This is a genomic window from Seongchinamella sediminis, assembly GCF_003457605.1.
GTDB lineage: Bacteria > Pseudomonadota > Gammaproteobacteria > Pseudomonadales > Halieaceae > Halioglobus > Halioglobus sediminis.
In genome coordinates this window covers 1-52,216 of sequence record NZ_QRAN01000023.1, presented here as the reverse complement: position 1 = coordinate 52,216, position 52,216 = coordinate 1, and the positions used below count along the sequence as shown (strand labels likewise).

The window sequence follows — 52,216 nt, the reverse complement described above, 5'->3', positions numbered from 1 at the left end:
CGCACTTCCTGCCGAACTTGAAACCGACCAGGACCTGGCCGATCACATCACCCTGCTGGCCGGCCAGATCAATGCCGCCAACCACCGTCTGTTAAAGCTCATCGCGGAGTTTGACCGGCGCCAGGGCTGGAGTGGTGGTGGCACGCTGCGCTCCTGTGCCCACTGGTTGAACTGGAAATGCGGGATCGCCCTGGTTGCCGCCCGGGAAAAAGTGCGGGTAGCCCANTGGTTGCCGCCCGGGAAAAAGTGCGGGTAGCCCACTGCCTTGAAAACCTGCCGCAAATTGATGCTGCCTTCGCCGCCGGCGAGATCAGCTACTCCAAGGTCCGCGCCATGACCCGCGTGGCGACCCCGGAGAACGAGGATTACCTGCTCTATATTGCCCGCCAGGGCACCGCCAGCCATGTGGAACAGGTGGTGAAGAAATACCGCCGGGTATGCCAAAAACCGGATCAGCCTGTTGAGCAGGAGCAGGAAAACCAACGGGAACTGCTTTACTACCAGGGCGATGATGGTATGTGGATCATCCACGCAAAACTGCCCCCGGAAGCCGGCTCCCTGTTGGTAAAGGCCATCGAGGCGATAGCCTTGCCCGGGCAGCAGGCCGCGCAACAACAAGCCCAAAACGATTCCGCGGAATCGTTTTCACCCGCACAGTCGAAGGCAAAGACAGAGCAATTCCAGCACTTACTCAGCCACACTCGTGCGGACGCCCTGGTAGCCATGAGCGAACATTTCCTGGCGACTTACACCAGGGGTGGCGAGCAGCGGGGACTAACAGGCAGCGAGCGCTGCCAGGTGATGCTGCATGTGGATATCAACACCCTGCGGCAGCACAGCAAGGGGGCTGACTGCGCCCATGAGCACTGCCACCTCGATGATAAGACCTGGCTCTCCCCGGACACCGCCCGACGGCTGGCCTGTGATGCCAGCCTGCTTACCGTGCTGGAAGACGAAAATGGCGAGGTACTCAATATCGGCCGTCGCAGCCGCACGGTGCCTGCCCATATCGGCAGGGCATTGAAAGCGCGCGATAAAACCTGCCGTTTTCCAGGCTGCTGCGAATCTCGGTACGTTGATTTTCACCATATCCAGCACTGGGCCGATGGCGGTGAGACCAGTCTGGACAATTTGGTAACACTGTGTCGCTACCATCACCGGCAATTACACCGTGGCAGCTTCTCTATTAGTGCGAGTAAAACCAAGGGTAAAACTCAGATGACTTTCTTGAGGCCCTCAGGCGAGGAAATTGAAAGCAGCTTCTATCCACAGTTTCCCCACGATTCCGCGGAATCGTCTGCGCAGGCCTTGAGCAGCATCGCGCCCGCAGTCGATTCAGGCACTGCTGTCACCGGTTGGCGGGGAGAGAATTGCGATTACAGCATGGTGGTAGATGCCTTGCTATGGCGTGATGGAGGCAGTGCGGGCCATCATTCAAGTAACGCAGCGGTTCACTCCACGTAAATACAACCGGATTCCAGCAGGTAGTCCAGCCACTGCGCGCCCTGTGGATTACGGGTGGCTGACGCAAGTTGATCACCCGCTAGTAGCGCCTGCCGACAGAGCGCCGCCTGCAGGGACAGTAAATCGTCGCTGAAGCAGCGGCTGTCGCCATTGGCGAAGACTACCAGGGTGTTTTCTTCGTGCTGCCAGGCAAGCCTGGCCGCCGGGTTGAGGGAAACGCGCAGCGGTCCATCGGCAAGAATCGCCCTGGCTTCCGCCAACTCATCGTCATCGGGGAAGGGGGTGTAGCAGGGTTCGGTAACCAGTTCGCCAAACCAGTGATTGCTCACCGACTCATCCAGCGCAGCCTGTAGCTGTGCCGCCACGCGCTCGAGGTCCCGGGGTCGGATCTCGCCGGCGCGGGTCGCCGGTTCCAGGCCGGCATCGTGGTAGAACTGTTCCGGCTCCAACTGGGTCAGTAACTGGTCGGTGAACCGCGACACCAGCTCGCTGACCCTGGGGGCGCGAAAACCGATGGAGAAGGTGGTGCATTCACCCTGGGCGATACCCCAGTGGGCGGTGCCGGGGGGCACATAGAGAATATCCCCGGGACTGAGCAGGAATTCCGCTTGCTGGTCGAAGTTCGCCAGGATGCGCAACTCATCATGGGCCGCAAGCGGGCTGTCGTGGTCACAGTACTGGCCCAGTCGCCATAAGCGCTGTCCCTCGCCCTGGAGCAGGAATACATCGTAGTTATCGTAGTGAGGGCCGACGCTGCCGCCGTCGCTGGCATAGCTGACCATGACATCGTCGATACGCCAGCGGGGAATGAAATCCACCAGCTGTCGCAGTCGCGCCACCTCGGGAATATAGTGGTCAACGGCCTGCACCAGCAGGGTCCAGGGGCCATCGCGCTGGAAATCGGCCTCGCTGAAGGGGCCGTGACTCAACTGCCACTGGTCAGCCTGGCAGCTAATAATGCGCGACTCGATACCGTCTTCCATCGCCAGCCCCGCCAGCTCACCGGCAGCGATCGGGACACGGAAGTCGGGCAGGGCCTGCGGCATCAGCAGCGGCTTGCGCTGCCAGTGGCGGGCCAGAAACGCGTCCTTGTCGATCTGCAGTTCCTGGCCCATGCGCTTACTCCTGGCTGATATTCCTGGCCTGGCTTGCCGCGTTGCCGATATAGCTGGCGGGGGTCAGGGCCAGTAGCTCCTTTTTCGCCTGTTCCGGGATGGCCAGCTTGCTCACAAAGTCCTGGATCACGGCCTTGCTCATGTCCTGGCCACGGGTCAGTTCCTTGAGCTTCTCGTAGGGTTTTTCGATGCCGTGGCGGCGCATGACGGTCTGGATCGGCTCGGCCAGCACTTCCCAGCTGTTGTCCAGGTCCGCGGCCAGGCGCTCCTCGTTGAGCTGCAGCTTGCCGATACCCTTGAGGCTGGCCTGGTAGGCGATCAGGCTGTACCCCGCGCCCACGCCCATGTTGCGCAGCACGGTGGAATCGGTGAGGTCGCGCTGCCAGCGGCTGACCGGCAGTTTCGCCGCCAGGTGGGAAAACACCGCGTTGGCCAGACCGAGATTGCCTTCGGAGTTCTCGAAGTCGATCGGGTTGACCTTGTGCGGCATGGTGGATGAGCCCACCTCGCCAGCCACGGTTTTCTGTTTGAAGTAGCCCAGCGAGATATAGCCCCAGACATCGCGGTCAAAGTCCAGCAGGATGGTATTGAAGCGGGCAATGGCGTCGAAGAGTTCCGCCATGTAATCGTGGGGCTCGATCTGGGTGGTATAGGGGTTCCAGGTGAGGCCCAGGGAAGTGACAAAGGATTCGGCGTTGGCCTGCCAGTCGACGTCGGGGTAGGCACTCAGGTGGGCGTTGTAATTACCGATGGCGCCGTTGATCTTGCCCAGGTACTCCACCTGGTCAATCTGTTTGAGCTGGCGCCGCAGGCGGGCCACCACGTTGGCGATTTCCTTGCCCATGGTCGAGGGGCTGGCGGTCTGGCCGTGGGTACGCGACAGCATGGGTACCTCGGCCGCATCCACCGCGATGGCGGACAGCGCCTCGACGATGTTGTCCATTTCGGGGCGCAGCACCGTTTCCACACCGTCGCGCAGCATCAGTGCGTGGGACAGGTTGTTGATGTCCTCGGAGGTGCAGGCAAAGTGAACGAATTCGGCAATCGCTTCCAGCTCTTCGTTGCCGGCAAAGCGCTCCTTGATGAAGTATTCCACCGCCTTCACATCGTGGTTGGTGGTGGCTTCGATATCCTTGATTCGGCGGGCATCGACCACGGCGAACTCATCCGCGATCCGGTTGAGCAGTTGCCTGGCCGAGGGGGACAGGGCCGGCACCTCGGCGATGCCCGGGTGGTCCGCCAGGCACTGCAGCCAGCGTACTTCCACCAGCACCCGGCGCCTGATCAGCCCGTACTCGCTGAATACGTCACGCAGGGCAGCAGTCTTGCTGCCGTAGCGTCCGTCGATGGGGGAAACTGCGGTGAGTGCTGAGAGGTCCATGAATGCTTCCTGAGATGATCTGAGGGGGCGGATTTTACACCACGGGGAGGTTGCGCGACAGCTTCTGGCTGGTTTCCAGCATGCGTTTGCGCTCGAACAACAGCCGCCAGCGCCGGCCGCCCAGCTGGCGCCAGAGGAAGGCCGAGCGAATGCCGGCGAGAAGCAGGGCGCGGATGATGTCGGCATTGACCTTGTCCTGCAGGTGCTGGGCGCTGCCGCTGACTTTGATGCGGAAGCGCAGCTTGCTGAGCGTATCCTGGTAAATGCCGGACACGCTGTGGCAGACCTCGTTGACGTGGCCGGCGAAGTGCTCGGCCTTGAAACTGGTGTGCTCGAGGCGGGCGTGCACCACCGACATCATTTCACTGCTGGCGGCAAACTTGCGCTCCAGGTAGAGCATGTTGAACACGTAGCGCACGATCTCGCGATTCTCTTCCGCCTGGCGGCTGGCCAGTATGGCGCTGAGATTGTTCAGGCCGAGTTTCACTCCCGCCAGGTCGCCGTAGATGGCGGCCACGTCCGCCGGATCGAACTCGAACAGGCTGTGGATGCTCGGCTCGAGAAATTCAATCGGGTAGCTGCCGGTTCGCGATACCTGGTCCACCAGCCGCGCGGCCTGGGCCACACCGGCCAGGGCGATGGTTTGCTGTTCCAGGGAGGAAAATTCGTGGCTCATTCAGGCGGTCTGCTTTATGACGCCACCACCGAGGCAAAGGTCTCCCTGGTAGAAGACCACGGATTGCCCGGGGGTTACAGCGCGTTGCGGTTGTTCGAAAGTCACCCTGTAGCCGTCAGCGATGCGGCTGACGGTGCAGGCCTGGTCCTGCTGGCGATAGCGGACCTTGGCCTTGCAGGCCAGCGGCAGGGCGGGTGGCTCGCCGGCGATCCAGTAGATCTCACCGGTACTCAGTTCACGCTTGAACAGGGCGGGGTGGTCATTGCCCTGGGCGACCAGCAGGACATTGTTGCCGAGGTCTTTATCCACCACATACCAGGGCGCATCCGGGTGATTGGCCAGGCCGCCGATACCCAGGCCCTGGCGCTGGCCAATAGTGTGATACATCAGGCCCTGATGCCGGCCCAGGTACTCACCGTCGAGGCTGTGGATTTCACCGGGCTGGGCGGGCAGGTACTGCTGGAGAAAGTCGCTGAAGCGGCGCTCGCCGATAAAGCAGATTCCGGTGGAGTCCTTCTTCTTCGCGGTGGCCAGCTGGTACTCTTCCGCCAGGGCGCGTACGTCGGGCTTGGCAATGTCGCCGACCGGGAACAGGGTCTTTTCCAGTTCCCGGTGGCCGACGGCGTGCAGGAAGTAACTCTGGTCCTTGTTCGCATCCAGGCCCTTGCGCAGCGTGGCCTTGCCGTCGCACTCTCCCCGGCGGGTGTAGTGGCCGGTGGCGATCAGGTCGGCGCCCAGCACCAGGGCATAGTCGAGAAAGGCCTTGAACTTGATTTCCCGGTTGCAGAGGATGTCCGGGTTGGGCGTGCGTCCGGCGCGGTATTCTTCCAGGAAGTGCTCGAACACGTTGTCCCAGTACTCGGCGGCAAAGTTGGCGCCGTGCAGGGTGATGCCCAGCTTGTCGGCGACCGCCTGGGCGTCAGCGAAGTCCTCTTTGGCGGTGCAGTACTCGGTGCCGTCGTCCTCTTCCCAGTTTTTCATGAACAGGCCTTCCACGGTATAGCCCTGCTCCTTCAGCAGCAGGGCAGATACCGAGGAGTCGACACCGCCGGACATGCCGACGATGACTTTTTTAGCAGCGTTCAGGCTCATCGATGTAGATCAGTTCCAGGGGATAGCAGTGGCCCCGGCGATACTGCTCTATGGTGGGCAGTACCAGGGGGCTGCGCATTCTAGCAGAGTTGGCCAGGATGTCATCGTAGCTCATCCAGTGCACGGCATGTATATCGGGGTCCAGCGCGGTATTTTCAAGCGGGCCCAGCGGCCGGGCGGCAAAACTGGTGCGGTAGTAGGTAATGCCGTTGGGCGCGGTCGCCAGCGACACCCCGACCACTCCGGTCAGGGCGACGTCCCAGCCGGTTTCTTCCCGGGTTTCGCGCCGAGCGGCGTCGACCAGGCGCTCGCCGGGATCCAGGTGACCGGCGGGCTGGTTGAATACCAGTCCGCCGGCGAGGGCATCGTGTTCCTCTACCATCAGGTAGCGGCCGTCTTGCTCGACCACGGTCGCCACGGTAACGTGGGGTGGCCAGCTGCCGGTTGTAGTCATCTGCGTTTCCTCTGGTGGCGTTTGTTGGCCGCGCCGGCTGGCCGGGTAGCCAGGTGCACCTGCTCAAGGCGGTGTTCACCCGGGTCGAGTCCGGCCAGCGACCAGTCGCCGATCCGGGTGCGCACCAGGCGCAGGGTGGGTAAACCCACTGCCGCCGTCATGCGCCGGACCTGCCGGTTGCGACCCTCGCGAATGGATAGCTCCAGCCAGCTGTCGGGCACCGACTTTCGTTCCCGCACGGGAGGGTTACGCGGCCACAGTACCGGTGGTTCAACCCTGCTTGCACGGGCGGGCAGGGTGGGGCCGTCCTTCAGCTCGACGCCCGCAGCCAGCGCGCCCAGGGCGGTTTCATCGATATCGCCCTCTACCTGCACCAGGTAGGTTTTCCACAGCTTGTGACGGGGATTGGCGATCTGCTGCTGCAGCCGGCCGTTGTCGGTGAGCAGCAGCAGGCCCTCACTGTCGTAGTCCAGGCGCCCGGCAGCCCGGTAACCCGGCAGCTGCAGGTAGTCGGCCAGGGTGCGGCGTCCGTCAGGGTCACTGAACTGGCTCAGCACCTGAAACGGCTTGTTGAAAAGAACGATGCTGGCCACGGGGTGGTGGGTTCCTTGTTGGTTGCCGGCACTGCCGTGCTTGACCGGCAGAAGTTGCCGCAGTATCTGCTATACTTCTGCCGCCTTTGCGGGTGTCCCGGAGATGCCCCGGTCAATCCAAGAACCCAGCAGCAGTGGAGTACAAGTATGGGCTACAAGCATATTCAGGTCCCCTCCGAGGGCGAAAAAATCAGCGTCAATGGGGACCACAGCCTGAACGTCCCTGACAATCCTATCATCCCCTACATCGAAGGTGACGGGATCGGCGTGGATATCAGCCCGGTGATGATCGACGTGGTCAACGCCGCGGTGGAAAAAGCCTACAACGGGCAGAAGAAAATCTCCTGGATGGAAATCTACACCGGCGAGAAAGCCGCTGAGCTCTATGACGGCGACTGGTTCCCGGAGGAAACCCTGGAGGCCATCAAGGCCTATTCAGTGGCAATCAAGGGGCCCCTGACCACGCCGGTGGGCGGCGGCTTCCGCTCCCTCAACGTGGCCCTGCGCCAGGAGCTGGACCTCTATACCTGCCTGCGCCCGGTGCGCTGGTTCGAGGGTGTGCCTTCGCCGGTGAAAGACCCCGGCGCCTGCAACATGGTGATCTTCCGCGAAAATTCCGAGGACATATACGCCGGTATCGAGTACCAGGCGGGCTCCGCCGAAGCGCAGAAAGTGGTGGATTTCATTATCAACGAAATGGGTGCCACCAAAATCCGCTTTCCGCAAAATGTCGGCATCGGTATCAAGCCGGTGTCGGAAGAGGGTACCAAGCGCCTGGTGCGCAAGGCCATCCAGTACGCCATCGACCAGGACCTGCCCTCCGTCACCCTGGTGCACAAGGGCAATATCATGAAATTCACCGAGGGCGCATTCCGCGACTGGGGTTATGAACTGGCCCAGGAGGAATTCGGCGGCCGCCTGCTGGACGGCGGCCCCTGGGTGACCCTGAACAACCCCAACACCGGCCGCGAGATCGTGGTCAAGGACGTGATCGCCGACGCCATGCTGCAGCAGGTGCTGACCCGGCCGAAAGAATACAGCGTGGTCGCCACCCTGAACCTCAACGGCGACTACCTGTCGGATGCGCTGGCCGCCCAGGTTGGCGGCATTGGTATCGCCCCGGGCGCCAACCTGTCGGACACCATCGCCCTGTTTGAAGCCACCCACGGTACCGCGCCCAAGTACGCGGGCCAGGACAAGGTCAACCCGGGTTCGCTCATACTCTCAGCGGAAATGATGCTGCGCCACCTGGGCTGGAACGAGGCCGCGGACCTGATCATCAACGGCATGAACGGCGCGATCCAGGCCGGTACGGTCACCTATGACTTCGAGCGACTGATGGAGGGGGCGACCCTGCTCAGCTGCTCCGAGTTCGGGCAGGCCATCGTCAAGTCCATGTAGTACCGCTACTGCAGGCTGCCGCGAAAGGCTCACAGGCAACTGTGGGCCTTTTTTCTCGGTAACTGAGTGCCCTGATGCGCTGAAACAGTGAACAGATTAGCGGCAATACCACTACAAACGCAGCGGCTTTGTCCAGTTTGCGGCCCCTTGAAAACACGAGTATTGTATCCATATACAGCAGTCAACAGGCACAGAGACAAGAGTGGTAGCGTGGAGTACATCCATACACACAGCAACATGCGTATGAGTAAAGAGGAGCATGACTCGGACAGCGGGCTGGCCCTGCAGGAGAGCAAACCCGAGCTGAAGCGGCCGCCGCTGTTCAAGGTTGTGCTGATAAACGACGACTACACGCCGATGGAGTTCGTGGTGGAAGTGCTGGAAACCTTCTTCCGCATGAACCGCGAACAGGCGACGCACGTCATGTTGACCGTGCATACCCAGGGAAAGGGGGTCTGTGGCATTTTTACCCGTGATATCGCCGAGACCAAGGCGGCACAGGTAAACCAGTACGCGAGGGAGAACGAACACCCGCTGCTGTGTGAAATCGAGGCATCAGAGGGCTAGCGCCCGGGAGTGGTATATGCTGAGTAATGATCTGGAACAGTCCCTGAACGACGCCTTCCGCGGCGCCAGGGCCAAGCGCCATGAGTTCATGACGGTCGAGCACCTGTTGCTGGCGCTGCTGGACAACAACGACGCGATCCGGGTGCTCAAGGCCTGTGGCGCCGATATCAGCGGCCTGCGCGGCGACCTGGTTGAGTTCGTCGATGCCACCACTCCCCTGATTCCAGAAGACGAGGAGGACCGGGACACCCAGCCCACGCTCGGTTTCCAGCGCGTGCTGCAGCGGGCGGTGTTCCATGTGCAGTCCTCGGGCAAGAGCGAGGTAACCGGCGCCAACGTCCTGGTAGCCATCTTCAGCGAATCCGAAAGCCAGGCCGTATTCTTCCTCAAGACCCAGAATATTGCCCGCCTGGACGTGGTGAATTACATCACCCACGGTATTTCCAAGGTGTCTGGTGACGGCGATGCCAGCGCCCCCGATCCAGCGGTTGACAGCGACGGCAACGTAGCCGAAGAAGGGGAGGCCAACCCCCTGGACAGCTACTCCACCAACCTCAACAAGGAGGCGGCGGAGGGCCATATTGACCCGCTGATCGGCCGGGTGCCGGAGGTGGAGCGGGTGGCGCAGATACTCGCCCGGCGGCGCAAGAACAACCCCCTGCTGGTCGGAGAATCCGGGGTTGGCAAGACGGCCATTGTCGAGGGCCTGGCCAAGAAGATCGTCGACGGCGATGTGCCGGACCTGCTCAAGGACGCTGTCGTTTACTCGCTGGACCTGGGCTCGCTGCTGGCGGGCACCAAGTACCGCGGCGATTTCGAGAAGCGCTTCAAGGGGCTGCTGGCGGAGTTGAAGAAGCGCGAGCATGCCATCCTGTTTATCGACGAGGTGCACACCATTATCGGCGCCGGCGCCGCCTCCGGCGGAGTAATGGACGCCAGCAACCTGCTCAAGCCGCTGCTCAGCTCCGGCAAGCTGCGCTGCGTCGGTTCCACCACCTTCCAGGAATACCGGGGCATCTTCGACAAGGACAAGGCCCTCAGTCGCCGCTTCCAGAAGATTGACGTGCTCGAGCCGAGCCCGGAAGATGCCTACAAAATCCTCAAGGGGCTCAAGCCGCGCTTCGAGGAGCACCACGGGCTGCGCTACACCGACAAGGCCCTCAAGGTGGCGACCGATCTCTCGGCGCGTTACATCACCGATCGTTTCCTGCCCGACAAGGCCATCGACGTGATCGACGAGGCCGGGGCCTACCAGCAGTTGCAGCCCCCCTCCAAGCGCAAGAAAGTCATCGGCGTGGGGGATATCGAATCGGTGATCGCCAAGATCGCCCGGATTCCCCCGAAAACGGTCAGCACCGATGACAAGGAGACCCTGCAAAAACTGGAGTCCAACCTGCAGATGGTGGTGTTCGGCCAGGGCCAGGCCATCAGCAGCCTGGCGACCTCAATCAAGCTCGCCCGCGCCGGCCTCAAGGCCGCCGACAAGCCGATTGGCTCGTTCCTGTTGGCCGGCCCCACCGGGGTCGGCAAGACCGAGGTAACCCGGCAACTGGCCATGCAGCTGGGGCTGGAGCTGATTCGTTTCGACATGTCCGAGTACATGGAGCGGCACACCGTGTCACGGCTGATCGGCGCGCCGCCCGGTTATGTCGGCTTCGACCAGGGCGGGCTGCTCACCGATGCGGTGACCAAGCACCCGCACGCGGTGGTCCTGCTCGACGAGATCGAGAAGGCGCACCCGGAAGTGTTCAACCTGCTGCTGCAGGTGATGGACCACGGCACCCTGACCGACAACAACGGCCGCAAGGCGGATTTCCGCAATGTCATCCTGGTGATGACCACCAATGCCGGCGCCGAGAGCATCAGCCGCCGTACCATCGGCTTTACCCGCCAGGACCACAGCACTGACGGCATGGAGGCCATCAACCGGATGTTCACCCCCGAGTTCCGCAACCGGCTGGACAGCATCGTCCAGTTCGAGCCGCTGGGCGAGGATGTGATTCTCACGGTGGTCGACAAGTTCCTGACCGAACTTCAGGGCCAGCTGGACGAGAAGCGGGTGACCATCGACGTGGACGAGGACGCCCGCCTGTGGCTGGTGGAGAAAGGTTACGACCAGCACATGGGCGCCCGGCCCATGGAGCGCATCATCCAGGAACACATCAAGAAGCCGCTGGCGGAACTGGTACTGTTCGGCGACCTGGCCCGTTCCGGGGGCACCGCGCTGGTGCGGCTCAACAAGGCCGACGACAGGCTGGAAGTGCGGGTCGAGGAAGAGGAGGTCGCCCTGGAAGAGGACTAGCGAGCGCTGTATTAGCGCTCGCGGTAGGTGATGCGGCCCTTGCTCAGGTCGTAGGGAGTCAGTTCAACGCGCACCTTGTCGCCCGTGAGAATGCGAATGTAGTTCTTGCGCATCTTGCCCGAGATGTGGGCGGTCACAATGTGGCCATTTTCCAGCTCAACGCGGAAAGTAGTGTTGGGCAGGGTGTCGATCACCTCGCCTTCCATTTCGATCTGGTCTTCTTTCGCCATGTGGCGGCTTTCCTCGGTATAAAAACAGGGGCGCATTTTGCCTGAAACGGCAAGCTGTTTCTAGCTTATTTGCTGTTAATTCTGAGCTCTTTGCGGCACACTCCAGCCCCCGCTAGTTGCGCTCGGGGTACGCTACAAGCACTTCCCTGTGCGCTCGGCTTCGCACATCCATGTGCTCAGACGCCCCCGATCACAACTAGCGGCGCCTGAAGCTCTCAGAGTTCTCGGATTTACTAAAGTAACGTCGTCCAGCGGCCGTTGATGTAGACTTCCAGGGGGCGGTACTCGGACTTGTAGGCCATTTTGCGGCAGTTCTTGATCCAGTAACCCAGGTAGAGGTAGTCCAGGCCCTGTTCCCGGGCCTTTTCCACCTGCCAGAGAATGGCGTAGCGGCCCAGGCTCCGTTTCTCGGCATCGGGGTCGAAGAAGGTGTAGATGGCGGACAGGCCGTCGAGTAATTCATCCACGACCGAGATGGCGGTGAGCCTGCCGTCATCGTAGAAGCGGAAGTAGCGGGTGCACTCCCAGGCATTGTCGAGAAAGGACAGGTACTGCTCCCGGTCCGGCGGGTACATGTCGCCATCGGCGTGGCGTTGCTCGATATAGCGCCGGTACAGGTCGAAGGCGGCCTCATCGCGGATATCCTCGGTTTGCTCCACCTCCAGGTCCTTGTTGCGGCCGCTGGTTCGGCGCTGGGCGCGGTTGGGAGCAAAATCAGCTACTGGAATGCGGGCGGGGATGCAGGCATCGCAGCCGTTGCAGTGCGGGCGGTACAGGTGGTTGCCGCTGCGCCTGAAGCCCAGCACCGACAGGTTGCTGTACAGGCTCTGGTCCACCTCCTGGCGCGGATCGACAAACAGGGTGGTGGCCTCCCGTTCATCCAGGTAGCTGCAGCTGTGGGGGTAGGTCGTATAGACCTTGAGGTCCCGCAGTGAAGAGGTCACAACAAATCTCCGCAAGTCTCCGGCAGTTGCCAGACACTGTTATCGTGGGCGACGTCTATAGTTTGGGCAAGCAAGGCCTCGAAGTCCAGTCGGCTGATATTGCGGGCGCCCAGGGAGTTGAGGTGGTCGCTCTCCACCTGGCAGTCGATGGCCCGGAATCCGCCGCGTTTGAGGATATCGACCAGGGCCGCGAGGGCAACCTTGGAGGCGTCGCGCTCCTCGCTGAACATGGATTCGCCGAAATACATGCGCCCGATAGCGATGCCGTAAAGCCCGCCCACCAGTTCCCCGGCCTCGTTGAGCACCTCCACCGAGTGGGCATGGCCGATATGGTACAGGTCACAGTAGGCGGCGAGCATATCGTCGCCTATCCAGGTGCCGAGCCCGTCGCCGCGCAGCTGGGCGCAGTGGCGCATCACCGCCTCGAAGCGCTGGTCCACCGCCAGCCGGAAGCGATTCCTGCGCAGGGTCTTGCGCAGCGAGCGGGAGACGTGCAGCTCCCCGGGGAACAATATCGACCGCGGGTCCGGGGTCCACCACAGCACCGGCTGGGGCTCCTCGTACCAGGGGAAAATACCCCGCCGGTAGGCGTCGAGCAGGCGTGCCGGGGAGAGATCGCCACCCACCGCCAGCAGCCCGTTGGGGTAATCCAGGGCTTCGCTGGTGGGCGGGAAGGCATCCCCCGTGTGTAGCTGTTGAATCGCGCGCATGGGCTTATTAAACCAGGTAGGGGGCCCGGCGAACGCCGGGATCTATCCGCGAAGGTGCTGCACCCTAGAGATTGTCCAGGTATTTTTCCGCATCCAGCGCCGCCATGCAGCCGAAGCCGGCGGAGGTCACCGCCTGGCGATAGATATGGTCGCCCACGTCGCCGGCGGCGAATACGCCCGGCGCGCTGGTGCTGGTAGCATTGCCATCCAGGCCGCTCTTGATGATGATATAGCCGTCCTTCATCTCCAGCTGGCCGGCAAACATGTCGGTGTTGGGCTTGTGGCCGATGGCGATAAAGACGCCAGCGAGGTCGATTTCCGAGGCGCTATCGTCCTTGACGTGCTTGATACGCATGCCGGTCACTCCGCTGTCATCGCCCAGCACCTCGTCCAGTACGTGGTCCCACAGGATAGTGACCTTGCCTTCCTTTTCGCGGGCAAACAGCCGGTCCTGCAGTACTTTCTCCGCCCGCAGGGCATCGCGACGGTGCACCAGGGTCACATGTTCGGCGATGTTGGCCAGGTACAGGGCCTCCTCAACGGCGGTGTTGCCGCCGCCGATGACTGCGACCTTTTTGTTGCGGTAGAAGAAACCGTCGCAGGTAGCGCAGGCGCTGACGCCCTTGCCCATGAACGCCTCTTCCGAGGGCAGCCCAAGATACTGTGCCGAGGCGCCGGTGGCGATGATCAGGGCATCGCAGGTGTAGCTGCCGGTACCCTTGAGCAGCATGGGGCGGGCGTTCACGTCTACCTCGTCGATGTGATCGAAGACGATCTCGGTGTCGAAGCGCTCCACGTGCTGCTGCATATTCTGCATCAGTTCGGGGCCCTGGAGTTCAGCGTGGCCGCCGGGCCAGTTCTCCACCTCGGTGGTGGTGGTCAGCTGGCCGCCCTGCTGCATGCCGGTAATGACCACCGGGTTCAGGTTGGCGCGGGCGGCATAGACCGCCGCCGTGTAGCCGGCTGGTCCGCTGCCGAGAATAATCAGGGGGATGTGACGTGCTTCACTCATCGAATTGGCTTCCTTGGTTGGGTCGGCGGCCGTGGCCGGGCGAAAACGGATATACTGTGCTCTCTATTGGGGCCGACTATGGTACTTTAAAGGGGAAAATCCGACAAAGGTTCGGAAAATTCTAAATAATAGCCATAAGTCTTTGAAAAAGAAGCAGAATGGGCGACAATTGCCCCTGGCTATGAGGCCGATAGCAGGCCTTGCACAGGGGATAGCGGGAAAGGGCAGTAACAAGCGTGCCAGACACAACCAATACCGAATCATTCATGGGTCCGCGGCTGCGTGAGGGCGCCTTTATCGGCGTCAGCGCAATCTGCCTGTACCTGCTGCTGGCGCTGTTGACCTACAGCCCGCGGGATCCCGGCTGGTCCGCCAGCGGCACCGGCGGCAGCATTGCCAATCTGGGCGGCCCCACTGGCGCCTGGCTGGCCGACGTGTTTTTCTCCCTGGTCGGCTACGCCGCCTACCTGTTTCCCATCCTGCTGGCCTACCGCGCGGTGGTGATCCTGGTCGAGCGCAGGGAAGAAAAGCCTTTTGACTGGCTCACCTTCGGCATCCGTACCCTGGGCCTGGTGCTGGTGATGATCGCCGGCACTGCACTGGCGGCCATGAACGATACCGGCACCACCGCGCTGCCCCAGGGGGCCGGCGGCATTCTCGGCCAGGCTATTGGCAGCTCTTTCACCCTCGCCTTCAGCGCCGTGGGCAGCCGGCTTATCCTGCTGGCGGTATTCCTCTTCGGCATGACCATTTTTACCGATCTCAGCTGGCTCAAGCTGATGGACCGGCTCGGCTCCTGGGCGCTGCGGGGCTTTGAGCGCTCCCGCGCCTGGGTGATCAGGACCGTGGACGATTTCCGCGCCAGGCGGGAGCGGGACAGGGCGGTGGAGGCCCGCAAAGTGGTCATCGAGCAGCATGTCGAGAAGGAGAAAAAGCGCAAGCCGCCGAAAATCAAGCCGCTCAAGCCGAAGGCGGAAACGTCCGAGCGGGTGGAAAAGGAAAAGCAGCAGCCGCTGTTCGATGCCCCCACCACCGGCGAACTGCCGCACCTGGATTTGCTGGATGCCGAGGTCAAGGATCCCAACAAGGGCTTCTCCAAGGAAAACCTGGAGGCGATGTCGAAGCTGCTGGAGCTGAAACTGGCGGACTTCGGGGTCACCGCCGAGGTGACCGCGGTTTATCCGGGGCCGGTCATCACCCGCTTTGAGATCCAGCCCGCACCGGGGGTAAAGGTGTCGCGCATTTCCAACCTCGCCAAGGACCTGGCGCGCTCGCTGGCGGTGATTTCGGTGCGGGTAGTGGAAGTGATACCCGGCAAGTCGGTGGTAGGTATCGAGATTCCCAACGAGGACAGGGAAATCGTCAACTTCCGGGAAGTGCTGGCCTCCCGGGCCTTTGACCAGTCCAAGTCACCCCTGACCCTGGCCCTGGGCCACGATATCTCTGGCCAGCCGGTGTGCGCCGACCTGGCCAAAATGCCCCACCTGCTGGTCGCCGGCACCACTGGTTCCGGCAAGTCGGTGGGGGTGAACGCCATGCTGCTGAGCCTGCTGTACAAGTCAGGTCCGGAGGATGTGCGCATGATCCTGGTGGACCCGAAAATGCTGGAGTTGTCGGTCTACGATGGCATTCCCCACCTGCTGACCCCGGTCATCACCGACATGAAGGATGCCGCCAATGGCCTGCGCTGGTGCGTGGCGGAGATGGAACGGCGTTACAAGCTGATGGCCGCCCTCGGTGTGCGCAACCTCGGCGGCTACAACCGCAAGGTCCAGGACGCGACCAGGGCCGGTACGCCGATCGCCGACCCCCTGTGGACCCCGGATCCAATTTTTGCCGAAACCGACGAGGAGCAGACACCGCCGAACCTGGAGCGGTTGCCCTCGATCGTCGTGGTCATCGATGAGTTTGCCGACATGATGATGATTGTCGGCAAAAAGGTGGAGGAGTTGATTGCCCGTATCGCCCAGAAGGCGCGGGCGGCGGGGATCCACCTCATCCTGGCGACCCAGCGCCCCTCGGTGGATGTCATCACCGGCCTGATCAAGGCCAACGTACCCACCCGCATCGCCTTCCAGGTTTCCTCCAAGGTGGATTCCCGCACCATTCTGGACCAGGGCGGCGCCGAGCAGCTGCTGGGACACGGCGACATGCTGTACCTGCCGCCGGGCTCAGGGGTGCCCAACCGGGTGCACGGCGCCTTCTGTTCCGACGAGGAGGTGCACCGGGTGGTCGCCGACTGGAAGCGTCGCGGCGAGCCCCTGTACATCGATGGCCTGCTGGACGAGGGTGGGCAGACGCCGGTTACCGCCGGGGAACTCCAGGCCAGTGGCGGTGACGAAGATGATGAGAGCGATGCGCTCTACGATGAAGCGGTGCACTACGTGACCCAGAGCCGCAGGGCGTCCATTTCCAGCGTGCAGCGCAAGTTGCGCATCGGCTACAACCGCGCCGCCAGGCTGATCGAGGCCATGGAAGCCGCGGGCGTGGTCAGCGAAATGGGCAGTAACGGGCAGCGCGAGGTGCTGGCGCCCCCACCAGTGGAAGATTGACAAGCCAACAATGAAGAAAATCGTACTCCTGTTCGCCCTCGGGTTGTGCCTGGTCGCTGGCATTGCCCGCTCCGGGAACGCTGCCACCGAGCAGTTAATCCTGCTGCTGGCCGACCTGCAGCAGCTGCAGGGCGAGTTCCGCCAGACCCAGTACGGTGACGGGGAGAGTGGCGTAACCGGCAATAGCAGCGGGCGCTTCAAGCTGCTCAAACCGCACTACGTCAGCTGGGAAATTGACAGTCCTGACAAGCAGCTGATCGTTGCTGACGGGGAGTACCTGTGGCATTTCGACCGCGACCTGGAAACGGTGACCCGCAGGCCGGTGGCGGGGCAACAGGATTTGTCGCCGCTGCAAATCCTCGCCGGTGACAGCAGCCTTTTGCGCGAAAACTTTGTGGTTGCCAATACCGGCCAGGGCCGCTTCCAGCTGGCGCCCCTCGATGGCAACGCCGCCTTCAAGTCACTGACCCTGGTGTTTGTCGACGGCCAGGTGAGTGCCATGGAAGTGGTCGACAAACTCAATCAACGGCTGTTTATCGAATTGCTGGCGGTAGATGCCGATGCACCCCTGAAGCCTGCGGACTTCGCCTTCGTACCCCCGGAGGGCGTTGACTTGTTCTACCATGACCAGTGACCTGTTTGCAGCGGGCAGTGGCGGTTACCAGCCGCTGGCGGCCCGCATGCGACCGGTGGACCTGGCCGGCTATGCCGGGCAAAGTCATATCCTCGCCCCCGGCAAACCCCTGCGGGAGGCCATCGACCGGCGCCAGCTGCACTCGATGATCTTCTGGGGGCCACCGGGGGTCGGCAAGACCACCCTGGCGCGTATCGCCGCGGAAGCCGCCGACGCCTACTTCCTGCAGATTTCCGCCGTTCTGTCCGGGGTCAAGGAGATCAGGGAGGCGATAGCCCAGGCCCGACAGCACAAGGCCGCCGGGCGGGACACCGTGTTGTTTGTCGATGAGGTCCACCGCTTCAACAAGGCCCAGCAGGACGCCTTCCTGCCCTATGTGGAGGACGGCACCGTCATTTTTGTCGGCGCCACCACCGAGAACCCGTCCTTTGAGCTCAATAACGCCCTGCTGTCCCGGACCCGGGTCTACAAGCTGCGCTCCCTGGAGAGCGACGAGCTGCTGGGAGTATTGCAGCGCGGGCTGGCGGAACTGGGCGGTGGCGTGCGCGCCAGCGATGACAGTCTGCAACTGATCGCCGCCCAGGCGGACGGGGATGCCCGCCGGGCACTGAACCTGCTGGAACTGGCCGCGGACCTGGCGGAAGACAGCGAAATCACCGGCGACACCCTGAAAGAAGTGCTGCAGGCCTCGCTGCGTCGCTTCGACAAGGGCGGCGACCTGTTTTACGACCAGATCAGCGCTCTGCACAAGTCGGTGCGGGGCAGTGCTCCCGACGCCGCGCTGTACTGGCTTTGCCGTATGCTCGACGGCGGTTGCGACCCGATTTACGTCGCCCGGCGGGTGGTGCGCATGGCCAGCGAGGATATCGGCAATGCCGATCCCCGGGCCCTGACCATCGCCCTGGACGCCTGGCAGGTGCAGGAGCGCCTGGGCAGCCCGGAAGGGGAGCTGGCCATCGCCCAGGCCATCGTCTACCTGGCCTGTGCCGCCAAGAGTAACGCGGTTTACACGGCCTACAAGGCGGCCCGGTCGGAGGTGGCAGAGGGCGCCAGCCTGGAGGTTCCGCTGCACCTGCGCAACGCCCCCACCAGCCTGATGAAGGACATGGACCACGGCGCCGATTACCGCTATGCCCACGATGAGGAGGGGGGCTACGCGGCCGGGGAGAACTACTTTCCCGCGGCGCTGGCGGACCGGCAGTACTACTATCCGGTGGACCGCGGGCTGGAAAAGAAGATTGGCGACAAGCTGGAGTACCTGCGCGGGCGGGACAAAAGCAGTACAATACGCCGCTACGACTGAAGCACTTCCCGGTACGGATGAAATACCTGCTGTTTATCGCCCTGGGCGGCGCCGCTGGCGCTGTCTCGCGCTACCTGCTTTCCTCCTGGGCGCACGCCCTGTGGGAGGGCAAGTGGCCGCTGGGCACCTTGCTGGTAAACATGCTGGGCTCCTTTCTTATCGGGGTGGTGTTCGTATTGATCGAGAGGCAGGTGCTGCACCAGGACTGGCGCAGCGTGCTGATGGTGGGCTTTCTTGGCGCCTTCACCACCTTTTCCACGTTTTCGCTGGAGAGCATCGCCCTGATGGAGAATGGGCATACCGGCCACGCGCTGGCTTATATGGCGGTCAGCGCCGTCAGCTGCGTATTCATGGCCGGCCTCTCGATACACCTGACCCGCGCGCTGATCTAGCGCGCCGTCACCCCAGGACTTTTGCAGGCACAGGAACAATCAGCACATGTTGGATATCAAGACCGTCAGGCAGGACCCGCAAGCCGTCGCCACCGCGTTGCGCAAGCGCGGCTTTGTTTTTGACGTTGACCAATTCACCGCCCTCGACGCCCGGCGCAAGCAGGCCGATGTGGATAGCCAGAACCTGCTGGCCGAGCGCAAGGCCGCCTCAAAGCAAATAGGCGCCCTGGTAGGCCAGGGCATGAGCGTCGATGACGCCAAGGCCCAGGTCAATGAAACCCTGGAAAAAATCGCCAGCCAGATCGATACCCTGACCGGCGAGGCGAAGCAGGTGCAGGCGCAGCTGGAAGAACTGTTGCTGGCGGTGCCCAACATTCCGGCAGAGGACGTGCCGGAAGGGGCCAGCGAGGACGATAACCGGGAAGTCGGGCGCTGGGGCGAACCGCGCCGGCTGGACTTTGAGGTCAGGGACCACGTCGCCCTCGGTGAAGCGCTGGGGGAGATGGATTTCGAAACCGCGGGCAAGATCACCGGCTCGCGCTTCAATGTCATGTACGGCGGCCTGGCCCGCCTGCATCGCGCACTGATCCAGTTCATGCTCGACCAGCACACCGGCGAACACGGTTACCGTGAAATCTACGTGCCCTATATCGTCAACAGCGATTCCCTGCGCGGCACCGGGCAGTTACCCAAATTCGAGGAGGACCTGTTCAAGCTCGAGGGTGAGCAGGGCTACTACCTGATTCCCACCGCTGAGGTGCCGGTGACCAACGTCGGCCGGGAGCGTATTTTCGAGGACGCGGAACTGGGCGAGGAGGGAGTCAAGTTCGCCTGCCATACGCCCTGCTTCCGCAGCGAGGCCGGCAGTTACGGGCGCGACACCCGGGGCATTATCCGCCAGCACCAGTTTGAAAAAGTGGAGCTGGTGCAGTTCGTGCGCCCCGCCCAGTCCGACGCCGCCCTGGAAGCCCTTACCGGCCACGCCGAAAAGATCCTGCAGCTGCTCGAGCTGCCCTATCGCAAGGTGATCCTCTGCGGCGGTGACATCGGCTTCTCCGCCCGCAAGACCTATGACCTCGAGGTCTGGCTGCCCGCCCAGGACACCTATCGCGAGATATCCTCCTGCAGCAATTTCGGCGATTACCAGGCCCGGCGCATGCAGGCCCGCTGGCGCAATCCCGAAACCGGCAAGCCCGAACTCCTGCACACCCTCAATGGTTCCGGCCTGGCGGTTGGCCGCACCCTGGTGGCCATCCTGGAGAATTACCAGCAGGCGGACGGCAGCATCGGCATACCCGCCGTGCTGCAGCCCTATATGGGTGGCCGGGCCACATTGGGCGCCTGACATGCAGTACCTGCCCGTCTGCCTGCAGGTTCGCAATGCGCCGGTAGTGCTGGTGGGCGGGGGCACCGTGGCCACCCGTAAGGCCCGCTTGTTGCTGCGCGCCGGGGCCAGTCTCACCGTGGTGGCGCCGGAGATTACGCCTGAGCTGGAGCAGCTGCTGGCTGAACACGGCGGTAACTGGCAGCAATCCCGCTACCGCGAGTCGGACCTGCACGGGCGCATGCTGGTGGTCGCCGCGACCCCTGATCGGGCGGTCAACGAGCAGGTCCATGCCGATGCCCGGGCCCTCAACCTGCCGGTTAACGTGGTCGATTCTCCCGACCTGTGCACTTTTATTTTTCCGTCCATCGTCGACCGTGATCCGCTGTTGATTGCCATCAGCTCATCCGGCCGCAGCCCGGTGCTGGCGCGGCAGCTCAGACGCAAAATCGAGGCCATGGTGCCGGCTGCCTACGGTCGCCTGGCGCAATTTGCCGGGCGCGTTCGTGATCGCGTCAAGGCGGCCATTCCAGAGGAGACACCCCGGCGGCTGTTCTGGGAGCAGGTCATGGAGGGCGCTGTGGCGGAGCAGGTCATGGGCGGCAGGGAGGCCCGGGCGGAAGCGCTGCTGGAGCAGCTGCTGCAGGATACCTCAGCACACCACAACGGCGAGGTCTACCTGATTGGCGCCGGCCCCGGCGACCCGGATTTGATGACCTTCAAGGCCGTTCGCCTGCTGCAGAGTGCCGATGTGGTGCTCTACGACCGACTGGTCTCTGCGGGCATACTGGAGATGTCCCGGCGGGACGCCGAGCGCATCTACGTCGGCAAACGGCGGGATGAGCACGCCGTGCCGCAGGGAAAGATTAACCAGCTGCTGGTTGACCTGGCGCTGCAAGGCAAGCGCGTGGCGCGGCTGAAGGGCGGCGACCCCTTCATTTTCGGCCGCGGCGGCGAGGAGATCGAGCTGTTGGCACGGCACCGGGTACCGTTCCAGGTGGTGCCGGGCATTACCGCCGCCAGCGGAGCGGCCTGTTATGCCGGCATTCCCCTGACCCATCGTGACCACGCCCAGTCGGTACGCTTTGTCACCGGTCACCTCAAGGATGGCAGCAGCGATCTGGACTGGCGCTCATTCCAGTCAGACACAGAGACCCTGGTGTTTTACATGGGCCTGGTGGGCCTGCCGCTTATCTGCGCCCGGTTGCAGGACAACGGCCGGCGTGCAGATACGCCAATCGCCCTTATCGAACGAGCGACCTCAAACGAGCAGCGGGTCATCACCGGCACCCTGGCGACCATGGCAGGGATTGTGGAGCGGGAGCAGCCCAGGGCGCCGACGCTGATAATCGTCGGCAGCGTGGTGCGCTTGCACCGGCAGCTGAGCTGGTTCGGCGAGGAGTAGGTTCCGGCTCGCGCCGGAATGACTGAACGGCCAGGGGCATGACCGGGAACGGCAGGTAGTCGCCTGCCGGGTCTTCTCAGTTCTTTTCCTGCACATTCGCCGCGTAGCGCTGCTGCTTCAGCACCAGCGCATCCACCAGCACGTTACCGGCCTCGGAGAGCAGCACATCCGGCTCCTCATCTTCCCCGGCGTTGCTGTCGTCGCTGCTGTCTGCACTGGCGAGTTCGTCCGCGGCGCCTTCGTCCTCGTCATCCTCGTCCAGAGATGCCAGTGGCTCCTCACCCCGGGCAACCCGGCGCTTGTTCTCGATGGCCAGGGCCTTCTGTTTCTGGGACTCGCGCAGGGCGATACGTTGTTCCTCGTTGAGCGGCAGACGGTCCAGTTCGCGGGTTTCCGCCGCCAGGGCGATCTGGTCTTCCAGGTAGACGAAATCCGGGTTGTTGTGGCTGCGTTCCTGGAACAGGCCGGTAACATGCGGCAGCACCGTGCTCAGGTCATCGTAACGGCGATGCCGCACGGAATTGATCTGGTCCCAGTTGAGGGCGTGATCCAGGGCGCTCTCGCCGATTTCCTCGATGTCGAATAGCGAGGGGAAGGCCAGGTCCGGCACCACGCCGCGGTGCTGGGTGCTGTCGCCGGAGATACGGTAGAACTTGCTCTCGGTGATTTTCAGCTGGCCCTCGGTCAGGGGCGTCAGGGTCTGTACCGTGCCCTTGCCGAAGGAGCGGTCACCGACAATGATGCCGCGCTCGTAGTCCTGGATAGCGCCAGCAAAAATTTCCGAGGCCGAGGCGCTGAGACGGTTGATCAACACCACCAGCGGGCCGTCGTAATACTCGCTTTTCAGCCGCTTGCCGTCGCGCCAGACCCGGCGCGAGGAATGGCGTATCTGCACGGTGGGGCCGTACTCGATAAACAGCCCGGTCAACTCGTTGGCCTCCTGCAGGGAGCCGCCGCCGTTATTGCGCAGGTCGACCACCAGGCCGTCGATGTCTTCTTCCTGCAGTTCCTGCAACAGTCTTTTCACATCGCGGGTGGTGCTCTTGTAATCCTTGTCGCCGCGGCGCATCGCTTGGAAGTCAATATAAAAGGCGGGAATGTCGATCACCCCCACTTTCAGCGTGTCGTCGCCGTTGGGTATTTCGAGAATCTCTTTCTGGGCAGATTGCTCCTCCAGCTTGACCTTGTTGCGCACGATGGTGATCACCTTGCGCTCGTCGGTGGTCTTGGACTTGGCCGGAATGACCTGCAGGCGAACCGTGGAGTCCTTGGGGCCGCGGATCAGCTGCACCACCTCGTCGAGGCGCCAGCCGACGACGTCCTCGATGTGGCCGTCGTCGCCCTGGCCGACGCCGACAATGCGGTCGGAGGGCCGCAGCTCACCCTGCTTGTCGGCGGGCCCCTTGGGAACCAGGCGGGCAACCTTGGTGTATTCGTCTTCGGCCTGCAGCACAGCGCCAATGCCTTCCAGCGACAGGCTCATGTTGATGTTGAAATTTTCCGAGCGCCGCGGCGAGAAGTAATTGGTGTGGGGATCGTAGAGCTCGGTGAGCGCGTTGGCATAGATCTGGAACACATCCTGGCTGTTGTACTGGTCAACCCGCTTGAGCTGGTTGCGGTAGCGGCGGCTGAGGGTTTCCGGTATTTCCTCTGCGGGCTTGTCCGCCAGGCGCAGGCTCAGTACCTGGTTCTTCAGGTGCTTGCGCCAGCGTTCGTCCAGTTCTGCCTGGTCGCGCGCCCACTGCCGGTCATCGGTGTCCAGTTCGTAGTACTCATCCACCGTGAAGTCCATGGCGGCCACGGTTTGTTCGAGGTTTTCATTGACCGCCTCAAGGCGGGTGCGCAGGCGCTGGTGAAAGCGGTTGAAAATGACATAGCCCGCGTCCAGGTTGCCCTTCGGCAACTGGTCATCCATCTGCTCCCGATATTGCTGGAATTCCTGTATATCAGCGGCGGTAAAGAACATCTTGCTGCCGTCAAGGCTGTCGATGTAGGCGTCGAGGTGCTGTGAGGACAGGCGGTCATCGTATTCCAGCTTGGCGTAGTGCCGCTGCTCCAGCTGGTCAACCAGTTCGATAATGGTGTCGCGCTGGCTGTCGGTGTATTCGATCTTCGCTGCCGCGGGCAGGACAACGCAGCAGAGGAGGGCGATGGACAGGATGCGGCCGCTGGCCGCCTTGGCTGAAAAAATGCTCAAAACTATATCTACCACTACATGATGGGATGCGATCCCTAAGTGTACCCCTGCGAGCCAGCGGTTCAAGGCAGCAGGGGGCGTTTTCCTGAGATTGAGCATAGCCGGAAAAGTTCATTTTTGCCCGCCTGCTGATCTGGCCGTAGGCCCCGCCGGTTCCTCGACACCGGAGGTTCGTGCTTTAATAGCACGCTGTTAACGCCAACGGATACTTCCATGCTACTTACTTCCCGTCTCGCCAGGGCAGCTGGCCTGCTGCTCCTGCTATCAGTGACTGCCTGTTCGAGCCCCTCAGCAGACAGCGTTGCCCGCCAGCCGGGCTGGGACAAGGGCGCCATGGTGACGGCTGCCAATCCGCACGCTACCGCCGCCGGCATGGCAATGCTGCGCCGCGGCGGGCATGCGGTTGATGCCGCTATCGCCGCCCACGCGGTGCTGGGGCTGGTGGAGCCGCAGAGTTCCGGTATCGGCGGCGGTGCCTTCATGCTGGTGTACCAGCGTGAACAGCAGGACCTGGTGCTGCATGACGGGCGCGAAATGGCCCCCGCCGGCGCCACGCCCGACATGTTTATGGCTGGCGCCGAGGTGATGCCGTTTCTCGAGGCCTGGCAGGGCGGTGTCGCGATCGGGGTGCCCGGTGCGATCGCCCTGTACGCCGACACCCATGCCAAATACGGCAAGCTGCCCTGGGCAGAGCTGTTCGAACCGGCTATCAAACTGGCCACGGAGGGTTTTGTGGTGTCGCCACGCATGGCGGGCTTCCTGCCGCGCATGGCAGAGCTGAGTCGGCTGGACGACAATCCGGGTGCCGCAGCGTACTTCTATCCCGGTGGCGAGCCGCTCAAGGCCGGGGATCTGCGCAAAAACCCGGCCTACGCCGATACGCTGAGCCGGGTTGCCAGCGAAGGCAAAAGCGCCTTTTACACCGGCCCGCTGGCACAGGCGATGGTTGCCGCGGCAGGGGCCCAGCCCAACCCCGGCAGCCTCAGCCTGGAGGACCTGGCCGCCTACCGGACGGTGGACAGGCCCTCGCTGTGTGGCCCATACCAGCAGCTGCGAGTCTGTGCCGGCGCGCCCCCTTCGTCGGGAATCAGCCAGGTCATGATGATGGGCATCTACCAGGAGCTGGCCGCGAATGCAGGGTCCATGGATGACAGGGTCGCCGCTTTTGTCGATGCCCAGCGCCTGGTCTACGCCGACCGCGATCACTTTGTCGGCGACCCGGACCATGTCGATGTGCCGGTGGAACAGCTGCTTGATCCCGCTTACCTGGAGCACCGGGCCAGCGAACGTTTTGCCCCCGGTGCGACCCCGGAGCACGGCGACCCGCTGGGTTTTGCCGCCGGCAAGTCCATGGCCGGTATCTGGTCCCGCGACCGCAGCGGGGAAGTGCCGGGCACCACCCACCTTTCCGTCATCGACAGCGAGGGTAATGCGGTTTCCATGACGGCCACGGTAGAGGCGCCCTTCGGTTCTTCCCGCTGGGTGGGCGGTTTCCTGCTCAACAACCAGATGACCGACTTCGCCCGTGAGTTCAACCCCGGGGAGCAGCCCCAGGCCAACGCGATCGCGCCGCACAAGCGGCCTCGTTCATCGATGTCGCCGGTCATGGTATTCGACCCGCAGGGGCAACTGCTGCTGGTGAGTGGCTCTCCCGGCGGCAACAACATTCCCGCCTACGTGTTCAAGTCGCTGGTGGGCGTGCTGGACTGGGGCATGACGCCCGAGGCTGCAGTGGCCTTCCCCAACATTACCGCCCGTGGCGAGAAGGTCAGGGTGGAGGTCAACGTTGAACCGGGGCCGCAAATCGCCGGGGCCCTGAAAGCCCGTGGTTATAACGTGCAGGAGCGCGAGGGTGAGAATTCCGGTCTGCACATGATTCTGGTCAGCGGCGATACGCTGCAGGGAGCGGCCGACCCGCGGCGCGAGGGCAAGGTGGAGTACCTGGCGCCGGCCCCTTAGGGTGGTCGCCTGTTTTGTCCGCCTCAGATGGCCTGGAGCCGCTTGCGCACCGGTTCGGTAAGCAGCGGCACCACTTCGACCGATTTCAGGTTCTCCTCCAGCTGGCTGACTTTTGACGCCCCCAGGATCACGGTGGACACGTTGGAGTTGAGCAGACACCAGGCAATGGCCAGGCGCGGCAGGGTGGTGCCCAGTTCCTCTGCCACCGGCAGCAGGTTTGCCACCCGCTGCAGGCGGTCCTGCCCGCGCTCTGATTCCACCATACGCTCGCGCAACCACTCATAGCCCGGCAGCGCCGCCCGGCTGTCTGCAGGAATACCCTGCAGGTACTTGCCGGTGAGCGCCCCGGACGCCAGCGGCGACCAGGTTGTTGTTCCCAGGCCGTACCTGCCGTACAGCTGGGCGTACTCGATCTCGACCCGCTCGCGGTCCAGCAGGTTGTATTGCGGCTGCTCCATGGACGGCGGGGTCAGGTGATTGGCCTGGGCGAATTCATAGGCCTCGGCAATTTCCGCAGCGGACCACTCCGAGGTGCCCCAGTACAGCACCTTGCCCTGGGTGACCAGGTTGTGCATGGCCCACACGGTCTCGCTCACTGGCGTTTCCGGGTCCGGCCGGTGGCAGAAGTACAGGTCCAGGTAATCGACCTGCAGCCGCTGCAGGGCCTGGTGGCAGGCCTCGGTCACATGCTTTCTGCTCAGGCCGCACTGGGTGGGCAGGGGCGAACTGTAACTACCGAAAAATACCTTGGAGGAAACGCAGTAACTGTCCCGGGGACGATTGAGCGCCTTTAGCGCCTTGCCCATGACAATCTCGGAATTGCCGGCTTCATAGCCCTCGGCATTGTCGAAGAAGTTGATCCCGGCATCCAGGCAGGTGCCGAACATTCGCTCCGCCAGGCCGGCATCAACCTGTTTGTTGAATGTCACCCAGGACCCGAAGGACAGCTCGGAGACCTTGAGGCCGGATTTGCCCAGGTTCCTGTATTTCATGGCGTTGCTCCTCGTTGTCGCTCGCCGGACCTGCCCTTGCCGGTGTGCAGAACAAGCGTGAAACCAGCCCCTTAAAACGTATTACCCGAACCGCATTCAATCAACAGCTGGCCCTCCAGTCCGGCGGCGCGGTGTTGCTGGGCCTGCTGGTAGGTCTCGTCGCGGAGCATGTCCAGCATCACCTGGGTAGAGGGGTACTGGATGATGGCCACCTCGTCCCACAGGTCCTCGCCGCCGCCGATGAGCAGGCCCCGGACTTCCCCGGTATAGAGAATGCGGACCCCCCTGGGCTCCATGATGTCGCGAAAGGCGGCGGCGTAGAGCTGGTAGGCCTCCATGCCGGAAAGATCGCAGGGCCGGCCATCTTCGTACTCGGCCTTGTCCTTGAACTTGAGCAGGTTGAGCATGGCGATGGGTTCGCCGGTGGCGCGATCGCGAAAGGCCCGCACCTGGTCACCGGTGGGCTGCAGTACATTGAACATGGTATTGGTCTCTCCCGCCCGGGCATCGTTGCCTGGATCGCTGTCCCCTTTGTAGCTCGACACAAGGACGGAGTCAAATGGGCGCGCAGCTGGCACGGTAGAGAGCAAGCGGGGCAGGGCGGCCCCTCAGGGTTGGTGATTGTGCCATTGGGCGGAGAAACTCTCGGCGTAGCGTGCAATCCACTCTTCCGCGGCCTGGTCCAGGCTGAGTGTTCGCTCTCCACTGCGCATAACCTGCTGCTGGTAGGCCCTTATTTCTTCACACTGGGCCTGCATGCGGGCGCAGAAACTGTCCTCCGCCTGGAAATGCCACTCGCTGCACTGTTTGCTATCCGCCGCCACGCTGAACCTCTTTCGCGTAACCAGACTTACTCTTTAAAGCAATATTGCCGGGAGTTCACCTACCAAGGCTGAATACTGTGACCAGCTTCACATTCAGTTGCCAGAAAGTGAGCACTAATGCCTGAATATGTACGGTAAGGAGGAGGAGACAGATTTATCTCCGCTAACAGCGAGCTGGCGAGAGCGCTCTTTGGCCCCGATTCGACAGGCCAGCCCTCGCCTGACGGCTAGCGGCCACTGTTATTGACCGATCCAGATGGCCTGGCGTAATTGTCATTGAGAGACTGCACGAAATCATCGGCCTGCGCCAGAATGGCATCCAGACGGCGGCGCCGCCACGGACCCCAGCCACGCGGGGTGGCGGAGGCCAGGGAACTCCACCAGGCGCGAACATTCCACGCGAACGCCCGCTGCAGTGCCGGTCCAGACTGCCCCAGCGAGTCGTCCCGTTGCAGTCCCCGCAAGACGCTCTTTCCTGCCAGCTCACGTATCTTCGCGTGCAGCAAGAGGGCTAACAGGGAGGCGATGGCCACGACCGCTATCTGCACAGGAATACTGAGGGCGACGAAAGGATCGAGGTAGAACCCGTCCCAGTGGTCACCGGCGATGCTCCACCAGAGAAACACCCCCAGTAAGGCGGTAAAGACGGGCACGCTGAACCAGAGCGTACGCCGGCGCCAGTCGCGCCGCGCCTGGGACAGTCGCGGAACCAGCACGTCGCGCAGGTGGCGCGCACTGTTTTCCAGCACGCCCACAACCCGGTAGGCACGTTCGACCTCGACCTGCTGGATGCGTGCCTCGATGTCGGCGATATCCTCGTCGCGCTTGCGCTCCAGCCGCTCGCGAACAGCCTCGTCGGTAATCGCGGTTGCTGCGTCCCGCGCATAGATGCGGTAGAAGCGCCCGGCCGTCAGCCCGTGTTGAGCCAGGGCGCGCTGCCACGCAGCGACGACCTCCTCGGGATTATCCTCGCGTGCGGTGTTGTCGATCTGGTTCAGCACGTAAAGGAACTTGGTGGCATCCGTGCGCTGGATGGTATTTTCCACCAGGTGGCTGAGGGTATCCGCCATCGCCCCCGGCTCCGGGTGACGGGCATCGAAAAAAACCAGAACAAGGTCTGACAGATTGATGATGTGATTGGTAATCAGCAGGGTCGAGGTGCGCTGCTGGTCGGCGTCGAAACCGGGTGAATCAATCAGGATTTTTCCGCGTAATGCTTCCGACTGGCTGGTTTTCAGCTGCAGGTAGGAATCGACGCGTCGACCCTCGCCCTCGGCCACTTTCTCGATAGCATCACTGATCTGGTAAAAGGGAAAGCGCGGGTCACTGTCCAGTGCCAGCCCGGGCAGCGATGCACTTTCGTCGCCGGTACCAAAGCAGATTACCGTGAACTTGTCGTCCACGGCCTGGTTGCCCGTGCGCTGGAGGTTGTGTCCCACATACTGGTTGATGAACGTGGACTTGCCGGCGGAATAGGTGCCCAGTATGGAAATAGCTGGCCACCAGGAGACCTGGGTGGCGAGGGACTCGTCAGCTGCCATCAAGCCGAGCTTGCGATGGATTTTGTCCAGCCGCTGGAAACTTTCCACACAGCCGGCAAGGACCGGGTTTTCCTGTTTCAGGTGCGCCTGCAGGCGCTTGATTCGTTCTTGAGTCGGATTCCTGGCCACCGAAATTTCCCGGGTAAGAGTTTTTCTTACTATAGAACTATTCCCCGGCGACTGCCAAAGTACGGCTATACGGAGGCGGGCGCCTAGATCCTGAGATCATCGTAGACGGCGCTACCCCAGCCCACCAGGCGGTTGTTCATGAAAACCAGCGGGGTGGTCTCGTCACGGCTGGTTGCGCCGTCGCCTTCTTTCCAGTGCGTACGGTAAAACAATACCCGCACTTCCTCGCCGTCCAGCTCAAAAGCCTCCGATTCAGCCGGCGTTCCCAGCCGGGCGATGACATCGCTGCGCGAAGACCCCAGTTCAAGACCGGCGATCAGTTCACGATTAGTGCGCTGTTCCTGTTTCCAGTCAGCATTCGAAATATGTTCGCCGTCCACATACACACACCCGCTTGTCGGCAGTGTTAACAGGCCCGCCAGACCGAGCGCCCACCAATTTTTCACAGCATTCTCCTTGTCGATATCAAAGATGATTCCGGCCACCAAAGCGCCGAATACCAAGCCTCTATCATTGGACGAATTCGCCGGGGCTGCAAGACGCAGCCGGTGTCACTCATCCCGTTTCGGCGACCATCTGCCGCATTGCGCTCAGGTATGGAGAATCTCAACCAGGGCGCTGGTGTCCCCATGGCTGGCCTTTTATCGCGATCCGGCATGATGTCGGGATACAGCGCCGACAACAATACGCGGGTCTTACATCAACTCACAGCTTTCCTCGGTGCTATAGCTCATGTGGCGACGCTGCCAATCGGCGCTGGCAAAGCGGTCCCCGTTGTCCGCGTGCCTGACGCTTGCCTCGCCATCCGCCAGGGCGTCGACCTGCACCGTATAGCTGCGGTGGAGCGGGAAATTGTAGGTGATGAAATCCGGCTCGCAGCTCTGGCTCTGGTTGCTGCGGGTGGCGCTCAGCAGGAAGAGGGCGCTGCTGGCGTCGTACACCCCCCGCAGTTCATAGGTCACGTGGCATTCGATAATATGCCCGGAAGCGCCGTTGGCGTAGTTGTAGTGGGTCTCGGTGCCCGTGGCGACACGGGTCAGCGGGTCGAATTCGATTTCACTGACTGAATAGCCGCTGCTGCCGCGATAGGCCGCCGCGTCATCCTGCTGTTCGCAGTTGCGAAAGGCCAGGGCATTGCTCTGGCAGAGGGTCGCCAGTACAGGGACGACCAGGAGATTGCACTTGTTCACCTGTCACCACCCGGCGCCCGTTTGCGGTGGCGCCTCTCTCTTTGTAGCGCGACTGGACCGCCGCGTCAAACTGGTCCCGGTGAGCGGTTTGGCAATAATCCGGCGCAGGGATTGCCCGCGGTGTTAACTTGCTGGATTACTCCGCCGTCAGTACCCGCCCCAGGCTGACATCCCCCTCAATCGTGGTGCGGTGGATAAGCCGTTTGATACCTGGCCGGGTGCCGGTGGTGCAGTGCATCGCCCGCCAGTTGTCCCACAGCACCATGTCGCCTTCCTGCCATTGGTGGAAATAGGTGAATTCGGGTTTCTTGCCATGGGCCACCAATCGTTCCAGGAGCTCGATGGACTCGTCGTTGGACAGGCCGAACTGCTGCGGGGTGATCACCCGGTCCAGAAACTGTTCCACCACTTCGAGTACTTTTCGACCGCTGACGGGATGGGTGACCACCGCCGGGTAAACCGCGTCGGCGAAGTCCGGAAAACCCACATCGGCGGGCTTTCCGGGGCTGTAGGGGCCGGGTTCATAACCCTCCAGGTCGACATAGCGCATATGGCGACGCTGCATGCTGAAGCTATAGGCCACTTCCAGCCTGGCAAGCAGTGCCTTGGTATCCTCATCGAGGGCGTCATAGGCCTTGGCCAGGTCACCAAAACCGGTGAGACCGTCTTCTTCTGCCACCACCACCGCGCGCAATATCGCACCATGGTTGGGGCGTGCGGTGTAGTGCAGGTCCATGTGCCAGTCCAGGCGGCCGACAATTTCCTCACCCTGATAAAACGCGGTCATGAACTTATCCCTATCGCCGCCGTTTTCCAGTTGAAAAAGCTCAGGGTAGTCAGCGGAAGTCGTCGTTTCCAGGGGATGCATTTCCAGGGGACCGAATATGCGGCTGAATTCAATCTGGCTTTCAGGGCTGATGTCCTGCCCACGGAACAGCATGATCGCATGCTCGTACCAGAGCGCTTTTAATTGTGCCCGAAGCTCATCGCTGACGGGTGCATTGAGGTCAAAACCGGAGACTTCGATGCCGACATTGTCCAGTGGAGCGATCTCTAAACTCATAATTCCTGTCCCAAACCGTTAATCGATGATAGAGGGGTCGGCACGCAGCTCGCGCCTGGCCATGGCTTCCCAGCAGAACGGAAAACCACTGGCATCGGTAATGCTGACCTTTTCCACCTCTTCATCGCTGAGTGGCACCGCGCCCCCCGCCAGTTCCACTTCATAGGCGCGCTTGCTTCGCCACTCCAGGGTAATGGCCCGAAGGTGTGCCTGGCGCAAATCCTTGCCCACGACCAGGGACCCGTGATTCGCCAGTAATGCCCATTTTGAGTCACCCAGCGCCTCGGCGGCAGACAGGGAGGTGGCTTCATCTTCAAAGGTGCCCTGGTATTCGTTATACAGAGGCAGCTTGGCACCGCAGTGAGCGCCGGTCTGGTCGTACACCGGCGGCACGCGCTGCAGGTTGGCCCAGATGCCGCTCCAGTGGGCGTGGTTATGGATCACCACGTTGATGTCTGGCCGCAGTGCATGCAGCTGCAAATGCAGGCCGATCGCCGGGGTCACGTTCCAGTCGCTGTCGATAATCTGGCCGCCCGAATCCACGGTGACAATATCGCTGGCGGTAAGCTCATCCCAGGCCAGTTCCCAGGGGTTAGTGAGAATATCGCCGTTATCGAGGCGCAGGGTGATATGGCCAGCGATATGCTCATTCCAGCCCTCGCGGAACAACATGCGGCACATCAGCGCGACCTGGGCCTTGTGGCTCAGATCGGGTAGCAGTGGCCTGCGCCCGGGACGGGGCGCGAAACGCTCGACCATGTTCTGATCCAGGCCGTCAAATTTTCTCATGATTATCATCCTCTGCTGTTGGTCGTAAAATTTTTGCAGCCCGCCACACCGACCGGGGTGTCCTCATGGCTGCTCGCGGTATTCGCTCTCCAGGCCCTTGCGAAACTGCAGTGGGGTAAAGCCGGTCCACTGCTTGAAAGCGCGAATAAACGCGCTGGGTTCGGTGTAGCCAGTATAGAACGCTATTTGTTCGATGGTGGTAGCGGGATTGCCCAGATGATGAATGGCAATATCCCGGCGGACCTGGGATTTGATGCTGTGAAAACTGGTGCCTTCAGCCTTGAGTCGGCGGCGCAGGGTGTGGGGTTTGAAGCGCATGGCGGCGGCGATGTTGTCCAGTTCCGGCGCCCCTTTATGCAGGGCGAAGGCATCCCTGGCCAGTCTCCTGACGTTGCGGGTTAGCGCGCCACCGGCATCCATGGGCAGGAACAGGTCCAGCGGGGCCCGGCGTATATAACTCTCGATGCTTGATTCATTCTGCAGGATGGGCTGGTCGAGATAGCCCGGGTCGAAGCGAAAGCCGCAGTAAGCCTGGTTGAACAACACCGGGGCGCCGTAGTACAGGTAGCGGTACTCATCGCGATAGTCGGGCGCGGCAAAGTCCAGCGTCACCTGGTCAAGAATAATCCGGTCGTTGCCCAGCCAGCCGAAGAAGCGATGGAAGACGGTCATTATCGAGTCAATCGCGTAATTATCGAGAATGGTGTGGCCGGGGATGCGTCCCAGAGCAAATTCAACATACTGGGGAGTGACTGTCAGCGAGTTGCTCAGGCTATTGTCAAACAGGTTGTTAATTTCAGTCATTCTGCGCATTGCCTGACCCAGGGTACGGGTAGGCAGCACCGACAGCGCCAGCAGGCGGAAATGTCCCAGCTTGATCGGCCTTTCCAGCAGTCCGTGCGACTCGTCCCGCAAGCTGCCAATGCAGATGTTGAGCAGCGTGACCGCGTTCTCTACCGGGAGTCGGGCATTTTTGTCCTGCATTATATCTTCGGTTATGCCGGCTGCCCGCAGCATCCTGGACACGTCGAGGCCGGCCTTCCTGGCGCCAGCCAGGGCGTGGTTGATCATCGAGGCAGCCACGGTGATCCCGCGGGCTCTTTCCCTGCTCATACCTGCCGTCCGCTGCGGGGCTGTGACCCGGTTGTAATTTAGTGTTTATTTTCGCTGCATAGCGTGGTCATTGTCCAGCGCTGCCTGAGGGGCCAGAATGCAGCCACTGATAACGGCGGGCCCCGATTCGGCCCCAACAACGCGAGGTAGCCATGACCAACCAGGCCTATATCTACGATGCCATCCGCACTCCCCGGAGCAGAGGCAGGAAAGATGGAACACTGCACGAGGTTAAACCGATCGCCCTGGGCGCCGGCCTGCTGCGGGAGCTGCAGGAGCGCCACCAGTTCGACACCGCCTACGTCGACGACGTGATGCTGGGCTGCACCCAGCCGGTTGGGGAGCAGGGCGCGGATGTGGCCAAGGCTATCGTGCAGCACGCCGGGTGGGACGAAAGCGTCGCGGCCGTGCAGATGGATCGTTTCTGCGCGTCCGGGCTCGAGGCGGTCAATTCCGCCGCCCAGAACGTGATGTCGGGCTGGAACCAGTTGATGGTGGCCGGCGGTATCGAGTGCATGTCCCGGGTGCCCATGGGCGCCGCCGGTGGCGCGCTGCTCGGCGACCCCGAATTCGTCATGGGCCAGCGATCGGTTCCCCAGGGAATCGGCGCGGACCTCATCGCCACACTCGAGGGCTGGAGCCGCGAGGATGTCGACGCCTTCGCCCTGCAGTCCCAGCAACGGGCCGCCCACGCCCGTGACCAGGGCTACTTCGACAGGTCGGTGGTGCCGGTCAGGGACCTCAGTGGCATGACCATCCTGGAAAAGGACGACTTCATCAAGCCCGATACCACCATGGAGGGTCTGGCCTCGCTGCGTCCCTCCTTTGAGCAACTGGGCGCCATGGGCATGGACGAGATGCTGCTGGCCAAGTATCCCCAGGTGGAGCGCATCAACCACGTGCACCACGCGGGCAATTCCTCCGGCATTGTCGACGGCGCCAGCGCGGTACTGATTGGCAGTGAACAGGCGGGGCAGGACCTCGGGCTGACCCAGCGCGGGCGCATCGTCGCCGGCGCAGTGCTGGCGACCGAACCTTCGATCATGCTGATCGGCCCCGGCCCTGCCGCGAAAAAGTGCCTGAAAATCGCCGGCATGACCCGCGCCGACATCGACCTGTGGGAAATCAACGAAGCCTTCGCCTCCGTTGCCCTGCGTTACATGAAAGACCTGGATATCGACCCGGAAGTGACCAACGTCAACGGCGGTGCAATCGCCATGGGGCACCCGCTGGGCGCCACCGGTGCGGTACTGGTCAGCACCATGCTCGACGAACTGGAACGCCGCGGTCTCAAGCGCGCCATGCTGTCCCTGTGCGTCGGTGGTGGCATGGGCATTTCCACCATTATTGAGCGAGTATAGGGGCCGCGCGCGCCGACAGATTTTCCAGCAAACAGATTTCAGGAAACCATCATGAGTGTATTCAAGTACGACAAAGACAGCGACGGGATCGTGACCGTTACCATGGACATGACCGGGCCGGTAAATGCCATGAACAACGAGTATGGCGAGGCCATGGGCGCCACGCTCGAGCGCCTGGAGGCCGAATCCGGGCTGAGCGGTGTGATATTCGCCTCTGCCAAGAAAACCTTCTTCGCCGGCGGCGACCTCAATGACCTGATCCGGATTACCCCGGAACACGTCGACCAGGCCTTTACCTCGGTAGAAGCCACCAAGGGCGACCTGCGCCGGCTGGAAAAACTGCCGGTGCCGGTAGTAGCGGCGATCAATGGCGCGGCCCTCGGTGGCGGCTATGAGCTGTGTCTGGCCTGTAACCACCGTATCGCCTGGGACAGCAAGGCCGTGCAGATCGGCCTGCCCGAGGTCAGTCTCGGCCTGTTGCCCGGCGGCGGCGGTGTGGTGCGTCTCACCAACCTGCTGGGCTTCCAGCAGGCCATGCCTTACCTGCTGGAGGGCAAGAAGGTCAACGCCGCCAGGGCCCTGGAGCAGGGCATGATTGACGAGACCGTGGCCAGCGTCGAGGAGCTGCTGCCCCGCGCCAGGGCCTGGATACTGGAGAACCGGGACAATGAAAAGGCCGCTCTGCAGCCCTGGGACCAGAAGGGCTTTCGTATTCCCGGCGGTGACATCAAGCACCCGGCCGTGGCGCAACAGGTGATGATGGCGCCCCAGTTGCTGATGCAGAAAACCCGCGGTTTGCTGCCGGCCCCGGAGCGCATCCTGGAAACCGCCTGCGAGGCCCTGACCGTCGACTTCGATACCGCACTGCGCATCGAGTCGCGCAAATTTGCCTACCTGGCCGCTGGCGACATCGCCAAAAACATGATCAATGCCTTTTTCTTCCAGATGAACCAGGTCAACAGCGGGGCCAGCCGACCGCAGGGCATTGCCCGCTCCAGCGTCAGCAAGCTCGGCGTGATCGGTGCCGGCATGATGGGGCAGGGGATTGCCAATGTATCCGCCATGGCCGGTATCGAGGTGGTGCTCAAGGATGTATCCCTGGAAGCGGCGGAGAAAGGCAGGGCCTATACCGCCGCCCTGATGGACAAGGCCATCGCCCGGGGCCGCGCCGACGAGGCCAGGAAAGCCGCCGTGCTCGAGCTGATCAAGGCGACCGACAACGAGGCCGACCTGGAGGGTTGTGACCTGATTATCGAGGCGGTGTTCGAAAACATGGAGCTGAAGGACCAGATTACCGGCAGTAACGAGAAATACCTGGCCGCAGGTGGCGTGTGGGGCTCCAATACCTCGACCCTCCCTATCACCCGCCTGGCCGAGGCCAGCAGCCAGCCGGAGACGTTCATCGGTATTCACTTCTTCTCGCCGGTGGACAAGATGCCCCTGGTGGAAATCATCTGCGGTGAAAAGACCGATGACGAGACCCTGGCCAAGGCCTTCGACTACGTGCAGCAGATTCGCAAGGTGCCGATTGTGGTCAACGACAGCCTGGGCTTCTATACCTCCAGGACCTTCGGTACCCAGTTGCTGGAAGCGGCCCAGCTGGTCGCCGAGGGTATTCACCCGGTGCGGGTCGACAATATGGGCAAGGCCATCGGTATGCCGGTGGGGCCCCTGACCGTCAATGACGAGGTCAGCCTGAAACTGGGCGTGCAGGTGCGTGAGACCCAGGTAGCGCAGGGCCTGGTATCCGTTACCGACGATCCCCGGCCCCTGGGCAGCGAACTCGTCCACTCCCTGGTCCATGAGCACAATCGCGGCGGCCGTCACCACGGCGATGGTGGGTATTACGACTACAGCGGGGAGGGCAAGACTATCTGGCCCGGGCTGCTGGACCTGTATTACCAGCCCGAGGTGGAGATCAGCGATGAGGACATCAAGGACCGCCTGCTGTTCAGCACTGTGATCGAAAGCCTCAAGTGCCTGCAGGAAGGCGTGTTACGGACCGTGGCCGATGGCAATATCGGTTCCATCCTCGGTATCGGCGCCCCGGCCTGGACCGGCGGCTACATCCAGTTCGTCAACACCTATGGCCTGCAAAACTTTGTCGATCGCTGCGACCAGCTGGCCGACAAGTATGGCGAGCGCTTCAGGGCACCGGCCATCGTCAGCGACAAACTGGCGGCTGGCGAGCTGTTCAAGTAAACCATCATTCGCAATGCTGGAGAGTTAAGCATGATCCCGAGAACCCTGTTTGAAACCGAGCACGAACAATTCCGTGATAGCGTGAGCAAGTTCCTGGAAGCGGAAGCGGTTCCCTATCACCACCAGTGGGAGAAGGATGGCCAGATTGACCGCGCCCTGTGGCAGAAAGCCGGCGCCATGGGTTTTCTGGCGCCAGGCACAGCAGAGAACCTCGGCGGCCTGGGCCTGGACTTCCGCTATAACGCGATTCTCGACGAAGAAACCGCCCGCAGGGGGCTTAGCGGTATCGGCTTTGGCCTGCATTCGGACATCACCGTCCCTTACCTGCTGAATATCGGCAACCAGGCCCAACTGGAGAAGTACATTCCCGGTTGCCTCAGCGGCGATATCATTACCGCCATCGCCATGACCGAACCGGGCACCGGCTCGGACCTGCAATCCATCAAGACCACCGCGATACGCGATGGCGATGACTACGTGATCAACGGCTCCAAGACCTTCATCACCAACGGCCAATTGGCCGACCTGGTAATCGTGGTCTGTAAAACCGATCCCTCCGCCGGCGCCGCCGGCACCAGCCTGCTGCTGGTCGAGGCCGGGACGCCGGGCTTCGAGAAGGGCAAAAACCTGGAAAAGCTGGGCCTGAAAGCGCAGGATACCTCCGAACTGTTCTTCAACGACGTGCGGGTTCCGAAGGAAAACCTGCTGGGAGAGGAGGGCAAGGGTTTTATCTACCTGATGCAGGAGCTGCCCCAGGAGCGCCTGAGCATAGCGATTGGCTGTACCGCCGGCATGGAATCGGTCCTGGCCGGTACCGTAGACTACGTGCAGGAACGCCAGGCCTTCGGCCAACCCATAGCCAGCTTCCAGAATACCCAGTTCAAGCTGGCGGAACTGGATGCCGAGGTGACCGCCATGCGCGTGTTTGTCGACCGCTGCATAGAACTCCACGTGGCCGGCAAACTGGATACGGTAACGGCCTCCAAGGCCAAACTGCTGTCCTCTGAACTGATGAACCGGGTCGCCGACGAATGCCTGCAGTTGCACGGTGGCTATGGGTACATGTGGGAGTATCCGGTGGCGCGCGCTTACGCCGACTCCCGTATCAACCGCATTTACGGCGGTACCAATGAAATCATGAAACTGATTATCGCCCGGAAACTGCTGCAAAGCTGATTTCCCACCGGGGCCACTGCCGCTGTTTGCGGCAGCCAGCTATTGTTCTGAAAAATTAACCGACATCGCGGGGAGGGTGGAAGCTGCGTACTGGCCCTGTGGACAACTGCGTGTCCAAATCTTATATTTAACATAATATATATTATGCGTATATGTGGATAAATCCGTGGGGAGGGCTATAACTGCGCTGGAGCTGCTATTTCAGGCCCAACGGCCAGACTTAAGGCTATTTTGGGCCCGGTGTTGATACCCTTCTGTTGACCTGCACCTTCTGCTTTCGACTGGTCGATGCCGTTTGCCGGTGCTTTAGCTGCCCGCACTAAGCCCACTGATTTTGAACCAGGCGCGGCCTGCCTGTTATCTGGCGTCAATGGGACAAGTTAGTCGTTGGCTTTGTCCCGCCGTGAAAGCCGCTAGCGACACTGGCCAGGCAGCTACTGTCTCGCCAGCCGCTGTCTTGAGCACTATCGGCACGCGTCGCTACGCGCATGAAACCGGGTTCAGCAGCCTCCTAACCCTGCCCAGGCGAGATTCAGGCCTGGTTTCGCTCACGCGTTTGGCCCGCCCACGTGATTTCAGGTGTCCGGAAGCCTTACCGGGACGATCAGCTTACGGGAGGCCACCACACCGTTGTCGGGGGGGTTGCCTGGGTTGTGACCGGCAGCTTGTTCCGCTTGCTGCGTGGACCAGGGGCCAGCAATCGGGCGGATATTGTGACGGTTACCGGCCCTGGCCGCTGGCAAGATCAGGTATCGGGCGCAACGGGGTCACAGCACAAGGATGCAATTTATTGCATTGCCCTGCCATCGGCGCTCGCGCATTCAATAACAATATTATGTTAAATATGGTTTTGCTGAAGAGTCGTATAACCGCAGGCAGTTGCGCCCGGTTCGATCATGGGCCTTTTCTGCGTGATGCGTCCCACACCTTGACGATGCCCCCCAGGGTGCCGATGTAGGCGGCGCCGTCGGGCGTGATGGAAATGCTGCCGTAGTGATTGTTGAACTTCTTCCCTACCCCGGTCAGCACCTTGAACGCCAGCTCCCCCGTGCCCAGGTCGACGGCAATCAGGTACCAGGCGTGCATGTCAGCCGGATTACTGTCGTCGCGGCCGTAGATGTACATCAACCCATTGGCAAGTGAGGCCTTGGGTACGGACGAGGGACCGCTGATCTCCAGGTTCTCCCAGGCGAGTGCGCAACTGTCCGCGCTGCGATCAATATCGATTCGCGCCAGGCCGGGTTCGGCATCGAAATTATCGTAGGGCCCCTGGTAGCCAAAGTTATTCTCCACGATGAAGCTGTCGCCAAACGCGACCAGGGAGTTTTCCGAGGTGCCCCGGTCGGGCTTGAATACCGGCAGCTGGCAGAACAGCGGACTCTCCCCTGCCGCTGGCTGCTGGCGGTAGACCACGACCTTGATGCGCCCGTCGGCGTTGTCGGTAATGGCGACGAAGTCATTGCCCAGTAGCGTGGGGGTGGTACCCGTACCGTGCCCCATGGTGCCCGGCTTGGGGGCGGAGCCGCGGTCGTATACTTCCCGCCAGTCCACTTGTGGGCGGCCATCGGCGCTGCGGCTGAAGCGGTACATCGCATGGTTGGAGGCCACAAACACGCCCTGGGCGCTCACCGCCAGGGCGTTGTCAATGCCCTCGCCCGCCAGTGCCATTACTGCGATGTCACTGCCGTCGCGATCCGCCACGCCCACCAGGCCGCTGCGGGTAATGAACCAGTAGTCGCCCTGCCAGTCCGGCATTACGTCTATCACCCGGTGCTCTTCGGGGCGTATCGCATCCAGTGCCGCGCCGAGGGGAATGCTCTGCGCTTTTGCCCAGCGGAGATCGCCGCCCTGCCCCACCAGCTGCCACAGCTCGATCGCGGGTGCATTGCTGGCCAGCAGCACCCGGCCCTCGTGATCCTGGTGAAAGTAGACACCGCCGCCAAACTTGTTGCCAGTTGGCAGCCAGAAGGTGATCTTTTCCCTGGCCAGCACAGCCAGTGAGGCCGGGTCACGGGCGACGAGGGTCACGCCAAACGGCGTTACGCAGGTTGAAAGCAGGCGCCCCTGCGGATCAAGAACCGAGGACACGCAGCTGCCGACAATGGGATGAAACCAGGCACTTGTTACCTGGGTGTTGTGCCCCAGCGGTCCAGCCCAGCTATAGGTATCACTCTGGTAACTGTCGTTATGCATGCTATTGCTGCCGCCGCGAGCAAGGAAAGGATGGTCCTCCGGCGGGACCGCCGCGATGGGCCGCGCCTGCTGCGGCTGGCCGATAAAGGTCCTGACAGAGGCGACCTCCCGCGGCGAAAAGTCCCCCGGTATGGGTCCATCAACGTTGCGGGTAAACCAGGCCAGGGTTGCCGCCAATGCCAGCGCCAGGACCAGCATCACCAGAAAACTACGCACTAACATAACTGCATTCCTCCGGCTGAATCAGGAGCGGGGCCTTGTTTCCAGTTCAACAAACAGCCCATCAGATGCGGCGGCAGTCGACCAGGCTCCTGCTCTATGGTAGATGGCGGTGCCCCAGGATGCCTCATTATACTCAGCAGCGATCGCCCGGGTTATGCCGATAAGCGCGGGAAGGCGTCAATTGGACTGCCGGCGTTCGACAGATTGAACCGGGCTGGCCCTGGAGCTCAGGTATTCTAGTCATCGCCGGGGCGCCTGTCCCGGGGCAAGCTTTGCCGCACCAACACTCTGGAGTATTGAACCATGTTGAAGACCGCGTTGTATTTACTGGCCGCTGCCTGCGCGCTTGTGGCCTGGCCGCTGGCGGCGGACGAACGGCCCAATGTTATTGTGATCGTCGCGGATGATCTGGGCTGGAACGATGTCGGTTATCACGGTGGTGACATCGATACCCCCTCCCTGGACTTGCTCGGCCGGGAAGGCATGCAACTGGACCGCTTCTACACCACGCCAATATGCTCGCCGACGCGCGCAGCCTTGATGACCGGTCGCGATCCGATGCGACTCGGCGTCGCCTACGGGGTGATCATGCCCTGGGATAGCAACGGCGTGCACCCGGATGAACATTTCATGCCGCAGAGCTTCAGGGCCGCGGGTTACCAGACGGCCATGGTCGGCAAGTGGCACCTGGGTCATGCCCAGCAGACCTATCACCCCAACGAGCGTGGTTTTGAGCACTTCTACGGGCACTTGCATACAGAAGTCGGTTTCTACCCGCCTTTCTCCAACCAGGGCGGCAAGGATTTCCAGCGTAACGGGGTCTCCATTAACGACGATGGCTATGAAACCTTCCTGCTTGCCGATGAGGTCTCCCGTTACATCCGCGAGCGGAACAAGCAAAAGCCCTTCTTCGTCTATATGCCTTTTCTCGCGCCCCACACCCCGCTGGACGCGCCGGAGGATTTGCAGAAGAAGTACAAAGACATCAATACCGACCTGGCACCGGCTCGCTCCGCAACAACCGACGCCACCCGCGAAATGGCCAAGAAACGCGGCGAACCGAGCGCCCGGCCCATGTACGCCGCGGTGGTCGATGCCATGGACCAGGCCATCGGGCAGGTGCTGGAAACCCTGCAACAGGAGGGTATAGACGGCAATACCATCGTGCTGTTCATGAGCGACAATGGTGGCGCGGCCTACTCGCTGGGTGGGGCTGACAACGCTCCGCTGCGCGGCGGCAAGGGTGAAACCTTCGAGGGCGGAATTCGGGTCATATCGCTGCTACGCTGGCCTGATCAAATACCTGCCGGCAGTAAACTGGAGCAGATCATGTCGGTAATGGACGTGTTCCCGACGCTGGCGGAAGCCGCCGGAATCAACGCGAATAACCGGCGCCCGCTGGACGGCCGTTCGATGTGGCCGGCTATCAGCGAGGGCAAGACACAGGCCCGTGAAGACTACCTGTACTTCGCCTCGGAAATACCCATTTATGGCCACTTCAACCTCACGGCTTTCAATGATGAATGGAAACTGGTGCAGGAGATTGAGCAGGGTCAACTGACCACCGAGGTCAGGAACTACCTGTTTCGGATCGGGGAGGACCCGAACGAATACAACAACCTGGCCGAGCAGCACCCGGAGGTGGTGGCTATGTTAAGTCGACAGATTCAGCAGTGGCGCGCATTGCACCCGATTAACGGCATACGCGGCCAGATCGCGCCGCCACCGGGGTGGCGCGCGCCACTGGATTGGGCCACCTACCCCATTCCCCTGTCGGAACTGCAGCAGGCGCCGACCACCGGCGCGCCGCCGTCGGAGGCCTCGCTGCGTACCATGGATTTTCTCCATGGAGAAAGCGGGCGCATCATGTACGACTGCCCGCCGCCGAAGGCGACCCTGCGTGAGACGCTGGCAGCAGAGCCCCAGTGCCCGATTACCGGCCGCATTCCACGCTATTGATCGCGGCATGGGGGACCCCAGGGGGCAACACCGCGAGGCCTTGCCCCCTGGCGGCAATCAGAAGCTGTAACGGGCACCGAGGTAAGCGGCTGCGCCGGCGCTGTTGAAACCAGGCACCTCGACATAGTCCTCGTCGGTGAGGTTCTCCACCCGACCAAACAGGTGCAGGCCCTTCACCACGCGCCAGTCGGCGCTGAGGTCCACCACCTCGTAGTCAGCCAGTGCTTCGCCGCTGGTGTCCACGGCATCGTAGGCACCACGGACGTTAAGGCCGATTGCAAACCGCTCTGCTGCCGTCGCCCACTTCAGGCCCAGGTTGAATAACTGTTCCGGGCGCCGGGCGCGCTGCTCGCCGTCGAAGTCACTGGTGTCGTTATAGGTGTAGTTGGCATTGAGGCTGAAACCCAGTGCCAGCGGCGCCAGCGCCACCAGCTCCACGCCTTTCGATTCCGACCTGCCCTGGCCCTGCAGGTAGCCGGAAAAGAAATCCAGGTCAAAGTAGATTTCCTTGTCTATGTCCTGGTCGAAGTACGTGGCCTCCAGGTAGAGGCCGTTGTCCATGGCCCACACCAGCCCCAGGTCATAGCCCTCGCTCTCTTCTGCGTCCAGGTCAAGCTCGCTCGCTGGCGGGAACCCGGTTTCGTTGTAGTTCAGCTCGTACAGGCTGGGGGCCCGGAAGCCGGTGCCGTAGGCGGCTTTGATCTTCATTTCCCCGGGGCCGACCGGCAACAGGTAGGCGCCGCTCAGGCGATAGGTGGTATGGCTGCCGAAATCCTCGTTATCGTCATAGCGGATGCCCGCGGTGACGTAGAGGTTGTCCAGGTGATTGCCCTGGTACTCGGCGTAGTAACCTTCCTGGTCGCGCTCGCGGTCGGCATAGCCGTTGTCAAAGGCGTCGGTGCGAAGGTCGACACCGTATACCAGGTTGATATCCTCACTGGCCTTCCAGGTACCGGTATAGGTGGTGCGATCCAGCTCCCCTTCCCCGTTGCCAAAACTGGGAGCACCGGCGGCGAAAAACTGGCGCTCGGTGTCGGAGTGGCTATAGGCCAGCTGGTGCGTCAGGCTGCCGTGGGCGTAGGACAGCCCGACCCGCCAGGCCTGCTGTTCGTATTCGTTGATGCAGTCGTTGCTCAAGGCAAAGGTTACCGCGTTATAGCAGTTGTCGTATTCGCCTTCGCCCTCGACATCCCGGGCGACCAGTTCCAGGCGCAGGTCTTCCGTCACATTGAAACCGAGACGACCGTGCAGGCTGGTATTGTCGTAACCATCCCGATCGCGGGAAAGGTCATCCGCACGTGAATTAAAACCCTCAGTCTCGTAGTCCGCGGCGCTTGCCGCAAAATCGACCCGGTCATTGCCGCCGGCAACGTTGGCGCTAACGCGCTGGCTGTCGTAGCGTCCGCCCTCGGCTTCAACCGAGCCGCTAAAGCCGTCTGTCGCCCGCCGGGTAGTGATGTCGATCACCCCGCCGGCGTCAGCGCCGTACATCAGGCCCTGGGGGCCGCGCAGGATTTCAACCCGGTCCACGCCGGCGCTCATCAGGTGCTCGAAATTCGGGCTCATCTGCAGGTTGGATGGATCAGAGATGTCGATACCGTCGATGTAGGCCCGGGTGCGATAGCCCTCCTCCCCGCGGATCCTGACAGCGGAGGGTGTGCCCATGCCGCCGGTATTGGTGACCGCGACGCCCGCCTGGGTGCGCAGGAGTTGATACAGCGAGGAGTAACCGCGAAAACGGATCTCATCGGCGGACAGGGCTGACACCGAGGTGCCGATCTCCCGCAAGGGCATGGGCACCCGGGAAGAAACCACGATAATCTCCTCCAGCCGGCTTTCGCCCTGGGCGGACACATTACTGGCGGCCGCCAGCGCAAGAACAGTTACAAGCTTTTTCACTTTGAATTCCTCAATTGCCTGGAATGGGGCGACTGAGGGAGGGGATCAGGAGATACAGCGCTGGGCTGGACAACCATGTATGAAGCCCTCCGCTCCATCGTTGCTCAGTCCTGGCTGGTTTCGGGCTCTCAGCGTGTGCTGTTGACCGTTGCGGGGGCAGCGGAGGAGGATACGGGGTATCACCTCACTTCCCATTTAACCTGACTTGACCGGCAGTGGGCCGGGGGTGACAGGCACCAGAACCGGGGCGCACTGTAGGCAGTTTGGGCCAGCCTGTCAAACTATTGTCCGGCCGGGTCGTGATAGTTATTCCGGCTTCGCAATTTACCAGGTGGCTGGTATGCCAGGCATGGCGACTAGACTAGAGTAACTGTGAACACAGATGGAGTCTCGCATGGCTGACAATCGACAACTTTGGCTCAACCTGTTGCGGGAACTTGAGCAGCGCCAGCAGGCAGCGGAAGCGATGGGCGGGCCCGAAAAAATAGCACAGCAACAGGCGCGCAACCGGCTGACCGCACGGCAGCGGCTGCAGCGCCTGTTCGACCCCGGCAGTTTCCGGGAAATCGGCGCCCTGGCCGGCGGCCAGCATCCCGGCGGGGATGCCCCCCTGGCAGGCGACGGTGTTGTCGGCGGCACCGGTCGGGTCCATGGCCGCAGCACGGTGGCGCTGGCCGAGGATTTTACCGTCAAGGGCGGCTCGATCGGGCACGTCAACGCGGCGAAGAGAACGCGGCTGGTGCGACTGGCGCTGGAGCAGCGCCTGCCCCTGGTGATCATGCTCGACGGTGCCGGCGAGCGGGCCGGCAACGGCCGTGAACGCTACCCCAACACCCCCAATGACTTGCAACTGGTCGCCGACTTGCAGGGCGTGGTGCCGGTGGTGTGCATGGTGCTGGGAGCCTCCGCCGGGCACGGTGCGCTCACCGGGATGTTCGCCGACTTTATCGTCATGGTAGAGGGGGCCTCGCTGTTCACCGCCGGCCCGCCGCTGGTGGAAGCCGCACTGGGGCTGCGGCTTACCCCCGAGGAACTGGGCGGCGGGCAGATGCACAGCCGGGAGAGCGGCGTGGTGCACAACCTGGTAGCTAACGAGAAGGAAGCGTTCGACCAGGTTCGCCGTTACCTGTCGCTGCTGGCCGGGCAGCGCCAGCCGGCGGACGCGGCACCCTCTCAGGAGGCGCTACTCGACCTGCTGCCGCCGGCTGGCGCCCGGGCCTACGATATGCGCGCGGTGCTGGAGCTGTTAGCGGATGAGCAGAGCGTATTCGAACTGCAACCGGCCTTCGGGGAGTCCATTATCTGCGCCCTGCTGCGTTTGGGCGGCCACGTGGTCATGGTGATTGCCAACCAGCCGCTGGTGCTGGCTGGCGCCATCAACCGCCAGGCTGCGGAAAAGGCCAGTCACTTTATCGGAGTGGCGGATGCCTTCGGGCTGCCGCTGCTGAGCCTGGTGGACAACCCCGGTGTGTTGCCGGGACCACAATCGGAGGCACAGGGCGTGTTGAAAGCGGCGGGCCGCATGTTCAGCGCCCAGCGGCGATTCCGCGGGCAGAAAATTGTCGTCACCCTGCGCAAGGCGTTCGGTTTTGGTTCCTCGGTAATGGGCATGAACCCCTGGGACCGGCAGGCGATCAGTATCGCCCTGCCCTCGGTATCTCTCGGCGGCATTCCCGCCATCGGCGGCGCCCGGGCAGCCGGTGCCAGTGACGAGGAGCAGGCGCAGATGCTGGCGCGGGAGGCCGGGGCCTGGGTCCCCGCCGATGCCATGGCCTTTGACAAGGTGGTCGATCCGCGGGAGTTGCGGGCCGAGATCATCGATGTGCTGGGGCGCAGCCAGGCGGAAGAGAGGACTTTTTAAAGCGCAGCTTGCAGGCTGTCGCTCAGTGCGCTCCCAACCGGGCTATACTGCTGGCGATGAAAGGGTTTATCGCGGAACTCAGGCGCCGGAACGTGCACCGGGCGGCGATCGCCTACCTGGCGGTGGCCTGGTTGCTGGTGCAGGTTCTGGAAACCACCTTGCCGATATACGATCTTGATGAATCGCATATTCGCTGGGTTGTTCTCGCCCTGTTGATTGGCTTTATCCCTGCACTCTGTCTGGCCTGGGTATTTGAATGGTCTCCGGGCAGGTTACGCGCCCAGGCGGACATTGATCGCGACCCGGAAATTGCCGGGGGCGGCAGCCGTAAAAGCGACCTGGTTATCATCGCTGTGCTGGCGATGGCGGTACTGTTCTTCGCCATCGACAAGTTTTTGTTGAGTCCTGCATCGCCCTGGATAGGACCGCCAACAAAGTCGATTGCGGTACTGCCGTTTGATGATATGACGGCGGCACAGGACCAGGCATATTTTGCCGATGGCCTGGCCGAGGAGTTGTTGAACCTGCTCGCGCAAAACCCCGCACTCAGGGTGGCCGCCAGGACCTCATCGTTCAACTTCCGCCATTCAGGGCTCGCCATCAGCGACATCGCCAGCCAACTTAATGTGTCACATGTGCTTGAAGGTAGCGTTCGTCGTGACGGCGAGCAGGTGCGCATCACAGTGCAGTTAATCGAGGCCAGCAGCGGCTTCCATGTCTGGTCGGAGACCTATGAGGAGGCATACAGTGACATATTTTCAATCCAGGACAGGATTTCACGGCAGGTAAGCGCGACCCTGGAAGCCGCGATCCTTGGCGATCAGCTATACCGAGTCCGCCAGGCTGATCCACATGCCTATACCCTGTATTTGAAAGGCAGGTATCTCGCCCGCAGTGGCAGCCCGGAAAAGATGATGGAAGCGACAAAGTTGCTGCGCAAGGCGCTGGACATCGATTCCCGGTATGCGCCGGCGTGGGCGGAGCTGAGTGGCCTGTATCAAAACCAGGCAGCAGAAGGCCTCATCGATTACGATCACGGCTACCGCCAGGGGCGTGAGGCGGCCCAGCGGGCGGTCAGTGTGGATCCGGACTACGCGCCGGGTTACGACCAGCTCGCCTGGGCTGCATTCTGGTACGATGCCGACGTGGAAGCAGCCATTGATTACCTGCAAAAAGGCTTTCAGCTGCAGCCGCAGAATCTCGACCTGGCGAGCGGCGCCGCCACCATACTGCAATCCCTGGGGCGGATAGACGAAGCGATAAAGCTGCATGAGTACAGCGTTGCGGCATCGCCGCTCGACGCCGTGGCGACTTATAACCTGGCCCTGGCCTATAAATACGCCAATCGCCTGGATGAAGCGGAGCAGGCCTTTCACTCCGTGCTTCGCCTCAGCCCGGAATATGCCAATGTCCGCTATCACCTCGGCGAAATTCTGCTACTCACCGGCCGCACTGAGGAAGCGCTGGCTATCTGGGCGACAGAAAACGACGCCACTCATCGGGTAAAAGGTCGGGCACTGGCTTATTACAGCCTCGGCCAACAGACGCAGGCCGCTACCGCGCTGGACGAATTGATCGACCAGTGGGGTAAGAAGTGGCCATCAGAAGTCGCCCATGTCTATGCCTGGCGGGGTGAACTCGATGAGGCATTCAGGTGGCTGGAACTCGAGTATGCAACCTACGGTGCCGGCGGTTGGGGCGAATGGAAATTGCAGCCGCTGTACAACAACCTGCGCCCTGATCCACGCTGGCAGGCATTTCTGGCGCGAGCCGGCGCCAGTGACGCCCAGCTGGCCAGGTACCAGCTTGAGGTGCCAGCACTCGATCAGGAGATTGTAAGGTGACCACTGGGACACTCGCACGGACCGATAATAAAACAGTAACAGGAGTAGCAATTGGACATCGAACTTGGCAAAGCCAGTGAGGGCCCACTCAAGGGCATTCGCGTTCTGGATGTCACCTCCATGATCACCGGCCCCCTGTGCAGCCAGATGCTGGGCGACCTGGGCGCCGAGGTGATCAAGATCGAGCCCACCCACGGCGAGGTGGCGCGCTGGATGATGCCGCCGGAAAACGGCGGCCTCACCGGCTTCTACTACCAGATGAATCGCAACAAGCGCAGCCTGGCGCTCAACTTACAAAAGGAAGAAGGTATTGCCATCCTCAAGCGGCTGGCGACCGACGTGGATATCCTGGTGGAGAGTTTTCGCCCTGCCTATGACCCCATCGCCCAGGGTCTGGTGGGGATGATGCACATACAGGGCAAACGGTTTGGCGGCAAACCGCAACTGATCCAGTCCGCTATTGTTGACAAGACCACCGCGACCACCGCTGCCGGCATCGCTATGGCGGCACTTTATGCCCGGGAGAGCATCAACGGCAGCGGGCGTGGCCAGCGCGTGGATGTACCGATGATCGACGCCTGCGCGGCCAATTCCTTGCCAGATATGCTGCCGGTAGACAGTTTCCAACCCTCGGAGCTGCCGGATGCGGAACCACTGGCGGTGTTGCGCACTTTCGCGACCCTCGACGGCCACGTGGTGGGCATGGCGCTGCAGGACAATCACTTCGAGGGACTTTGCCAGGCGCTTGAGTGCGAGCACTTGCTAGAGCGCGAGGGTATGCGCAATGTCGGTGAGCGCATTAGCGATTTCGGCCCCTGGCTGGATGCCATCGAGGAAGAGATCGGGAGTTGGCCGACGGATGAACTGCTGGCCCGCTTCGACGCCAATGGCGTTACCTGCGGCAAGGTAAAAACGATTCGCGAATTCGCGGAGGATCCCCAGGCCAGGCACAATCGCACCCTCTTCGATGCCGAGCACCCGGAACCGGGCACCCTGCGTTATGTGCGTTACCCCGGCCACTTCTCCGATACGCCGGCCAGCCTCACCCGCCATCCGCCCCGGCTGGGTGAGCACATTGCCGAGATTCTCGCTGAGGCCGGGTTCAGTGAGGAGGAAGTGCAGTCGTTTGAGGCAGCAGGGGTCATGCTAAATTATCAATCTTGAGTCGGTGACCATGTCAGACCCAGTCCCACTTTTCGAGCCAGATCGTCACCGCGCGGTGAGTGCCACACCCTGGGATGAAACCAGGGCGCGACACGAAATCCAATCCCTGGTTGATGCCGTACTCTCTGCCCGTTCGGCAAGTGGGCTCTGGCCAGGTGAAGAGGAACTGCCCCTGAGCCTCTACGCCGGTGTTGCGGGGATCGCCTGGACGCTCGATACCCTTTACGCACGGGGTTACCTGGAGCAATCTCTACCTGAACTCTGCGCAACTCAACTGGCGGCTACCCCAGAACGCCTGAATTATGATGCATTATTTGCAGAATATGGTGTGCCGCTCTCCCATTCCTTTTATCTCGGCGATACCGGGGTTTACCTGCAGGTCTGGAAGGAAACCGGCAAGCCAGGCCTGCTGGACCGGCTCGATGAACTGATTGCTGCCAATATCGGGCATCCCTGGATGGAAAACCTTTGGGGTGCGCCCAGCACCATGCTGGTGGCCAGTCACCTGTATGCTGCAAGCGGCGAACAACGCTTTGCCGATCATGTACGCCGGGGCGCCGCCTACCTCTGGGAGAGGCTCGAACCCGAGCCGCAAAGCGGCTGTGCCATGTGGCATATCGAACTCTACGGAGAGCAGACCTGGCTGACCGGCGCGGGACATGGTTATGTGGGAAACGTCTTTCCACTGTTGCGTTCACTGGAACTGTTCGATGAAGAAATGCGCAAGCAGTGGCTTGATAGTATTGCAAGCACTGTGACGCGCACTGCGCAACGCGAACAGGGTCTTGCCAACTGGCCACCCAGTATCGGCAAGGCGCGGAAAGGCCGCGACCGGAATCTGGTCCAGCAGTGCCATGGGTCTCCGGGCTTTGTGATTAGTTTGTCTGCGCTCTATGGTCGTGGTTATGAGGACGTTGACCAGGTCTTGCTGGAAGCCGGCGAACTAACCTGGAAGGCGGGACCACTCAACAAGTATCCAGGCCTGTGCCATGGCACGCCGGGTAATGGCTATGCCCTGCTGAAGTTGTACCATCTGACGCAGGATGCGCGGTGGCTGCAGCGCGCGCGTCAGTTTGCGGTATCGGCGCTGGAGCAGCGCGCCGAGTACGCCGAGTCCAGGCGCGCGAGCAATTCGAGCCTGTGGGACGGTGACATGGGGCTCGCCCTGTTCCTGGCGGATTGTATCGATGCCAGGGCCGATTTCCCCACCCTTGACTATTTCTAATCAAACTTCAAAAAAGCCAGTAAAAACAGAGCGAAACTGCAGAAACACGAGCCGATCGCATCATCCTGCTGGCCGGCCAGATCAATGCTGCCAACCATCGCCTACTTAAACTTATCGCCGATTTCGACAGACGCAAGGGCTGGCGCAAGCAGGATGATGCAGTTGAGGGCTTACCGTGGCAAGACCGAGGCCGCAGTGATGTAGCGGCTTATTGATCATTTGCCCTGGGCTTTTTCCAGTTCGCCGGCGATGGCTATTTCGCTGTCGCTGACAACTGTCCTCGGTAACCAGCGATATCATAGTGCTGCAGTGGCTGGGCTATCTGCTGGATTCCGAGTGTATATACGTGGAATGACACACCGTGTTAGTGGTATTGCTACCGCCATCACGCCAAAACAAGGCGTCTACCGCCATACCGAAGTCGCAATCCTCTCCTCGCCAGTTGGTGACAGCAGTGCCCTTATCAACCCCGGGCGCGATGCTGCTCAAGGCCTGCGCAGACGATTCCGCGGAATCGTGGGGAAACTGTGGATAGAAGCTGCTTTCAATTTCCTCGCCTGAGGGCCTCAAGAAAGTCATCTGAGTTTTACCCTTGTTTTTACTCGCACTAATAGAGAAGCTGCCACTGTGTAATTGCCGGTGGTGGTAGCGGCACAGGGTGACGAGGTTGTCCAGGCTGGTCTCACCGCCATCGGCCCAGTGCTGGATATGGTGAAAATCAACGTACCGAGATTCGCAGCAGCCTGGAAAACGGCAGGTTTTATCGCGCGCTTTCAATGCCCTGCCGATATGGGCAGGCACCGTGCGGCTGCGACGGCCGATATTGAGTACCTCGCCGTTTTCGTCTTCCAGCACGGTGAGCAGGCTGGCATCGCAGGCCAGCCGTCGGGCGGTGTCCGGGGAGAGCCAGGTCTTATTATCGAGGTGGCAGTGCTCATGGGCGCAGTCGGTGCCTTTGCTGTGCTGCCGCAGGGTGTTGATATCCACATGCAGCATCACCTGGCAGCGCTCGCTGCCTGTTAGTCCCCGCTGCTCGCCATCCCTGGTGTAAGTCGCCAGGAAATGTTCGCTCATGGCTACCAGGGCGTCCGCACGAGTGTGGCTGAGTAAGTGCTGGAATTGCTCTGTCTTTGCCTTCGACTGTGCGGGTGAAAACGATTCCGCGGAATCGTTTTGGGCTTGTTTTTGCGCTGCCTGCTGCCCGGGCAAGGCTATCGCCTCGATGGCCTTTACCAACAGGGAGCCGGCTTCAGGGGGCAGTTTTGCGTGGATGATCCACATACCATCATCGCCCTGGTAGTAAAGCAGTTCCCGTTGGTTTTCCTGCTCCTGCTCAACAGGCTGATCCGGTTTTTGGCATACCCCGCGGTATTTTTTCACCACCTGTTCCACATGGCTGGCGGTGCCCTGGCGGGCAATATAGAGCAGGTAATCCTCGTTCGCCGGGGTCGCCACGCGGGTCATGGCGCGGACCTTGGAGTAGCTGATCTCGCCGGCGGCGAAGGCAGCATCAATTTGCGGCAGGTTTTCAAGGCAGTGGGCTACCCGCACTCTTTCCCGGGCGGCAACCAGGGCGATCCCGCATTTCCAGTTCAACCAGTGGGCACAGGAGCGCAGCGTGCCACCACCACTCCAGCCCTTGCGCCGGTCAAACTCCGCGATGAGCTTTAACAGACGGTGGTTGGCGGCATTGATCTGGCCGGCCAGCAGGGTGATGTGATCGGCCAGGTCCTGGTCGGTTTCAAGTTCGGCAGGAAGTGCG

At 61.9% G+C, this 52,216-nt stretch carries 42 protein-coding genes and 1 riboswitch; of the genes, 19 read left to right on the top strand and 23 right to left on the bottom strand.

Annotation, left to right across the window (positions count from 1 at the left end; translation table 11 throughout):
• Positions 1-246: 246 nt before the first annotated feature.
• On the top strand, positions 247-1,464 hold the full coding sequence (locus DWB85_RS16990; protein WP_162846176.1) for an HNH endonuclease signature motif containing protein: 1,218 nt from the start codon (positions 247-249) through the stop codon (positions 1,462-1,464).
• Here the strand turns inward: DWB85_RS16990 and DWB85_RS16985 are convergent.
• From DWB85_RS16985 to DWB85_RS16960, 6 genes are read right to left on the bottom strand one after another with little or no spacing between them, the layout of a single operon-like run.
• Complete coding sequence (locus tag DWB85_RS16985) at positions 1,452-2,579, bottom strand: cupin domain-containing protein (protein ID WP_117956941.1); 1,128 nt, start codon at positions 2,577-2,579, stop codon at positions 1,452-1,454. The genes DWB85_RS16990 and DWB85_RS16985 overlap by 13 nt on opposite strands.
• 4 nt (positions 2,580-2,583) lie before the next feature.
• A complete protein-coding gene (gene purB, locus DWB85_RS16980) occupies positions 2,584-3,960 on the bottom strand; it encodes an adenylosuccinate lyase (RefSeq protein WP_117956939.1) in 1,377 nt (458 codons plus the stop codon).
• Between the two features lie 34 nt (positions 3,961-3,994).
• Positions 3,995-4,636 (bottom strand): high frequency lysogenization protein HflD, encoded by a 642-nt coding sequence (hflD, locus tag DWB85_RS16975; RefSeq protein ID WP_117956937.1) that lies wholly within the window; start codon positions 4,634-4,636, stop codon positions 3,995-3,997.
• Positions 4,637-5,728 carry a tRNA 2-thiouridine(34) synthase MnmA gene (mnmA, locus tag DWB85_RS16970; protein WP_117956935.1) on the bottom strand — a complete coding sequence of 364 codons (1,092 nt, stop codon included), beginning with the start codon at positions 5,726-5,728 and terminating at the stop codon, positions 4,637-4,639.
• A complete protein-coding gene (locus DWB85_RS16965; RefSeq protein ID WP_117956933.1) occupies positions 5,709-6,182 on the bottom strand; it encodes an NUDIX hydrolase in 474 nt (157 codons plus the stop codon). The genes mnmA and DWB85_RS16965 overlap by 20 nt, the downstream gene beginning before the upstream one ends.
• Complete coding sequence (locus tag DWB85_RS16960) at positions 6,179-6,775, bottom strand: pseudouridine synthase (RefSeq protein ID WP_117956931.1); 597 nt, start codon at positions 6,773-6,775, stop codon at positions 6,179-6,181. Before DWB85_RS16960 ends, DWB85_RS16965 begins: the two co-directional genes overlap by 4 nt.
• A 147-nt stretch (positions 6,776-6,922) precedes the next feature.
• On the opposite strand from DWB85_RS16960, the gene icd reads away from it, so the two are divergent.
• From icd to clpA, 3 genes are all read left to right on the top strand, one after another.
• The gene (icd, locus tag DWB85_RS16955; RefSeq protein WP_117956930.1) at positions 6,923-8,176 is read left to right on the top strand and encodes an NADP-dependent isocitrate dehydrogenase; all 1,254 of its coding nucleotides are present in this window, start codon (positions 6,923-6,925) and stop codon (positions 8,174-8,176) included.
• 243 nt (positions 8,177-8,419) lie between these two features.
• A complete protein-coding gene (gene clpS / locus DWB85_RS16950; RefSeq protein ID WP_117956928.1) occupies positions 8,420-8,743 on the top strand; it encodes an ATP-dependent Clp protease adapter ClpS in 324 nt (107 codons plus the stop codon).
• A 16-nt stretch (positions 8,744-8,759) separates the two neighbouring features.
• On the top strand, positions 8,760-11,045 hold the full coding sequence (gene clpA / locus DWB85_RS16945; protein ID WP_117956926.1) for an ATP-dependent Clp protease ATP-binding subunit ClpA: 2,286 nt from the start codon (positions 8,760-8,762) through the stop codon (positions 11,043-11,045).
• Positions 11,046-11,056: 11 nt separating this feature from the next.
• Here the strand turns inward: clpA and infA are convergent, their stop codons facing one another.
• The 4 genes from infA to trxB form a co-directional block, all read right to left on the bottom strand.
• On the bottom strand, positions 11,057-11,275 hold the full coding sequence (gene infA, locus DWB85_RS16940) for a translation initiation factor IF-1 (protein WP_117956954.1): 219 nt from the start codon (positions 11,273-11,275) through the stop codon (positions 11,057-11,059).
• A 233-nt stretch (positions 11,276-11,508) separates the two neighbouring features.
• Complete coding sequence (locus DWB85_RS16935; RefSeq protein WP_117956924.1) at positions 11,509-12,219, bottom strand: arginyltransferase; 711 nt, start codon at positions 12,217-12,219, stop codon at positions 11,509-11,511.
• Positions 12,216-12,929 (bottom strand): leucyl/phenylalanyl-tRNA--protein transferase, encoded by a 714-nt coding sequence (gene aat / locus DWB85_RS16930; protein ID WP_117956922.1) that lies wholly within the window; start codon positions 12,927-12,929, stop codon positions 12,216-12,218. The genes DWB85_RS16935 and aat overlap by 4 nt, the downstream gene beginning before the upstream one ends.
• Positions 12,930-12,993: 64 nt before the next feature.
• Positions 12,994-13,941: a thioredoxin-disulfide reductase gene (trxB, locus tag DWB85_RS16925; protein ID WP_117956920.1), complete on the bottom strand. Its 948-nt coding sequence runs from the start codon at positions 13,939-13,941 to the stop codon at positions 12,994-12,996.
• A 266-nt stretch (positions 13,942-14,207) separates the two neighbouring features.
• On the opposite strand from trxB, the gene DWB85_RS16920 reads away from it, so the two are divergent.
• Genes DWB85_RS16920 through cysG form a run of 6 tightly spaced genes read left to right on the top strand, consistent with a single transcriptional unit; the run spans position 14,208 to position 21,551 of the window.
• A complete protein-coding gene (locus DWB85_RS16920) occupies positions 14,208-16,493 on the top strand; it encodes a DNA translocase FtsK (RefSeq protein ID WP_117956952.1) in 2,286 nt (761 codons plus the stop codon).
• A 10-nt stretch (positions 16,494-16,503) separates the two neighbouring features.
• Positions 16,504-17,127 (top strand): outer membrane lipoprotein periplasmic chaperone LolA, encoded by a 624-nt coding sequence (gene lolA / locus DWB85_RS16915; RefSeq protein WP_117956918.1) that lies wholly within the window; start codon positions 16,504-16,506, stop codon positions 17,125-17,127.
• Positions 17,117-18,430 (top strand): replication-associated recombination protein A, encoded by a 1,314-nt coding sequence (locus tag DWB85_RS16910; RefSeq protein ID WP_117956915.1) that lies wholly within the window; start codon positions 17,117-17,119, stop codon positions 18,428-18,430. Before lolA ends, DWB85_RS16910 begins: the two co-directional genes overlap by 11 nt.
• Before the next feature lie 17 nt (positions 18,431-18,447).
• Positions 18,448-18,822, top strand: coding sequence for a fluoride efflux transporter CrcB (gene crcB / locus DWB85_RS16905; protein ID WP_117956913.1), 375 nt, complete (start codon positions 18,448-18,450; stop codon positions 18,820-18,822).
• 46 nt (positions 18,823-18,868) lie between these two features.
• Positions 18,869-20,167, top strand: coding sequence for a serine--tRNA ligase (serS, locus tag DWB85_RS16900; protein WP_117956911.1), 1,299 nt, complete (start codon positions 18,869-18,871; stop codon positions 20,165-20,167).
• 1 nt (position 20,168) lies between these two features.
• A complete protein-coding gene (gene cysG / locus DWB85_RS16895; RefSeq protein WP_117956909.1) occupies positions 20,169-21,551 on the top strand; it encodes a siroheme synthase CysG in 1,383 nt (460 codons plus the stop codon).
• 76 nt (positions 21,552-21,627) lie between these two features.
• Here cysG and DWB85_RS16890 read toward each other — a convergent pair whose 3' ends face one another.
• Positions 21,628-23,748 (bottom strand): carboxy terminal-processing peptidase, encoded by a 2,121-nt coding sequence (locus DWB85_RS16890; protein WP_239017366.1) that lies wholly within the window; start codon positions 23,746-23,748, stop codon positions 21,628-21,630.
• 213 nt (positions 23,749-23,961) lie between these two features.
• Here DWB85_RS16890 and ggt point away from each other — a divergent pair, with 213 nt between their 5' ends.
• On the top strand, positions 23,962-25,707 hold the full coding sequence (ggt, locus tag DWB85_RS16885; RefSeq protein WP_117956905.1) for a gamma-glutamyltransferase: 1,746 nt from the start codon (positions 23,962-23,964) through the stop codon (positions 25,705-25,707).
• A 23-nt stretch (positions 25,708-25,730) separates the two neighbouring features.
• On the opposite strand, the gene DWB85_RS16880 is transcribed toward ggt, so the two are convergent.
• The 9 genes from DWB85_RS16880 to DWB85_RS16840 all read right to left on the bottom strand — a co-directional run bounded on the left by DWB85_RS16880 (position 25,731) and on the right by DWB85_RS16840 (position 33,348).
• Positions 25,731-26,699 carry a potassium channel beta subunit family protein gene (locus DWB85_RS16880; RefSeq protein ID WP_117956903.1) on the bottom strand — a complete coding sequence of 323 codons (969 nt, stop codon included), beginning with the start codon at positions 26,697-26,699 and terminating at the stop codon, positions 25,731-25,733.
• Between the two features lie 71 nt (positions 26,700-26,770).
• Positions 26,771-27,244, bottom strand: a complete 474-nt coding sequence (locus tag DWB85_RS16875) for a DUF1330 domain-containing protein (RefSeq protein WP_239017365.1) — start codon at positions 27,242-27,244, stop codon at positions 26,771-26,773.
• Between the two features lie 63 nt (positions 27,245-27,307).
• Positions 27,308-27,523 carry a hypothetical protein gene (locus tag DWB85_RS16870; RefSeq protein ID WP_117956901.1) on the bottom strand — a complete coding sequence of 72 codons (216 nt, stop codon included), beginning with the start codon at positions 27,521-27,523 and terminating at the stop codon, positions 27,308-27,310.
• Positions 27,524-27,750: 227 nt separating this feature from the next.
• Positions 27,751-29,193, bottom strand: coding sequence for a dynamin family protein (locus DWB85_RS16865; RefSeq protein ID WP_205422779.1), 1,443 nt, complete (start codon positions 29,191-29,193; stop codon positions 27,751-27,753).
• 83 nt (positions 29,194-29,276) lie between these two features.
• Positions 29,277-29,696 (bottom strand): DUF3192 domain-containing protein, encoded by a 420-nt coding sequence (locus tag DWB85_RS16860; RefSeq protein ID WP_239017364.1) that lies wholly within the window; start codon positions 29,694-29,696, stop codon positions 29,277-29,279.
• Positions 29,697-29,888: 192 nt separating this feature from the next.
• Positions 29,889-30,383, bottom strand: coding sequence for a hypothetical protein (locus DWB85_RS16855; RefSeq protein ID WP_117956897.1), 495 nt, complete (start codon positions 30,381-30,383; stop codon positions 29,889-29,891).
• Between the two features lie 136 nt (positions 30,384-30,519).
• The gene (locus tag DWB85_RS16850; protein ID WP_117956895.1) at positions 30,520-31,446 is read right to left on the bottom strand and encodes a TauD/TfdA dioxygenase family protein; all 927 of its coding nucleotides are present in this window, start codon (positions 31,444-31,446) and stop codon (positions 30,520-30,522) included.
• Positions 31,447-31,464: 18 nt separating this feature from the next.
• Complete coding sequence (locus DWB85_RS16845) at positions 31,465-32,235, bottom strand: class II aldolase/adducin family protein (protein ID WP_117956946.1); 771 nt, start codon at positions 32,233-32,235, stop codon at positions 31,465-31,467.
• 63 nt (positions 32,236-32,298) lie between these two features.
• Positions 32,299-33,348, bottom strand: coding sequence for an AraC family transcriptional regulator (locus DWB85_RS16840; RefSeq protein WP_117956893.1), 1,050 nt, complete (start codon positions 33,346-33,348; stop codon positions 32,299-32,301).
• Positions 33,349-33,500: 152 nt separating this feature from the next.
• Here DWB85_RS16840 and DWB85_RS16835 point away from each other — a divergent pair, with 152 nt between their 5' ends.
• Genes DWB85_RS16835 through DWB85_RS16825 form a run of 3 tightly spaced genes read left to right on the top strand, consistent with a single transcriptional unit; the run spans position 33,501 to position 38,087 of the window.
• Positions 33,501-34,709: an acetyl-CoA C-acetyltransferase gene (locus DWB85_RS16835; protein ID WP_117956891.1), complete on the top strand. Its 1,209-nt coding sequence runs from the start codon at positions 33,501-33,503 to the stop codon at positions 34,707-34,709.
• Between the two features lie 51 nt (positions 34,710-34,760).
• On the top strand, positions 34,761-36,911 hold the full coding sequence (locus tag DWB85_RS16830; protein ID WP_117956889.1) for a 3-hydroxyacyl-CoA dehydrogenase NAD-binding domain-containing protein: 2,151 nt from the start codon (positions 34,761-34,763) through the stop codon (positions 36,909-36,911).
• A 30-nt stretch (positions 36,912-36,941) separates the two neighbouring features.
• Positions 36,942-38,087 carry an acyl-CoA dehydrogenase family protein gene (locus tag DWB85_RS16825; RefSeq protein ID WP_117956887.1) on the top strand — a complete coding sequence of 382 codons (1,146 nt, stop codon included), beginning with the start codon at positions 36,942-36,944 and terminating at the stop codon, positions 38,085-38,087.
• An 894-nt stretch (positions 38,088-38,981) separates the two neighbouring features.
• Here the strand turns inward: DWB85_RS16825 and DWB85_RS16820 are convergent.
• Positions 38,982-40,502 (bottom strand): hypothetical protein, encoded by a 1,521-nt coding sequence (locus tag DWB85_RS16820; RefSeq protein WP_239017363.1) that lies wholly within the window; start codon positions 40,500-40,502, stop codon positions 38,982-38,984.
• A gap of 303 nt (positions 40,503-40,805) precedes the next feature.
• Between DWB85_RS16820 and DWB85_RS16815 the strand changes: the two genes are divergently transcribed.
• A complete protein-coding gene (locus DWB85_RS16815) occupies positions 40,806-42,461 on the top strand; it encodes a sulfatase-like hydrolase/transferase (RefSeq protein WP_117956885.1) in 1,656 nt (551 codons plus the stop codon).
• Between the two features lie 57 nt (positions 42,462-42,518).
• Here DWB85_RS16815 and DWB85_RS16810 read toward each other — a convergent pair whose 3' ends face one another.
• Complete coding sequence (locus DWB85_RS16810; RefSeq protein WP_239017362.1) at positions 42,519-44,360, bottom strand: TonB-dependent receptor plug domain-containing protein; 1,842 nt, start codon at positions 44,358-44,360, stop codon at positions 42,519-42,521.
• Positions 44,361-44,455: 95 nt separating this feature from the next.
• A riboswitch (cobalamin riboswitch) is annotated at positions 44,456-44,616 on the bottom strand.
• A gap of 138 nt (positions 44,617-44,754) precedes the next feature.
• On the opposite strand from DWB85_RS16810, the gene DWB85_RS16805 reads away from it, so the two are divergent.
• Genes DWB85_RS16805 through DWB85_RS16790 form a run of 4 tightly spaced genes read left to right on the top strand, consistent with a single transcriptional unit; the run spans position 44,755 to position 50,454 of the window.
• Complete coding sequence (locus DWB85_RS16805) at positions 44,755-46,221, top strand: acyl-CoA carboxylase subunit beta (protein WP_117956881.1); 1,467 nt, start codon at positions 44,755-44,757, stop codon at positions 46,219-46,221.
• 56 nt (positions 46,222-46,277) lie between these two features.
• On the top strand, positions 46,278-48,065 hold the full coding sequence (locus DWB85_RS16800) for a tetratricopeptide repeat protein (protein WP_117956879.1): 1,788 nt from the start codon (positions 46,278-46,280) through the stop codon (positions 48,063-48,065).
• Between the two features lie 51 nt (positions 48,066-48,116).
• Positions 48,117-49,229 (top strand): CaiB/BaiF CoA transferase family protein, encoded by a 1,113-nt coding sequence (locus tag DWB85_RS16795; protein WP_117956877.1) that lies wholly within the window; start codon positions 48,117-48,119, stop codon positions 49,227-49,229.
• 55 nt (positions 49,230-49,284) lie between these two features.
• Complete coding sequence (locus DWB85_RS16790; protein ID WP_162846175.1) at positions 49,285-50,454, top strand: lanthionine synthetase C family protein; 1,170 nt, start codon at positions 49,285-49,287, stop codon at positions 50,452-50,454.
• A 318-nt stretch (positions 50,455-50,772) separates the two neighbouring features.
• Here the strand turns inward: DWB85_RS16790 and DWB85_RS16785 are convergent.
• Positions 50,773-52,216: HNH endonuclease signature motif containing protein (locus DWB85_RS16785; RefSeq protein ID WP_133300659.1), on the bottom strand; the 1,444-nt coding region annotated here is incomplete at its 5' end.

Bases quoted from the DNA above. Each gene is read 5' to 3' on its own strand.
- aat (WP_117956922.1), bottom strand. From the start codon at position 12,929: ATGCGCGCGATTCAACAGCTACACACGGGGGATGCCTTCCCGCCCACC.
- DWB85_RS16805 (WP_117956881.1), top strand. From the start codon at position 44,755: ATGGCTGACAATCGACAACTTTGGCTCAACCTGTTGCGGGAACTTGAG.
- DWB85_RS16850 (WP_117956895.1), bottom strand. From the start codon at position 31,446: ATGAGTTTAGAGATCGCTCCACTGGACAATGTCGGCATCGAAGTCTCC.
- DWB85_RS16825 (WP_117956887.1), top strand. From the start codon at position 36,942: ATGATCCCGAGAACCCTGTTTGAAACCGAGCACGAACAATTCCGTGAT.
- lolA (WP_117956918.1), top strand. From the start codon at position 16,504: ATGAAGAAAATCGTACTCCTGTTCGCCCTCGGGTTGTGCCTGGTCGCT.
- mnmA (WP_117956935.1), bottom strand. From the start codon at position 5,728: ATGAGCCTGAACGCTGCTAAAAAAGTCATCGTCGGCATGTCCGGCGGT.
- DWB85_RS16965 (WP_117956933.1), bottom strand. From the start codon at position 6,182: ATGACTACAACCGGCAGCTGGCCACCCCACGTTACCGTGGCGACCGTG.
- serS (WP_117956911.1), top strand. From the start codon at position 18,869: ATGTTGGATATCAAGACCGTCAGGCAGGACCCGCAAGCCGTCGCCACC.
- DWB85_RS16815 (WP_117956885.1), top strand. From the start codon at position 40,806: ATGTTGAAGACCGCGTTGTATTTACTGGCCGCTGCCTGCGCGCTTGTG.
- DWB85_RS16845 (WP_117956946.1), bottom strand. From the start codon at position 32,235: ATGAGAAAATTTGACGGCCTGGATCAGAACATGGTCGAGCGTTTCGCG.
- infA (WP_117956954.1), bottom strand. From the start codon at position 11,275: ATGGCGAAAGAAGACCAGATCGAAATGGAAGGCGAGGTGATCGACACC.
- clpS (WP_117956928.1), top strand. From the start codon at position 8,420: ATGAGTAAAGAGGAGCATGACTCGGACAGCGGGCTGGCCCTGCAGGAG.
- DWB85_RS16910 (WP_117956915.1), top strand. From the start codon at position 17,117: ATGACCAGTGACCTGTTTGCAGCGGGCAGTGGCGGTTACCAGCCGCTG.
- purB (WP_117956939.1), bottom strand. From the start codon at position 3,960: ATGGACCTCTCAGCACTCACCGCAGTTTCCCCCATCGACGGACGCTAC.
- DWB85_RS16820 (WP_239017363.1), bottom strand. From the start codon at position 40,502: ATGTTAGTGCGTAGTTTTCTGGTGATGCTGGTCCTGGCGCTGGCATTG.
- cysG (WP_117956909.1), top strand. From the start codon at position 20,169: ATGCAGTACCTGCCCGTCTGCCTGCAGGTTCGCAATGCGCCGGTAGTG.
- crcB (WP_117956913.1), top strand. From the start codon at position 18,448: ATGAAATACCTGCTGTTTATCGCCCTGGGCGGCGCCGCTGGCGCTGTC.
- DWB85_RS16835 (WP_117956891.1), top strand. From the start codon at position 33,501: ATGACCAACCAGGCCTATATCTACGATGCCATCCGCACTCCCCGGAGC.
- DWB85_RS16985 (WP_117956941.1), bottom strand. From the start codon at position 2,579: ATGGGCCAGGAACTGCAGATCGACAAGGACGCGTTTCTGGCCCGCCAC.
- icd (WP_117956930.1), top strand. From the start codon at position 6,923: ATGGGCTACAAGCATATTCAGGTCCCCTCCGAGGGCGAAAAAATCAGC.
- trxB (WP_117956920.1), bottom strand. From the start codon at position 13,941: ATGAGTGAAGCACGTCACATCCCCCTGATTATTCTCGGCAGCGGACCA.
- clpA (WP_117956926.1), top strand. From the start codon at position 8,760: ATGCTGAGTAATGATCTGGAACAGTCCCTGAACGACGCCTTCCGCGGC.
- ggt (WP_117956905.1), top strand. From the start codon at position 23,962: ATGCTACTTACTTCCCGTCTCGCCAGGGCAGCTGGCCTGCTGCTCCTG.
- DWB85_RS16920 (WP_117956952.1), top strand. From the start codon at position 14,208: ATGGGTCCGCGGCTGCGTGAGGGCGCCTTTATCGGCGTCAGCGCAATC.
- DWB85_RS16840 (WP_117956893.1), bottom strand. From the start codon at position 33,348: ATGAGCAGGGAAAGAGCCCGCGGGATCACCGTGGCTGCCTCGATGATC.
- hflD (WP_117956937.1), bottom strand. From the start codon at position 4,636: ATGAGCCACGAATTTTCCTCCCTGGAACAGCAAACCATCGCCCTGGCC.
- DWB85_RS16880 (WP_117956903.1), bottom strand. From the start codon at position 26,699: ATGAAATACAGGAACCTGGGCAAATCCGGCCTCAAGGTCTCCGAGCTG.
- DWB85_RS16830 (WP_117956889.1), top strand. From the start codon at position 34,761: ATGAGTGTATTCAAGTACGACAAAGACAGCGACGGGATCGTGACCGTT.
- DWB85_RS16800 (WP_117956879.1), top strand. From the start codon at position 46,278: ATGAAAGGGTTTATCGCGGAACTCAGGCGCCGGAACGTGCACCGGGCG.